40 protein-coding genes and 1 tRNA gene are annotated in these 43,137 nt (G+C 60.1%); 7 read left to right on the top strand and 34 right to left on the bottom strand.

The features are described 5' to 3' along the window. A partial coding sequence (locus DW850_RS10435) for a hypothetical protein (RefSeq protein ID WP_233540643.1) occupies positions 1-188 on the top strand: 188 nt, incomplete at its 5' end. 146 nt (positions 189-334) lie between these two features. On the opposite strand, the gene DW850_RS07810 is transcribed toward DW850_RS10435, so the two are convergent. The 6 genes from DW850_RS07810 to DW850_RS07785 form a co-directional block, all read right to left on the bottom strand. Then, positions 335-1,183, bottom strand: a complete 849-nt coding sequence (locus tag DW850_RS07810) for a PTS system mannose/fructose/sorbose family transporter subunit IID (RefSeq protein ID WP_192924133.1) — start codon at positions 1,181-1,183, stop codon at positions 335-337. Next, positions 1,183-1,956, bottom strand: coding sequence for a PTS sugar transporter subunit IIC (locus DW850_RS07805; RefSeq protein WP_117716592.1), 774 nt, complete (start codon positions 1,954-1,956; stop codon positions 1,183-1,185). Before DW850_RS07805 ends, DW850_RS07810 begins: the two co-directional genes overlap by 1 nt. Positions 1,957-2,037: 81 nt before the next feature. Further along, positions 2,038-3,072, bottom strand: a complete 1,035-nt coding sequence (locus tag DW850_RS07800) for an SIS domain-containing protein (protein WP_117640663.1) — start codon at positions 3,070-3,072, stop codon at positions 2,038-2,040. A 193-nt stretch (positions 3,073-3,265) separates the two neighbouring features. Then, positions 3,266-3,739: a PTS sugar transporter subunit IIB gene (locus DW850_RS07795; RefSeq protein WP_117634363.1), complete on the bottom strand. Its 474-nt coding sequence runs from the start codon at positions 3,737-3,739 to the stop codon at positions 3,266-3,268. Between the two features lie 71 nt (positions 3,740-3,810). Beyond that, a complete protein-coding gene (locus DW850_RS07790; RefSeq protein ID WP_117583838.1) occupies positions 3,811-4,230 on the bottom strand; it encodes a PTS sugar transporter subunit IIA in 420 nt (139 codons plus the stop codon). 135 nt (positions 4,231-4,365) lie between these two features. Then, the gene (locus tag DW850_RS07785) at positions 4,366-5,070 is read right to left on the bottom strand and encodes a GntR family transcriptional regulator (protein WP_117563729.1); all 705 of its coding nucleotides are present in this window, start codon (positions 5,068-5,070) and stop codon (positions 4,366-4,368) included. A gap of 481 nt (positions 5,071-5,551) precedes the next feature. Between DW850_RS07785 and DW850_RS07780 the strand changes: the two genes are divergently transcribed. The 4 genes from DW850_RS07780 (at position 5,552) to DW850_RS07765 (ending at position 10,046) form a co-directional block, all read left to right on the top strand. Further along, positions 5,552-8,590, top strand: coding sequence for an insulinase family protein (locus tag DW850_RS07780; RefSeq protein WP_117786759.1), 3,039 nt, complete (start codon positions 5,552-5,554; stop codon positions 8,588-8,590). Positions 8,591-8,736: 146 nt separating this feature from the next. Beyond that, the gene (locus DW850_RS10515) at positions 8,737-9,000 is read left to right on the top strand and encodes a type II toxin-antitoxin system HicA family toxin (RefSeq protein WP_117786758.1); all 264 of its coding nucleotides are present in this window, start codon (positions 8,737-8,739) and stop codon (positions 8,998-9,000) included. Beyond that, positions 8,993-9,322: a type II toxin-antitoxin system HicB family antitoxin gene (locus tag DW850_RS07770; protein WP_117786757.1), complete on the top strand. Its 330-nt coding sequence runs from the start codon at positions 8,993-8,995 to the stop codon at positions 9,320-9,322. Before DW850_RS10515 ends, DW850_RS07770 begins: the two co-directional genes overlap by 8 nt. A 127-nt stretch (positions 9,323-9,449) precedes the next feature. Further along, positions 9,450-10,046, top strand: a complete 597-nt coding sequence (locus DW850_RS07765; RefSeq protein WP_117786756.1) for a 5-formyltetrahydrofolate cyclo-ligase — start codon at positions 9,450-9,452, stop codon at positions 10,044-10,046. A 24-nt stretch (positions 10,047-10,070) separates the two neighbouring features. On the opposite strand, the gene metA is transcribed toward DW850_RS07765, so the two are convergent. Next, a complete protein-coding gene (gene metA / locus DW850_RS07760; protein WP_055250586.1) occupies positions 10,071-10,997 on the bottom strand; it encodes a homoserine O-succinyltransferase in 927 nt (308 codons plus the stop codon). A gap of 210 nt (positions 10,998-11,207) precedes the next feature. Here metA and DW850_RS07755 point away from each other — a divergent pair, with 210 nt between their 5' ends. Further along, positions 11,208-12,185, top strand: a complete 978-nt coding sequence (locus DW850_RS07755) for an L-lactate dehydrogenase (protein ID WP_117786755.1) — start codon at positions 11,208-11,210, stop codon at positions 12,183-12,185. A gap of 132 nt (positions 12,186-12,317) precedes the next feature. Here DW850_RS07755 and DW850_RS07750 read toward each other — a convergent pair whose 3' ends face one another. From DW850_RS07750 to DW850_RS07695, 12 genes are all read right to left on the bottom strand, one after another. Beyond that, on the bottom strand, positions 12,318-13,286 hold the full coding sequence (locus tag DW850_RS07750; RefSeq protein WP_117786754.1) for an SIS domain-containing protein: 969 nt from the start codon (positions 13,284-13,286) through the stop codon (positions 12,318-12,320). Between the two features lie 144 nt (positions 13,287-13,430). Continuing rightward, the gene (locus tag DW850_RS07745; protein ID WP_117786753.1) at positions 13,431-14,186 is read right to left on the bottom strand and encodes a GntR family transcriptional regulator; all 756 of its coding nucleotides are present in this window, start codon (positions 14,184-14,186) and stop codon (positions 13,431-13,433) included. A gap of 2 nt (positions 14,187-14,188) precedes the next feature. After that, positions 14,189-16,171: an ATP-dependent DNA helicase RecQ gene (locus DW850_RS07740; protein ID WP_117786752.1), complete on the bottom strand. Its 1,983-nt coding sequence runs from the start codon at positions 16,169-16,171 to the stop codon at positions 14,189-14,191. Between the two features lie 377 nt (positions 16,172-16,548). Further along, positions 16,549-17,268: a GntR family transcriptional regulator gene (locus DW850_RS07735; RefSeq protein WP_117786751.1), complete on the bottom strand. Its 720-nt coding sequence runs from the start codon at positions 17,266-17,268 to the stop codon at positions 16,549-16,551. Positions 17,269-17,372: 104 nt separating this feature from the next. After that, a complete protein-coding gene (locus DW850_RS07730) occupies positions 17,373-18,380 on the bottom strand; it encodes a YitT family protein (protein WP_117786750.1) in 1,008 nt (335 codons plus the stop codon). Positions 18,381-18,736: 356 nt separating this feature from the next. Continuing rightward, positions 18,737-19,366, bottom strand: a complete 630-nt coding sequence (locus DW850_RS07725) for an HAD family phosphatase (protein WP_158565245.1) — start codon at positions 19,364-19,366, stop codon at positions 18,737-18,739. 159 nt (positions 19,367-19,525) lie between these two features. After that, the gene (locus tag DW850_RS07720) at positions 19,526-20,509 is read right to left on the bottom strand and encodes an SIS domain-containing protein (protein ID WP_233503150.1); all 984 of its coding nucleotides are present in this window, start codon (positions 20,507-20,509) and stop codon (positions 19,526-19,528) included. Between the two features lie 199 nt (positions 20,510-20,708). Next, the gene (locus DW850_RS07715; protein ID WP_117765550.1) at positions 20,709-21,542 is read right to left on the bottom strand and encodes a PTS system mannose/fructose/sorbose family transporter subunit IID; all 834 of its coding nucleotides are present in this window, start codon (positions 21,540-21,542) and stop codon (positions 20,709-20,711) included. A gap of 13 nt (positions 21,543-21,555) precedes the next feature. Next, complete coding sequence (locus tag DW850_RS07710) at positions 21,556-22,350, bottom strand: PTS sugar transporter subunit IIC (RefSeq protein WP_117786749.1); 795 nt, start codon at positions 22,348-22,350, stop codon at positions 21,556-21,558. 36 nt (positions 22,351-22,386) lie between these two features. Continuing rightward, on the bottom strand, positions 22,387-23,310 hold the full coding sequence (locus DW850_RS07705; protein ID WP_117786748.1) for a PTS mannose/fructose/sorbose transporter subunit IIAB: 924 nt from the start codon (positions 23,308-23,310) through the stop codon (positions 22,387-22,389). 183 nt (positions 23,311-23,493) lie between these two features. After that, a complete protein-coding gene (locus DW850_RS07700) occupies positions 23,494-24,576 on the bottom strand; it encodes a DMT family transporter (protein ID WP_158558607.1) in 1,083 nt (360 codons plus the stop codon). Between the two features lie 259 nt (positions 24,577-24,835). Beyond that, positions 24,836-25,828 (bottom strand): SIS domain-containing protein, encoded by a 993-nt coding sequence (locus DW850_RS07695; protein WP_117757528.1) that lies wholly within the window; start codon positions 25,826-25,828, stop codon positions 24,836-24,838. Positions 25,829-26,033: 205 nt separating this feature from the next. On the opposite strand from DW850_RS07695, the gene DW850_RS07690 reads away from it, so the two are divergent. Further along, a complete protein-coding gene (locus DW850_RS07690; protein ID WP_117757527.1) occupies positions 26,034-26,756 on the top strand; it encodes a GntR family transcriptional regulator in 723 nt (240 codons plus the stop codon). 374 nt (positions 26,757-27,130) lie between these two features. Here the strand turns inward: DW850_RS07690 and DW850_RS07685 are convergent, their stop codons facing one another. From DW850_RS07685 to DW850_RS07615, 15 genes are all read right to left on the bottom strand, one after another. Further along, positions 27,131-27,733, bottom strand: a complete 603-nt coding sequence (locus DW850_RS07685) for a GNAT family N-acetyltransferase (RefSeq protein ID WP_117786747.1) — start codon at positions 27,731-27,733, stop codon at positions 27,131-27,133. Positions 27,734-27,810: 77 nt separating this feature from the next. Continuing rightward, on the bottom strand, positions 27,811-28,836 hold the full coding sequence (locus DW850_RS07680; RefSeq protein ID WP_117786746.1) for a low specificity L-threonine aldolase: 1,026 nt from the start codon (positions 28,834-28,836) through the stop codon (positions 27,811-27,813). A 45-nt stretch (positions 28,837-28,881) separates the two neighbouring features. Next, entirely contained in the window at positions 28,882-29,745 is an 864-nt protein-coding gene (locus DW850_RS07675) for a phosphatase PAP2 family protein (protein ID WP_117637437.1), read from the bottom strand. A gap of 56 nt (positions 29,746-29,801) precedes the next feature. Beyond that, the gene (mfd, locus tag DW850_RS07670; RefSeq protein ID WP_117786745.1) at positions 29,802-33,434 is read right to left on the bottom strand and encodes a transcription-repair coupling factor; all 3,633 of its coding nucleotides are present in this window, start codon (positions 33,432-33,434) and stop codon (positions 29,802-29,804) included. 157 nt (positions 33,435-33,591) lie between these two features. Further along, positions 33,592-34,257 (bottom strand): endonuclease III, encoded by a 666-nt coding sequence (gene nth, locus DW850_RS07665; RefSeq protein ID WP_089573232.1) that lies wholly within the window; start codon positions 34,255-34,257, stop codon positions 33,592-33,594. 63 nt (positions 34,258-34,320) lie between these two features. Then, positions 34,321-36,123 carry an ABC transporter ATP-binding protein gene (locus DW850_RS07660; RefSeq protein WP_089573233.1) on the bottom strand — a complete coding sequence of 601 codons (1,803 nt, stop codon included), beginning with the start codon at positions 36,121-36,123 and terminating at the stop codon, positions 34,321-34,323. 125 nt (positions 36,124-36,248) lie between these two features. After that, positions 36,249-37,604: a DNA recombination protein RmuC gene (locus DW850_RS07655; RefSeq protein WP_117786744.1), complete on the bottom strand. Its 1,356-nt coding sequence runs from the start codon at positions 37,602-37,604 to the stop codon at positions 36,249-36,251. Positions 37,605-37,655: 51 nt separating this feature from the next. Next, positions 37,656-38,219 carry a transcriptional regulator gene (locus DW850_RS07650; RefSeq protein WP_117629046.1) on the bottom strand — a complete coding sequence of 188 codons (564 nt, stop codon included), beginning with the start codon at positions 38,217-38,219 and terminating at the stop codon, positions 37,656-37,658. Then, positions 38,216-38,746, bottom strand: a complete 531-nt coding sequence (locus tag DW850_RS07645; protein ID WP_117736879.1) for a DUF6036 family nucleotidyltransferase — start codon at positions 38,744-38,746, stop codon at positions 38,216-38,218. The genes DW850_RS07650 and DW850_RS07645 overlap by 4 nt, the downstream gene beginning before the upstream one ends. Before the next feature lie 123 nt (positions 38,747-38,869). Beyond that, positions 38,870-39,304: a hypothetical protein gene (locus DW850_RS07640; RefSeq protein ID WP_117564953.1), complete on the bottom strand. Its 435-nt coding sequence runs from the start codon at positions 39,302-39,304 to the stop codon at positions 38,870-38,872. A gap of 444 nt (positions 39,305-39,748) precedes the next feature. Then, positions 39,749-40,288 carry a rubrerythrin gene (gene rbr, locus DW850_RS07635; RefSeq protein WP_055252097.1) on the bottom strand — a complete coding sequence of 180 codons (540 nt, stop codon included), beginning with the start codon at positions 40,286-40,288 and terminating at the stop codon, positions 39,749-39,751. A gap of 115 nt (positions 40,289-40,403) precedes the next feature. After that, positions 40,404-41,309: an adenine glycosylase gene (locus DW850_RS07630; protein ID WP_117786743.1), complete on the bottom strand. Its 906-nt coding sequence runs from the start codon at positions 41,307-41,309 to the stop codon at positions 40,404-40,406. A 21-nt stretch (positions 41,310-41,330) separates the two neighbouring features. Then, complete coding sequence (locus DW850_RS07625) at positions 41,331-41,816, bottom strand: Rrf2 family transcriptional regulator (protein WP_117786742.1); 486 nt, start codon at positions 41,814-41,816, stop codon at positions 41,331-41,333. Between the two features lie 458 nt (positions 41,817-42,274). Continuing rightward, entirely contained in the window at positions 42,275-42,733 is a 459-nt protein-coding gene (gene tnpA, locus DW850_RS07620; RefSeq protein ID WP_117786741.1) for an IS200/IS605 family transposase, read from the bottom strand. Positions 42,734-42,922: 189 nt separating this feature from the next. Beyond that, positions 42,923-43,000, bottom strand: a tRNA-Asp gene (locus DW850_RS07615). Between the last annotated feature and the right edge of the window lie 137 nt (positions 43,001-43,137).

The following is a 43,137-nucleotide window of genomic DNA, read 5'->3' as shown; positions in this document are numbered from 1 at the left end:
TCTGTTGCAATGAAGATGAGAATCAAGGAGAGACAAAATTACCGTTATCGGTTCAAGCAAATCACGTTCGCGCAGGTAAACTCATGTATACGGGAACTTTGACTCGATCCCCTAGCCACCTTGCAGCATTGTTATCTCTCATATTTATCTCTCGTCTTTCTGTTATCTCTCGTATTAGTGACGAATGAGAGACGAGAGATGCGTGAGTGATGCATGAGCGTGGATTATTGGACGGTCGGAAAATCCCTCAAACAAAAAACGGGGTCGGCCTTACGCCGAGCCCCGTTTTCAAACGGTCAGTTAGTTATCCAACGCGCGAGCATAGCAGTCAACATTACGCCGCCGCGAACACTCCCAAGCCCGTTCCGATGATGCAGATTGCGAAGATGCCCAAGATGATCCAAATGGTCTTGACGCCCTTTTTATAGAGGGCAACGCAAGCGAACGTTGCCAGCAAGGGCAGCAGACCGGGGAAGATCGAATCGAACAGATCCTGCAGGACAATCTCCGAACCACCCACGTCAAAGGTCAAAGCCGTGGACAGCGAGACCTGTGCCGCAATCATGGCGCCGATAACGGTCATTCCGAGGACACCGGCAGCATGCGTCATGCGAGACATAAGGTTGCTCTCTTCGGACTGCTGCAAAAACTTGGTTCCCAAGTCGTAACCCAGATGGGCGGCGACGATACGCGTTGCAAAGTTAATCACGGAGTAGATGAGCGCGTACACGATGGGGCCGAGCGGGTTGCCCGTCGAAGCGATGCCAATACCAATGCCGGCGGCAACCACGCGGAACGTACCCCAGTAGAACGAATCGCCGATGCCGGAAAGCGGTCCCATGAGGCCGACCTTCATGGCGTTAATCGAGGACGTGTCGAAGTTCTTATCGGCAGCCGCCTGCTCTTCCATCGAAACCGTTAGGCCGGCTACAAACGGAAGCACATGAGGCGTGATGTTAAAGAACTCGGTATGGCGATCGAGCGCCGCATAGTAATCGTCGTCGTTGGGATAGATCTTTCGCAGGGGCTTCTGAATGGTGTACATGAAGCCCATTGCCATCATCTTGTCGTACGACTGCGAGCACTGGCTCGTAAACTGGCGAAGGAACATGCTCCGATACATATCGGGAGTCATAATCGCGTCCTTCTTGGCCTCTTTGAGGTCGGTGTTCTGGATAGCCATTAGAAGTCCTCCTCTTCATCTGCAGCAACCGTCTGCGGACCGGACGAGCCCTCGCGGAAGGCCAGGAGCAGCGCGACGCAAATGGCAGCTGCGGCGACGCCGACCACGTCCATCTTGAGGTAGATGACCATAATGAAGCCCAGGAACAGCCAGGGAAGGAGCTTGTTATCGCCCATGGTCCTGATAAGAAGAGCGAAGCCGATGCAGACCATGACGCCGGACGCAACGTTGAGGCCGTCCATCACAAACTGCGGAATCGCGCTGAGCGCATTGTTGATAAGGTCGGCACCAAAGAACAGCGAGCCAAACACCAGCAGTGCAGACGGAATGCCAATCGACAGCGGCACGATGGTCAGATGGTACAGATTCGCCTTGGCAAGATCGCGATTTGCCAGAGCGGTCTCAATCTTCTTGCAGGCAAAGGCACCCGGAACGGCGTAGCAGAAGTTGCGCCACACCTGAAGGAAGACGGAGACGGGAAGGGCGAGCGCGACGGCAGTTGCCGTGCCCGTACCCGTAATGACGGCAAACGCGCAGCCAAGCACGCCGGAGGCATAGACCTCGGGAGGAACCGCCGCGCCGACCATGATGGCGCCCATGAACATGGACTCCAAAGCAGCGCCGACGATAACGCCCTGCTGGACATCGCCAAGGATCAAGCCGACAAACAGGCTCGTAAACAGCGGACGACCAAGCATCGTAATGCCAAATAATTGCTCGTCCATGGACGCAATAAATGCGACCAGTGCAACTAGAAGATACTGGACAACCATTTCGATCAACCCCAGAAACAGGTCTGCAGGCGAGGCATTCTGCGCAGCTCGCCTGCAGACAACCGCAGCAATTTGAGAGGATTAGTAGTTCATCTGGTGATAGTAACGACGCGTGGTGAGCGGGTGGTTACGGACGTGCTCGAGATGGCAGCTCAGACGCTCGGTGATGGTGTAGGTGACCATCGGGGAGACGATCTTGCGGAACTCGGGGTCGCTGAACGGCAGCTCGACCTCGGCGGTGTCAAACTTGTTCACGCGGACGTTGACGCCCTTCTCGTCGGCGAGCATGTGAGTGAAGTTGTCCACGCGGTCCATGAGCTTACGGGTGTCGTCCTCGCCGTAGAGCATGATGAGGCTCGTGCCTTCCTCGCACAGCTCGATGGTGCCGTGGAAGAACTCGGCGGCGTGGATGGACTTGGTCTTGATCCACTGCATCTCCTCGAGGATGCACATGGCGTAGTCGTAGGCCTCACCCCAGAGCATGCCGGAGCCAATCACCATGTGGTAATCGGTGTCCTTGAAGTCCTCGGCCATGGCGGCGCAGCGCTCGTCCTGAGCGTCCTTGGCCTTGATGAGGTACGGAGCGATGTTGCCGAACTCTTCCATGAAGGTGTCGTACTTGGGGAAGGCGCCGGCGTTCTTGAGGAAGCGGGCGACCAGCGTGATCTGGTAGGTGTAGATGGCCTCGCACAGAACGTCGTCCTCGGCGAAGCTGAAGAACTTGTAATCGGCGTACTCGGTGGCCGGGGTGTTGTCGTTGGAGACATACATCAGCGTGCGGGCGCCCTGCTCCTGGCAGAACTTGGCAGCCTCAATGATCTCGGGGGTGGTGCCGGTACGGGTGGAGAAGACGCAGACAGAATCCTTGTTGAAGGTCTTGGGCGGGCAGGCGAGGAACTCTGCGGCGATCTCGCAGTGGACATCGACGTCGGCCGTGGTGGTCTCGACCCAATACTTCATCGGGAGCGTGTGGGCCCAGGTGCCGCCGCAGCCGATGAAGAAGATGTTGGAATAACCCTGCTCGCAGACCTCGTCCACGGCAGCCTCAATCTGAGGACGGAGAGCGAGGGCATCGCTCACAACCTTCTCGTAACGAGGCTCATCGAAATTGAACATCCCTTACTCCTAACTCACTTGGATGAACCCTTCATTCATCCCATGACGTTATAATACTTTATATAACTAACTATGCAAGAACTATTTCAGATTTTTTGATTTTTCTTTAATAAAAAGCCCGCCGATCAAATGATCGACGGGCATAGGCATAGAGCATTGGTTCAATAAATGCCGAGCATCAACGTGTTTCCGGCTAGAAAACGTCCTTGGCAAACACCTTAGCGTCATTGGGGACCTGACGGATTTCGATGGCCACGCCATCGCCCAGGAGCTCTTGGATATGCTCGGCATCTTTCTCGGTCGCAAAGATCGCAGGGGTCGGATGAAGCGTGGTCTCAGGGGTCTTTCGGGTTCCGCCCAGATTGATCTCTTTGATGTCTTTGCAACCCTTAGCGAGACGATAGACATCTTCAATCGTCTCAGTGATGATAAACAGCGAATACTTGTCGGTAACGCCGCTGTTGAGCGCCTCGATAGCAGCGTCAACATCCTTGATGACGAGTTTAACGCCGTTGGGGCGGGCGAGCCTCAAGGCCGCCTTCCTCATGTCGTCTTTTGCCACAGCATCGCTGGCAAGCAAGATGCAATCTACATCCAAAGCGTGAGTCCAGGACATGGCAACTTGGCCGTGAATCAGTCGGTAATCAACTCTCGTAAGCTTAATCATCGTTATCATCTCCGCACGTGATAAAGGGAATGACAGGTGTGGCCCCTAGCTAGGGCTCGAACCAGAACTAACTAGAACTCTTCTTCCTCGGCGCCGGCAAGCATGTCCGCCGCCTCGCAAAGCTGAATAAACGAACGCGATCCCTCGACCGCGGCTTTGGCCTTGTCCGCATCCAGGGAGTCCAGCTGTGTAACCATTTCCACCAGCAGCGGCAAGTTCATTCCAGCGATTAACGTAAACGATCCGTCGGTCTGCCTCTGAATGAATTCGTTGTTTACAGAGCCGCCAAAGATGTCAGTCACGACAAACCAAGAGTCGGCAGGGCCCCTCGTCTCCATCCATGCATCAATCAACGCCGCGACGTCCCTTGAATCGTCATCGACATAGGCGCACAGGCACTCGATTCGGTCGTTGGTGCCCATCAGAATCTCCAGAGAGCTTTTCATGCCTTGGGCGAGATAACCATGACTCGCTAGCAATATCTTATTCATAGTTCTCCAATACCAATAGGACGTACTATATTGTCATAACAAAGTATATTAGCAATCTACCCTACGTGGTGTGTCTATTTTCCAAATCCGCGAACGGTAACAATTGGTCGGTAAATCGACCAATCTATCGCTAATTTACAAATAGAACTTCAGTCGCTCGGTGCAGTACACCTGACGGGAGATGAAAAGCGGCTCGCCACTTGGGGCATAACGTCTATCGACAAACAGAAGCAGCGAAGAGTCCAGCTCCACGTTAAGGTATGCCGCCTCGAGCTCGCTCGCATAGCAGACCTCGAGCGTACGCGTGTTGGGACCCATCTTGATCCCCTGGCGATCGAGTACCGCCATCAGCGAATCATCGAGGGACTCATGCTCCAAAAAAGAAAGCGCAGCGGAATAGCTATTGGTTTCCAGCATCGTGGGCTTGCCATCCACAAGGCGCAGACGACGGCTACGCAATACCTTTTGGGTATCGTCTACGCCCAGGAACTTCGCGTCTCGCAGACTTGGGAAGTCCCAGCCCATTTCGAGAACCCTGGTAGACGCCTGTTTGCCCGCAAGCTGGCACGAATGGGTAAAGCTCTCACGGTCGTCCGCGGCATACATCTGCGTGTCCGACGAAACGAACGTGCCCTTGCCGCGGGCCCTCTCAACAAGCCCAGCATCTTCCATTTCTTTAATTGCGGAGCGAACCGTTATTCGGCTCACGCCAAATTGCTCGATAAGCTCCGCCTCGGTCGGAAGCTTATCTCCCGGGCGGTACGTGCCGTTGGCGATTGAATCAGAAAGCGCACGAACAATCTGTTTGTACAGGGGGATAACGCTATTTGCCTCAACCATATCAACCATACCTTTACAAGGAATCAGCAGCCTATAGATAAATGACTTATATTGTATTAGAACTTTTTAGCACTCCACGCCATTTCCTATAATGTTTTAGCAAACGAGGGGTTATTTTGCGTAAGCGGTGTAGAGTCCATCCATTTCCGCATACAGCTTCAATCTGATGGCGGTATATGCATCCGATAAGCCGATTGATTTTTATCTTCTACCTGTCTCACATTCATCCCACGTCGTAGAGATGAATGTGAGGTGAGAGATACGTACTTGACGCGCGAGCGTGGATATTTGGACGGTTTTTGGGCTTTTGGCGGCCGATTTCGTCCGAAAATCCACGCTCATGCGGCAGACGTCCGAATTTCCACGCTCGTGTGCCAGAAAATCCACGCTCATCCGGCAGATTGGTCGAAGGCCCCATATGGGTATACTCTCGGGGATTCGACTCGATTCGCCCCCGTTGGGGCGTCAAAGGAGACTGCATATGTCCACTACCTCAATTGACCCGCGCGCCGCTGCTGCCGCGCTGCTGGTGCCCGGCACTACCTGCCACGGCTTTACCGTCGAGCGCTGCGAGACCGTGCCCGAGCTCGACTCGGACGCTTACGTACTGCGCCATACCACCTCGGGCGCGCGCCTGCTGTACCTGGCGTGCGACGACGAAAACAAGGCCTTTGCCATTGGCTTTAAGACGCCGCCGGCCGATTCTACCGGCGTGTTCCATATTCTTGAGCACTCGGTGCTGTGCGGGTCGGCCAAGTTCCCCGTCAAGGAGCCATTTGTCGATCTGATCAAGAGCTCCATGCAGACGTTCCTCAACGCCATGACCTACCCCGACAAGACCATCTACCCCGTTGCCACCACCAATGAACAGGACCTGTACAACCTGATGGACGTGTACCTGGACGCGGTGTTCAACCCGGCCATCTATACCAAGCCCACCATTTTTGAGCAGGAGGGCTGGCACTACGAGCTGGACCTGCCGGAGGGCGCTGGCGGCGACGGCAGCGCCGCCAGCCTGCGCGAGGGAACGCTGCGCTATAACGGCGTGGTGTTCAACGAGATGAAGGGCGCGTTGTCCGACCCCATGAGCGTGCTGGACGACGCCGTCAACGCCGCGCTCTATCCCGACACCGCCTATGCGCACGAGAGCGGCGGCGACCCACGCGCGATTCCCGCGCTCACCTACGAGCAGTTCCTGGATACGCACGCGCGCCACTACAATCCTTCCAACTCTTATATAACGCTCTACGGCGACCTAGATGTGGACCGCGCGCTGGCGTTTTTGGACGAGCGTTATCTGTCGCAGCCGAGTGCCGCGAGCCGCCGCATGGACGCTGCCGTTGCCGCCGGTGAGGACCCGTCCACGCTGGCACCCAATCCGCTGGGCGTGCAGGCACCCGTGACCTGCGATTACAAGCGCGTCGAGATGGCCACCACGCCCGAGAACGCCCTGGTGGGCCTGGGCCTGGTGCTGGGACCAGCGCTCGACCGCAAGCGCACGATCGCGGCGGATATCTTGTTCGAGGCGTTGCTGGGCTCCAACGAGGCCCCGGTTAAGAAGGCAATTCTGGCGGCGGGCCTGGGCGGCAACGTGGTGAGCTACACCGCGGCCGAGTGCCTGCAGCCCTACGAGCTCATCATGCTGCAAAACGCGCAGCCCGGCGTGGCGCGCGAGCTGCGCCGCGTGTTCCAGGACGCCTGCCGCGACCTGTGCGAGCATGGCGTTCCGCGCGAGCGCCTGGAGGCCATCATCAGCAGCAACGAGTACGACCTGCGCCAGCGCGACTACGGTATCGCCGACGGCGTGGCCATTGCGTGCGACGCGCTGAGCACCTGGCTCTACGATGACGACGCCGCGACGCTGGCGCTCAAGTACGGCCCGGTGTACGAGGAGCTGCGTGGCGAGCTGGACGGCAGCTACTTTGAGGACCTTCTGCGCGAGCTCGTGCTGGAGAACGACCACATGGCGCTGGTCGAGCTGGTTCCGGTGGACGCCGCTGAGGGTTCGGAGGGCGCCGAAGCTGCCGAGCTGGCAGCCAAGCGCGACGCCATGACCGATGCCGAGCTGGCCGACGTGGTCGAGCGCACGGCTGCGCTGCGTGCCGCGCAGGAGGCCGAGGACACGCCCGAGGACAAGGCCACGCTGCCGCGCCTGCGCGTGTCCGACATTGGCGAGGCGCGCCCCGAGCCGCCGCTGGTCGTAGACACGACCGCGCCCATCCCCTGCCTGCGCCACGGCATCCCCACCAACCGCCTGGCCTACGCCATGCAGTATTTCGACCTGAGCTGCGTCGCATTTGAGGACCTGCCCTATGTGACGCTGCTCTGCCGCCTGCTCAAACAGCTGCCCACGAGCGAGCACTCGGCCGAGGAACTCGACAATCTGCTCGCCGGCAAGCTGGGCTTTTTGAGCTTTACGACCGAGGTCATGACACAGCCCGACGTGGACGGCGTGCGCCCTTATCTGCTGGTGAGCGCCGGCGCCCTGTCCGAGAAGATCGATGCGCTGGCGAGCCTGCCGCGCGAGGTGTGGTCGAGCACGCTGTTGCTCGATGCTGACGCCGACCGCGTGCGCGACGTGCTCACGCAGATTCGCATTGGGCTTGAGCAAGGCTTTATCAACAACGGACACTCGGCGGCACTCGGCCGCGCGATGAGCTACACCTCGCCTTCGGCCGTGGTGCGCGAACAGCTCTCGGGCGTGGACTTCTACCTGTTCCTGCGCGATCTGCTCGAGCACTTTGACGAGCGACTGGACAATCTGCGCGCCAAGCTTGCCGAGCTGGCAGACCGCATCTTTGTGGCCGACGGCTGCCTGGCGAGCTTTACCGGCAGCGATGAGGACTTTGACGCGTACTGGGATGCCGCGGGCGACCTGGGGCTTGGCGCAGGCGACGGCGCCGATGCCGGCCGCAACGTGCTCGTGGTGCCGACGCCGCGCGACCGTCACGAGGCTTTCGTCATCCCCAGCGACATTTGCTTTGCGGCAAGCGCGTGCGACCCGCGTCGCTTGGGACTCGACGTGACGGGCGCCTGGGCGGTTGCCGCCAACGCGCTCTCCTACGACTACCTGTGGAACGAGATCCGTGTGAAGGGCGGCGCATACGGTTGCGGATTCCGCGCGGCTGGCGAGCGTCAAACGGCGTTCTACACCTACCGCGACCCGGCGATCGATCCCTCGATTGAGCGCGTGGCGCGCGCAGGCGAATGGCTCGGCAGCTTTGAGCCCGACGAGGCCGCCTTTGAGGGATTTATCGTGAGCTGCGTGAGTGGCATGGACGCGCCGGTGAAGCCGTACGCGCTCACCAAGCGCCGCAACACGATCTACCTGGCCGGGCTCGATCCGCATGCGCGCGAGGAGCGTCGCGCCCAGATGCTCGCCGCCACGCCCGGTGAGCTGCGCTCGCTCGGCGCCGACGTGACGCGCATTGCAGCCGAGTCGCCCACCTGTGTCTTTGGCGGTCGAGACGTCATCGCCAAGAGCAACGCCGGCTTTAACGTAGTCGACCTGCTGGGCTAACCACAACAAGCAAAACCACTACAAAGGGGACAGGCCCCTTTGTAGTGGTTCGAACACTTGTTCTATACGTACACATGTTCTATAGTATGGGTGATTGCATCGGATCTAAATTGCAACTAGAATATAGTTGCAGAATGTGAGGCGGGATGACTCGAGCCGATAAACTCATCGCCCAACCGTTTAGCTGCCCTTCGACGTATCGGTATACCGATTTTTTAAAAGTCATGGCTTCATATGGCTTTGAAATGGACAACAAAGGCAAGACATCCGGATCGCGCGTTCGCTTTTACAGGCCATCAGATGGCAGGATGTTCGTAATGCACGCGCCACATCCATCTGACGAATTGACAGCGGGGACCATTCGAAACATCGTTCGATTTCTGCAGGATGTCGGAGGTAGTCATGAGTAACGTTTTGGCATACAAGGGTTATTTCGCCCCAGTCGAGTTCAATGCCGAACAGCATGTGCTAACAGGTATGGTCACCGGCATTAGGGACGCAATCGTATTTGAAGGCTCCACGGCTGAAGAAGTGGAGCAATGCTTCCACGACGCCGTCGACGATTACCTTGAGTTTTGCGCCGAAAAGGGCAAGGAACCCGAGCGGGCTTTTAAAGGCTCGTTCAACGTAAGAACGGGCTCCGAGCTCCACAAGCAAGCGGCGCTGGCAGCGGCAAAGAAAGGTAAGTCACTCAATCAGTTTGTGACTGAAGCAATCGCTGCGGCGTTGTAGCGTTTACGCAAACGTCAAAAGCACCACAAAGGGGACAGGCCCCTTTGTGGTGCTTTTGACGTTTGCCCAGATAAAACCTGCCAAATAAACCTGTACCTTTTTGGTAGGTTTGCCTGAGGAGGCCGGGATGGATAAAACCGAGTTGCGGCGGACGGTGATTGCCCGACGCAATGCTCTTGATTTGGATGTTCGAGCGGCGAAGTCTGCTGTTGTATGCGCGCGGCTTGTTGAGCTGATGGATCGCTTGGGTGCCGCGGCACCGCACACCGTTGCCGTCTATGCCGCGATGGGTTCCGAGGTCGACCCAGCCGCGTTTGCCGCTGCGGCCGCCAAACGCGACTGGCGCGTGGCCTATCCGTGCATGTTCTCGGCAAGCGACCCCGCCGCACGCGGCCAACGCATGTGCATGCGGGCAGTTGCTGCCGGCGACGCGGACGCGGCCCCGTTTATCGGCCACCCTACGCGGGCCTTCGCGGCCACGGACATCGACAGCGACCGCTTCCCCATCGTGCCTGCCGAAGCACTCGACATGATTGTTGTGCCGCTCGTGGCCTTCGATCAAACCGGCGCGCGCCTGGGCTACGGCGGCGGCTGCTACGACCGCTACCTGCCCATACTCTCGCCCGCATGCCAAATCATCGGCATCGCCTTTGACGAGCAGCGTGTCGACCACGTTCCCACCGACGCCCACGACCTGCCGCTACCCCATATCATCAGCGCCTAACCGCCGGCGCACCTCCCAACAGGCCTAGTGCTCCTCGCCGGCGCGAGCCAGGTCGTAGGGCGTGGTCTGGTAGACGTAGTAGTTGAGCCAGTTGGTGTAGAGCAGCTGAGCCTGGCTGCGCCAGACGTTGCGCGGCTCGGCGGTGGGGTCGTCGTTCGGGAAGTAATGCGCCGGCACCTGGGGGTTGAGACCGCGCTTCACGTCGCGCTCGTACTCCAGGCGCAACGTGTCGGTATCGTACTCGGGGTGGCCAAAGACAAAGAAGCGGCGGCTGTCGGTCGACTTGACAATATACAGGCCCACCTCGTCGGACACGGCCACGACCTCAAGCTGCGGCTCGGCCTCCACGTCCTCGCGGCGCACATCGGTGTTGCGCGAATGCACGGCATAGAAACGGTCGTCAAAGCCGCGGACCAGCGGGCTTTGCGGCTTCACCAGATAATGCTCGAACACGCCGCTCGCCTTTGCCGGCAGATCGTACTTCTGGATACCGTAATGATGGTACAGACCGGCCTGCGCGCCCCAACAAATGTGCAGCGTAGAGTGCACGTGCGTGGTGGACCAATCCATGATCTGGCAGAGCTCGGGCCAGTAGTCGACCTCCTCGAACGGCATCTGCTCCACGGGCGCGCCCGTGATAATCAGGCCGTCGTAGTGGATGTCGCGGATGTCGTCGAACGTGCGGTAGAACGTCTCCAGGTGGCCGGCGCTCACGTGCGTGGCCTCGTGCGTTTTGGTGCGCAGCAGGTCCACCTCCACCTGCAGCGGCGTGTTGGAGAGCTTGCGCATGATCTGCGTCTCGGTGGCGATCTTGGTGGGCATGAGGTTGAGGATGAGCACGCGCAGCGGACGGATGTCCTGGTGCAGCGCGCGGTACTCGGTCATGACAAAGATGTTCTCGCTCTCGAGCTGCGCGGCGGCAGGGAGGGCGTCGGGGATGCGAATGGGCATGGATGCTCCTTACGAGTCAGTTGCAGCTATGGTACAACGACCGGCCCCATCCGCGCGAGCACATCGCCCAGCGATGCCGTCAGCGGCCCAAATCACTCCAAAAGTAGAGATTACGGCATGTCCCAAAATCTGTGGCGCTTTAGCCTAGCAAAGTGGCAACAGGACGCTACAATGGTTCGACGCGAAAAACTCGGCCGAAAGGATACATATATGTACCAGACGCGTAAGATCGGGGTGGTCGGCCAGGGCCACGTAGGAGCACATGTCGCCAACAGCCTGCTCATGCAGGGCATTGCCGATGAGCTGTACCTATGCGATATCAACGAGGCCAAGGTGACGTCCGAGGTCCAGGACCTGCGCGACTCCCTTTCGTTTGTCCCGTACAACACCAAGATCGTCAACTGCTACGACCACTACGAGGAGCTGGCCTGCTGCGACGTCATCGTCAACGCCGCCGGCAAGGTCGCGCTGGCCGCCAGCAACCGCGACGGCGAGCTGTTCTTTACCACCGACGCCGCCCGCACCTTTGCCAAGCGCATCGTCGACGCCGGCTTTGACGGCATCTTCGTGAGCATCTCCAACCCCTGCGACGTCGTGTGCACCGAGCTGTGGCACCTGACCGGCTACGATCCCAAGAAGATCATCGGCTCGGGCTGCGGCCTGGACTCCGCCCGCCTGCGCACCGAGATCTCCAAGAAGGTCGGCGTGAGCCCCAAGTCCATCGACGCCTACATGATTGGCGAGCATGGCTTTAGCCAACTGGCCGCCTTTAAGGCCGCGACCATCGCCGGCAAGAGCCTCAACGAGCTTCAGGCCGAGAACCCCGACAAGTACGCCTTTGACCACATGGAGGTCGAGGAGCTCGCGCGCAAGGGCGGCTACGTAACCTACCAGGGCAAACAGTGCACCGAGTACGCCGTCGCCAACTCCGCCGCGCGCGTCTGCGCTGCCGTTCTGCACAACGAGCACGCCGTGCTTTCCGCCTCCACGCTCATGACCGGCCAGTATGGCGAGGAGGGCATCTTCACGTCCCTGCCGTGCGTGATCGGCGCCGAGGGCGTCGAGGAGGTCTACACGCTCGACCTTTCCGAGTACGAGCTCGAGGGCTTCCACAAGAGCTGCCAGCACATCCGCGACAACATCGCCCAGCTCGACTGGTGGGACACCGAGGCCTACGACGCAAAGTAGGCCGCTGGCTACCGCAACCTTGCGAATCTAAGCGCGATACTAAGCGGGCCGCGCCGGAAATCCCCGGCGCGGCCCACTTTTTTGACTCACGCAGCGCCCTTGCGAATCGAAGGTGAATGGTTTTCCCGTTACTTAGTACTGCTCGATGCCCATGTAGCGACGAATCTCGGGGCTGTGGTCGAACACCTTACCGCGGGCTGCGCGCAGCTCGCAGCTCATCGCGTAGAAGAAGATTGGCTCCAGGTACGAACGCACGCTGGCAGGCACGTCGCCCACGCCGTACTCGAGTGCGTCGAGCACCATGACCGTATCGGTGTGCGTGTTGAGGAACGCCAGCGCGCGCTCCTCCATGGGGCGGCACTCGCCCGATCCGAGCTGCACAAAGTAGAACACGCCGGGCTCGGTGGCTTCGAACGGGCCGTGGAAGTACTCGCCGGAGTGGATGTAGCAGCAGTGCTGCCACTGCATCTCCATGAGCGAGCAGATGGCCATGGCGTAGGTCTGGCTAAAGTTGGGGCCGGATCCCAGGATGTAGAAGAACTCGTGCTGCTGGCAGAGCTCGGCAAAGCGATCGCCCAGCTCGGCGTTGACCTTCTCGCGGGCGGCGGGCAGCAGCGCGTCCATCTGCTTAAGGCCGGCATACATGTCGGCGAGCGCCTCGTAGCCCTCCTGCTGGTCGAGCAGCTCGGCAGCCATTAGCACGCCAATGCCCTGCGGGACCTCGGCCTGCGACTCGCCCTTGCCCCACGGATAGACCCAGGTGGTCCACTTGCCGTTGTCGATCTTGGAGCCCGCGTAGTCGGTCATAGTCACGACCTCGGCGCCGGCGGCGAGCGCCATCTCGCAGGCATCGACAACCTCCTGCGTATTGCCGCTGTGGCTGCAGGCGACGACGAGCGACTTCGGCCCCAGGCTCTTGGGCGCCATCAGGCAAAACTCCCGTGCCGTGTAGACCGTCGAGGCAAACGTGGTGGCCTCGCGCTTGAGCAGCTCGTTAGCCGGCATCAGGTCGATCATCGAACCGCCGCAGGCGATCCAAAAGACGTTCTCGATCTTACCCTTGCGCTCGATAATTTCCTGAATCAGATCGTGTGCGTTCACGGTGACGCTCCTCCTTGTGTGGCGGCTTTGAGCGACGGCAGCTCGTACCTGCGGTCGTTCTATGTTGTCCTATTTATAACACGTGTAATAACGCCCGTGAAGTCATCCCGGCAAATTTGTTCTATGTTGTTCTATCTGTGGACGTTAGATGTCGAACACGTAGCGCGAGCCCACGATCTTTTGACGACCGAGCAGTAGAGGGCGTCCGCCGGCGTCGGTAAAGTAGGCCTCCATATAGAAGAGCGGCTCGCCGACCGGCACCTCCAGCAGCGGGGCCGCATGGGCATCCGCCAGCGCAATCTCCACGGTGCAGGGGTCGGACTTGAGCGGCGCGCGACCCGAATGCTCGGCAACGAGCGAGAAGATCGAGTTGTCGGCGAGGTCCTTATCGGCAAGCGTCTGCAGGTAGGGATGGTCGGCGAGCACAAAGGCGTTGTTCTCGAGCATGACGGGCACGCCGTCTGCCGTGCACACGCGCTCGACCACAATGAGCTCGCAGCCGGGTTCCACGCCAAAAAACGCCGCGTCCTCGTGCGTCGCCGCAACCACCGTGCGCGACACCAAGCGCGCTCCGGCCACCATGTCGTTGGCGGCGCAACCCTCGGAAAAGCTCTGGACGTCGCCTTTCTGGACAATCTTGCGCTTGAGCTTGGGGGCGCACACGAAGGTGCCCCTCCCCTGCTGGCGGTTGAGGTACCCCGCGCGCGACAGCTCCTCGATGGCGCGGCGCACGGTAATGCGCCCCACGCCGTAGGACTTCGCGAGCTCTATCTCGGAAGGAATGCGCGAGCCGGGCGCGTACACGCCGCGTGCGATCTCGCCCTTCAGGTCGTCCATGACCTGCTGGTACAGCGGCACGGCGGACACGTCAGTGCGGTCAGTTTTATCGTCGAAAGCCATCGTTACGCTCCATCCCGTGCATGCTCGGACTCAAACTCTTCAATCGCCGCCATAAACTGCTCGCCAAAGGCGTCGGCCTTTTTCTCGCCAATGCCGTTGACCTGGACAAGCTCGTCGCGCGTCTGCGGGCGTAGACGGCACAGACCGCGCAGGGCCTTGTCGGAAAAGACCATGTACGGCGCCATCTCCAGCTCGGTCGAGATCTCCTTGCGCAGGGCGCGTAGGCGCTCGAACAGCTCGGCATCGTCGCCCACGCGCGGGCGCTGATCCAGCTCGGCCTCCTCGCGCAGCAGATCCACCGCACGGCGGGCGCGGGCCGAGGCCTTGCGCTTGGACGCGCGACGCTTAACGGTAAAGGCGAACGCCTCATCCTCGACCTCGACGGCACGCGGGCCCAGCCCAACGACCGGGTACTGCCCCTGCGAGGTTGCCAAATAACCGCGGCCGCACAGCTGACCGATGATGTCCTTGATGCGCCCGACCGATTCGCTCGACAGCTCACCGTAGCCGCGGTCCTCGTCCAGATGCATCTGGCGAATGCGCTCGGTATTGCCGCCGTGGAGCACGTCGGCGATCAGCGACTTGCCAAAGCGCATGGGTCGCGTGGCCACATAGCGCACGGCAGCACGGGCCATATCGGTGACGTCCTCGACCTCGAACTGCGTGAGGCAATTGCTGCAGTTGCCGCAGCCCTCGGCGTCGTCCGTGGCGGTGGCGCCCGCACCAGCCGCAGCAGCATGCTCGGCCGCGGCCTCGTCGCCAAAGTAGCGCAGCATATATTCGCGCAGGCAGCCGGTGGTATTGCAGTAGCCCTCCATCTGGCTGAGCAGACGATATCGATTTTGGAGCGCCCACGCGCGTTGCTCGTCGTCGAGCGCCTCGTCGGCCGCATCGCCGCGGTCGATTAAAAAGCGGCGCATGCGAAAATCGTTGCCGTTCCACAGTAAGTGGCAGCTGGCCGGATCGCCATCGCGGCCGGCGCGGCCCGCCTCCTGGTAGTAGGCCTCGATGCTCTCGGGCACATTGTTGTGGATCACGTAGCGCACGTTGGGCTTGTCGATGCCCATGCCAAAGGCGTTGGTGGCAACCATCACCTGAAGATCGTCGTCAATAAAGGCACGCTGGCTTTGGCGGCGGGCGTCATTGCCCATGCCGGCATGGTAGCGGCCAACGCGAATGCCGCTGGGGCCCAGCGCCTCGGCAAGCTCGCCTGCCAGCGCATCGACCGTCTTGCGGGTCGAGCAATACACGATGCCGCTCTCGCCCGAATGCGCAATCACATAGTCGCGCACCCACGCTGCCTTGGCCTTGTCGCCCATCTCCTCGCAGCCAAAGTAGAGGTTCTTGCGATCGAAGCCCGTCACCACCGTCGCGGGATTTTGCAGGCCGAGCATCTGCTGAATGTCCGCGCGCACACGCTCAGTCGCCGTAGCGGTAAAGGCCGCCACGATGGGGCGCTGCGGCAGGGAATCGATGAACTCACGAATCTGCAGGTAGGCGGGACGGAAATCCTGGCCCCATTGGCTCACGCAGTGGGCCTCGTCAATGGCCACGAGCGGCACGCCAATGCCGCCGTCCGCCGCGGCCTCCTGCGCAAAGGCCAAAAAGCGTGGCTCGAGCAAGCGCTCGGGCGCCACGTACATAAGCTGGTAGCGGCCCTCGCGCGCCCGCTTGAGCACGGTGTTTTGCTGGGCCGGAGTAAGGCTGGAGTTGAGATAACTGGGGCGCGCACCCGCCGCGAGCAGCGCGCGGGTCTGGTCCTCCATAAGCGACAGCAACGGACTCACCACAAAGGTGATGCCGGGCAGCATGAGCGCGGGCACCTGGTAGCAAATGGACTTGCCGGCGCCCGTGGGCATAACACCCAGCGCGTCGCGACCGGCAAGGATCGCATCGACCATGCGGTCCTGTCCCGGGCGAAACGAGGTGTAGCCAAAATAGGCGCCGAGCGTGTCGAGCGCCATCTGCTGCATGCTATCGGTCATGGTTTCCTAACGTCCAAGTCATCTGCCGCCGATTATACGCCGCCACGCGGACCGGTGCCGCACGGCTGCCGGCCACGCTCATTCTGCGGGTAGTCATTGGGGACGTTCTTGAATGACTAGTCGTTTAAGAACGTCCCCAATGACTATCTTGATAAGCGCGGAAACATCGCCAGTTGAGCATAAGTCAGCGAAAACGCCCCCAAGCGAGCAAGGTGACGTGAAAGAGGAGGGAAGCGTACTTCGGTACGCGACCGACGATTGAACGTCAGATTGCCGCTTAGGGGCGTTTGCAGCGTCGACCGGTCCGCCGTTCGTTAGAACGGCGGAACCAAGGGCGCAGCGTCGGCCCGTTACGCGGTTTGGTAAAACCGCGTAACTTACATCACCATGACGTAGCGGCTGCCCACGTAGTACTGCTTACCCATCAGGACCGGCTCGCCATTGGGGCCGATAAAGCCGGCACGCAGATTGAGCAGTGGATCGTGCGGAGCAATGCCCAACTCGACCGCTTGCTCGGCGTTAGCGCGAACGGCCTCGACCGTACGGTAGCCAACCGAGACAATCGGCGTTCCGCCAACACGCTCGACCTCGGCAAAAATCGACTTGTCCTCAAGATCGGCCGTCAACAGCTCACGGTAAGCGTCAAACGGCACAAAGATGTTCTCCTCAAAGATGGGCTCACCGTCGGCTGTACGCACGCGCTTGATATGCAGCAGCAGCGCGTCCTTCTGCAGGCCAAAGAATTCCATCTCGTTTTGGCGCGCCGGCACAATCTGGCGATCGATCACATGCGCGCCCGCCTTCATGCCGTTATCGGCGCAAAGCTCGGTGAACGTCTGCAGCGTCGAGGCGTGGAACTGGCGGTTGATGTGCGGCGTGGAGACAAAGGTGCCGCGGCCCTGCTGCTTAACCAGATAGCCGTCGGAACACAGTTCCTCGACGGCACGGCGCACCGTAATACGGCTCACCTCGTACTGTTCGGCAAGCTCAAGCTCGGACGGAATGCGCTCCTTGGGTGCATAAACCCCTTTCTCGATTGCATCCTTGATCTCGTCATAAATCTGCTGGTAAAGCGGTGCATTTTTGGGTGCGGGCATATCTGATCACTCTTATCAAAATAGCGAAATAACTAATACGTATATAACGTCTTTTTATATGTTATCTCAGTTTGATAAAACGATACACCACATACAGCAAATCCTTACTTGCCGTCGTCCTGCTGCAGACTGTCCTGCTCGCTGAGGCGCGCCTGCCTGCTGGCCATGCGCGCGGGCTTGTCGGGATCGGGTACGGCCGTGGGCATGGGCTCGTCGACATGACCGCCCCACCAGCCGCCCACGAAGTTGAGCGTGTGGAACACATTGATCACGGCGCCGGGATCAATATCGCACACCAGTTTGATAATGTCTTGGCTCTCGTAGGTCGAGACAACGGTGTGCAGCAAGTACATCTTTTCACGGCTGTATCCGCCGACGACCTCGGCGCAGCTAATGCCGTGCTGAAAATGGTTTACGTAGGCAGTCATGACCTCGTCTGCCTTACGCGTCGTGATCTGCAGCGTCACGCGATCGTAGCGACGATAGAAACTGTCGATGGTCTTGGTCGAAATAAACTGGAACACGATGGAATATGCCGCCTTGTCCCAGCCAAACATAAAGCCAAAGATCGCCAGGATAAAGCAGTTGAAACCAAAAATGACGCCCCAGATGGTCTTGCCTGTGTGGTTGGAAACCCACAGCGCGATAAAGTCGGTGCCGCCGGTAGATGCGCCGGACTTAAGCGCGATGGCAGCGCCCAGACCCGAGACCACTCCGCCAAAAATGATGAGCATGATCTTGTCGCCCAAAAACGGGGCGAAATGAAAGATGTTGAGGAACAGCGACGAGAGCATGACCTGCATCATCGAGAAGATGACGAAGCGCTTGCTAATGCCGCTCCAGCACAGGAGCGCCACGGGGATGTTGAGCGCGAGCATGCCGAGCGAGATGTCGATGTGAACGCCGCCCAGCGAGGTAACACGATCGAGCAGGACCGCGACGCCGGTGAGGCCGCTCGGAAGCAGGTCGGCGGGTTGAATGAACGCCTGGATCAGGAATGTCTGGAGAACGGCGGAAATTGTGACCGCCACGGCGGTGATGGCGCGGCGGACGATGGTGAGGCGGCCGAGCACGAGCACGCGGTCCGCGAGCTGGTCGATGGCGTTCGCCACGTAGGCTCCCTTCGAAGGCAGATGTAGTTGTGGGGCATGTCGGCGATTGTAACATGGAGCGACAGAGGGCGCCTCAATTCACCCTCTCTCGACAACCAAAACGGGACCAGCAACTCCTACGACCAAAGGGCAAAAATCTAAGTGAGTAGACTTTTTGCGATCTGCCGAGCACACCCAAAAATAGCCACCTCTGCGACCTGCGGTTTTGCTAAGGCAGATACGCTTTGTGCTCGGCCTGCGCCAAAAAGTCTACTCACTTAGCCCGAATCGAAGCCAAACGGATCTAAATTGATGCCAAATTAAGCCAATCTGCAGCAAATGACGCGTGAACCAGTGCTTCTCGCGGTGGATTGACACTACAGAGCGGCCAAAATGTCGCTCAGGTTGTCGATGACGACGTCGGCGGCGGACTGGTCCAGGTTGACGCCCTCATGCGGACGCAGTGCCAGGACGCGGGCGCCGGAGCGCTTGCCGGCCTCGATACCCAAAGGCGAGTCCTCGATAACCAGGCACTCGGCGGGGTCAACTCCCAGCGCCTTCATGGCACGCAGGTAGATCTCGGGGTCGGGCTTAAACGCACTGCACTCGTGACCGCTGATGGTGTAGTCCAGCACGTCGGCGATACCGGCAATCTCAACCAGCTCGTCAATGAGCTCACGATAGGACGAGCTTGCGATGGCGCACTTCACGCCGCGCTCGTGCAGCTCGCGCATCACCGGCTCCGTCTGCTCGTTGAGCAGCTCGGCATACGGAACGGGGTGAACCGGGCTGTAGACCTGCTTGTACTCCACGCGCAGACGCTCGCGCAGCTCAATATCGTCGGGCACCAGCGACTTCCAAATGGCAGGCTCGTTAGACCCCGAAAGATCGGGGATCTCGTCAAAATGGAACCCCTTCTCTTCCATAAAGGCCACGCGGCGACGGTTGTAGAACCACTCGGTATCGACCAGCACGCCGTCCATATCAAACAGCACTGCCTTGATCATACGCATCTCCTCCCACCTGCCAAAAAGGGACAGGTTTATTTTGGTAGGTTTTATCTGGTGTTTTGCGACGCGACAGACACGCCCTCCCCAAAGCAAAAAAGGGGACGGGGCAAAACCCCATCCCCTCTCAATCAACCCGTAAGGTCTACTTACTTGTGATTAGTAGGAAAGCTTCCACATGTAGCGACGCATGGTCAGCGGGTGCTGACGGGCCTCGGCGATCTGGTTGCCGTACTCGCGCATAACGGCGAGGTGCAGCAGCGGGTTGAAGTAGGTGACGACGCTTGCCGGCACGGCGTCGGCCAGACCGTAGTCCTTGGAGTCGATCAGAGCGACCTTGGCGCCCATGCGCTTAAGGAAGGTGAGGGCGCGAGCGTCCATCGGACGGGTGGCACCGTCGGACATGAAGAAGACGTAGGGCTTACCCTCGGTGGAAACCTCGAACGGGCCGTGGAAGTACTCGCCGGTGTTGTAGGCGGCGGCATCGATCCACTGCATCTCGGTGAACAGGAAGGCGGCGTGAGAATAAGCCATCTTCTCGGAGGCACCAGAGGCCATGAAGTAGATCATCTTGTCGTCCTTGAAGTCCTGGGCGAACTGCTTGGCGAGGCCCTTGGCGGACTGAGCGGCGTTCTCGCAGAGCTCGAAGACGTTGGTGAGGCCGGTGATCATGTCCTCGTAGTGGTCATAGCCCTCGGTCTGCTGAAGGATCTCGAGAGCAAGAGCGATGGCGTAGCCAGGCTTCTCGCACTTGGCAGCGTAGTTGGCATGGAAGCCGTGAACGATGACGTGGTCGGCGTCGACGGTCAGAGCGGAGCCGGCCTTGTTGGTGAGGGAGACGACCGGGCAGTTGTGCTTCTTGGCGGTCTTGTTGGCCTCGACGGTCTCGGGCGTGGAGCCACCGAGGGAGCAGGTGATCACGAAGGTGTGCTCGTTGACCCAGGAAGGCGTGTCGTAGTTGAACTCGTTAGCGGTGAAAATCTGAACGTTCAGCTTGTCCGTGTTGTTGGCCAGGAAGTACTTGGCAGGGTAAAGGTCGGACATGGAAGCACCGCAGCCGACGAAGGCGACGCTGTGGATCTCGTGGTTGGACAGGACGTCAGCGACGATCTGCTTAGGGAGGTTAAGGTCGATCTCGTACATCTGACACATTCCTTTCGATTTTTTGCGGCGCCACATTGCCGGGCGCTCGCAGGGTTACCGTGGTTTGGACCGAGTCGCCGGCCCGTTGAGGATGTGTCAAAGGAACTGTCCCTTTGACACATCTAGGGATGGAAGCCTGCCTGGGGTATGGGATGCCAGGCAGGCCCCCGGGGGAAAGCGGTTAGGCGCTTGGTCGCGACTAGGCCAGGATGCCGGCCGCGGAGAGGGCGATGCCGCCCACGATGGCGATCACGAGAAGCCAACCGGTGTTGACGTTCTTCTTGATGAGCCAGTACATAAGGCCAGTGAGGCCAAGGGAGATCATCTGGGGCATCATACCGTCCAGGATGTCCTGGATAACGACGGTGCCCTCAGCGAACTGCAGCGGGGTGGTGGCGCCGATCAGCGTAGCGATCATGCCGCCCACGGACATAAGACCTACGATGCCGCAGACATACATGAGCTTTTCCATGAGGTCGCCGCCCTGAAGCTTGCTCAGGTACTCGTGGCCGCCCTGATAGCCCATCTTGGCTGCGAACCAAGTGATCAGCACAGAGGGGACGATGGAGATGAGCATGGCCAGGATCGGGCCCATGATGGAGCCCTGCTGAGCCAGCTGAACGCCCAGGCCAAAGGCGATAACGCGGATGGTGCCCTGGAAGAGGGAGTCACCGATGCCGGAAAGCGGACCCATGAGGGAGGTCTTGACCGCGTTGATCGAATCGGGATCGAAGTTCTCGGGATCCTTGGCGTACTCCTCCTCCATGGAGGCGGCGAGACCTAGGACAAAAGCGCTCGTCTGCGGGGTGCAGTTGTAGAACGCCATGTGACGGTGGTAAGCCTCTTTCTTAGCAGCGAGCTGCTTGGGGTCGGACTCGTCCGGATAGAGGCGGTCGAGCGTAGGAACCATGCCGTAGAGGAAGCCCATGTTCATCTGACGCTCGTAGTTCCAAGAGGCCTGGATGGCCCAGGAGCGCCAGAAGAACTGGCTGACCTTCTTGTTCAGGGACACGTCCTTGGTTGCGGTTGCCATAGTGTGTTCCTCCTTAGTCTTCGTCGTCTTCGAGCGGATCGTAGTCGGAATCGACACCGGCGGTTGCATGGGAGCCATTGAACTTGAAGCCCATGAAGACGATAGCCAGGCACACACCGATCAGAGCGACCGCGATGACGGACAGGTTGAGGTAGGCGGCGAGCAGGAAACCGATGAACAGGAACGGAGTCATACCCTTCTTGATCATCATGGTGAGCAGCAGGGCCAAGCCGTAGGCGGTCATGATCTTGGTCGAAACGTTCAGACCAGTGGACAGCCACTCGGGAACCATGTTGACGATGGCCTGGACCAGGTCGGTACCGACAAAGACGGCCAGGAAGATCGGCAGGAAGTACATGACGGCGTACAGACCGGAGCCAGCGCAGATGTGCATACGGTAGGCGGTCTTGAACTTTCCGTTATCGATCGCGCTATCTGCCACATGGGTGAGGGCGGCGATGATGGAACGGAACACGATGCCGAGGAGCTGACCCAGGACGGCGACCGGGATGGCGATCGTCATGGCGGTCTCGGCGGAAGCATCGGTCAGGCACGCGAAGGCAGCGGCCACGATGCCGCCCAGGACCATATCGGGCGGAACGGCGGCACCGACCTGCACCAGGCCCATGGACACGAGTTCGACGGCGGCACCGACGGCAAGGCCGGTGGGCACATCGCCCAGCAGCAGACCGACGAGCGTAGCGCCAACGAGGGGCTGCTCGAAGTTAAGACGACCGAGCAGGCGGGAGTCCCACATGCAGAACACGCCGACGAGGCCGACGAGCACCGCACTGATGAACGTATTCATACCCTTCTCCTTTCAGTCAGGCAAATGCCTGGTTGATTACAGCTTGGCGTCGATGTCGACGCTCTGATACGTGGGGGTCTGCTGGACGTAGAGCTTGATGCCCATGTCGAGCAGCTGGTTGACGTCGGCCTTCTGGGTGGCGTCGAAGAAGACGGAGCTGTCCTTGCCGCCGACCTGATCGGCACCGTCGTGGTTGGCGGTGGCGCCCAGGTTGATGGCGTCGAGCTTGTAGCCCTGACAGAACTGCAGCATCTCGGCCGTGTTGCCAAAGACGAACATGACGCGCTCACCGAGGGTGTTAAGCTTGTCCATCTTGGCGAGGGCACGCTCGACGGTGAAGACGTTCAGGCGCACGCCCTGGGGCTTGGCCAGCTTAAGAGCGCCCTTCTTGATGTCATCGTTGGCGGCAGCGTTGTCGACGACGATGATGCGCTCGGCCTGAACCTTGGTGGTCCAGGTAAAGACGACCTGACCGTGCAGCAGACGGTAGTCAAGACGTGCGAGGACGATCTTGGCGGGACCGGAGCTGTGACGGGGCGCCTTAGCCTTCTTGGCGGGAGCCGCGGCAGCCTCGACCGGTGCGTTGGGGTTGGTCAGACCGGTGCGGGCCTCGTTGATGAGGGCCGCGAGCTCGGCACCCTTGACGGGGGCGGGGCTCATAGCGAGCGTCAGTGCCAGCGGAATGTTGAAACCGCTGATCACCGTGAATGCCGCACCGTTGCGGGAAAGCTCGACCATGCTGTTGTTGACCGAGCTGCCGAGCATATCGGTCAGCACATAGACGGTGTCGTCCGCGTTGAACGTGGCGATCATGGCGTCCACCTTGTTGGTGATGGGCTCCTTGTCGTCACGAGCAAGCGACACGACGTGGACGTTCGACACGTCGCCGAGAACCATCTCGAGCGTGTCTTTGGCGCCTGCGGCCAGGCCGCCATGAGATGCGAGAATGATCTGATTCATCTTGCCTCCTCCTTTTCGTTATGGTCATTATAACGTCTTATACGTTGCGGATATTGCTAATTAGTATAAAAACCGTTCGCGGGTGAAAATCGACCGTTGACGGGTTTAACGTACTTGAAACGTTGGGGCTGGGCAGGCCGGCACTGGCGGGATAACCCCAAGTCGGACCCTGTGCGCAATCCCCTATCGCACGAAGTACCAGGGGCTTTCCTGCACGGTGGGCTCCAGCGCGATGCCGGTGCGCTCGCGGAAGAGATCCATGTCCTGCGATTTCTCCGTCCACCACGCGTTGGGCTTAAAGGTCATGCTCTCAACGACATGACCGACAAACACACTGTTGCGCAGCTTGGAAAAGTCGGTGTTCATAATCACGATGGACGCGAGCACCAAAACGATGCCCAGAACTTTGATCGCGCCGGCGGGCTCGGCGTAGACACCAATGCCCAGCAGTACGGTGACGACTGTCTCGAATGACATTACGACGGGAACTTTCGACGTCTCGAGCCCCATGGACAGACCCTGCATATATAAGACATAGGCCACGGCTGTGGGGATGAGTCCAAAGCCAAGGAACAGCAGCAGCAGCTGTGGCGACATTGCCGCGGCGACATCTGGCCACGGAGCCGCGATAGCCGCCATAACCGCACCGCCAAAAACAAGGCCCCAAAACGTGACAGCCAGCGGGTGGACCGTCTTGGTTGCGATCCGGCTAAACACCGCGAGCGACGCGCCACAAAAGCCCGCAATCACGCCCGACGTGACGCCCCAAACCGAAAAATGAAAACCGGAAAGGTCGCCATCGGTCACTGCAAGTACACAGCCACCGATGTTAAAAGCGATGGCAACGAGCTTGTTGGGAGTCACATCCTCGCGATAAAGTACGCGGCCGAGCATGACGCCAAACACCGGCGAGGTGTAGAGCAGCACCGAGGCCGTGGACATGCCCACCTCGCCCATGCACTCGTAATAAAGCGTGTTAGCGGTGGCGAGGCCGATAATGCCAAGAAGCGCACAAGGAACAAGCTCTTTAGGACTTGCCTTGAACAGTGCCAGGGGACCCGATGCCTTTCCCTCACGAGCACCTCCCTGGCAACCCATGAATGCCAAGACCGGAGCCATTAAGACGGCACCCGACAACAGGCGAAAGGCCGCCATGCTCTGAGACGTAACGCCCATGGCCGAGATGCCGTTTACAAAGATTCCGATGCTGCCCCACATAAGCGCGGCGATCAGCACCAGCACATAGCCCAGATTGCTCCTCTTCAACGCAGCCTCCTCGGTATTGTTTCCAATATGTTTCATACTACGTTATAGTCGTTATATACATTTTTCAAGACACAAATCGGCGAACGGGAAATCTCTTGAAACAAGGAGTGTCGCAGGTGCCGGCAGAAAGGGAACGTCCCCAAGTGCCGCTCTAGCAGTTGCGGTGAAATAGTTCTCAAACAGAGGCTTCACGCTCCCAAACAGGAACTATTCCACCGCAACTCATGAGGGGTATTGGGCTGTTAGGCCGCTCTATCCCTTAGTAATCCAGCTTCCACATGTAACGGCGCGTCATGTAATCCTTGTGGGTGACGGCGGAGAGCGCACGCATGTAGACGTTGTTGAGGATCGGGGCAAAGATCAGGTGGTTGAAGTATTCGCTCACGCTGTCCTTGATGTCGTTGAGGCCAAGCTCCTTGGCGTCGAGCTGATAGACGCGATCGCCACCGTACTGGTTGACGAAACGGATGCCGCGCTCGTCGTTGCAGCGGCTGCGGCCGACGCTGATGAGCTGGAACAGCGAGGTGCGCTTGTCCAGGATCTCGAAGGGGCCGTGGAAGAAGTCGCAGGTGTTGATGGTGCAGGAGTCGATCTGCAGCATCTCCTGCACGTTGCAGATGCTAAAGACGTAGGCGGCACCAAAGAGCGGGCCCTGAGCCATAACGTTGATGCAGGGCTTGTCGGCGTTCTGCTCGGCCCACTTGGCTGCGAGCGGACGGGTGTACTCGACGGCCTTGCGATAGATGGGATCGACCAGGTCGAAGGCGGCCATAGCGGTCTCGTACTCGGCATAGCCCTCGATCTGCTGCGTGAGCTCCATGGCGATCATGGTCACGACGGCGGAGTTGGTGCGGCCCATGCAGGACTCGTCGATGGCAAGGCTGTCGTACTGGATCTTGTAGTCGCAGACTTCGGTGAGGCCAGACTCGTCAACATAGATGGCGATGGTGCTGGCGCCGTGGTCCTTGGCGACCTGGGCGGCGACGATGGTCTCCTTGGTGCCGCGCATGGACACGACGACGGCCAGGGTGTTCTCGTTGACGTAGGCCGGGGTGGCGTGCACGAACTCGTTGCTGGTGTAGCTGGAGCTCACGACCTGCGTGGCCTCGTGCTCCATAAAGTACTGGGCAGGATAGTTGCCGCCGTTGGATCCGCCGGCGCCAATCCACACGACGCGCTTGATGCCGCCCTTGTCTGCCTTGTCAGCCAAAACCTGAGAGACGACGTCCTTAACCTGTTCCTGAGTAGTCATCGTGCATCAGCCTTTCTTCTCGTTTGATGCTCTTGATGGCATACAAGTTACATACATGTTTTGGTTATGTCGACTAGTTGTATGCTATATTTGTCTTAGATATTTTGCTGGTAAAGTTTTCGGCAATCCATTATCAGCGGTTTTGTTGTCATGTTGGATACATGCTTGGTTCAGTAAGCATACAGGTTAGATACAGATTGTTCGCATGAGCACTTCGTCGAAAAAGAACTTGGCCCAATACGAGCGTCTGGCGGGTACGCTGCGTGACCGCATCGCCGCCGGCATCTACGCACGCGGAGACAAGCTGCCGTCCGAGATGGAACTCATGGACGAATCGGGGCTTTCGCGCAGCACCGTGCGCCACGCGCTTAAGGTGTTAGTTGACGAGGGCCTGATTCGTACCGAGCGCGGGCGCGGCGCCTTTGTGGCCGAAACGCCAGCGCTCCACGAGAACAACCTGGTGTTTTCGAGCTACACGGCACAGGTCCAGGGCCAGGGCATGAAGCCCACCACGCGCACGGTGGACTCGGGCTTTGCCAAGGCAACGGGCAACGTGGCCAAGTTCTTCGATGCCGCCGTGGGCAGCAAGCTCGTCAAACTTGTCCGCCTGCGTTATCTGGACGATGCGCCACTGTGCCTGGAAACCACCTATCTACCGCCGAGCTTTGAGGCACTCATCGATCGCGATATCAACGGTTCGCTCTACGCCACGCTGCGCCAAGAATTCCATCGCGCGCCGGCACAGGGACATAAGACCTTTGAGGTGTGCTATGCCTCACAAAACGAGGCGTTTTTGCTCAACGTTGAGCGTGGGCAGGCGTTGATCTTGATCACCGACTACGTCTACGACACCGACGGCCGCCCGCTCCATGTCTCCAAGCGTATCCAACGCACCGACCGCGCCAAATACACCGAGCCCATCGGCTAGCGCACCAAACGAGGCAAAATGTACCTAATAAACGTTTTACCTGCGGTTTTTATTAAATCTCAAGCCAGCATGGCGCAAGTGCCGGCATCGCCTGGCAATACGCGCCGTCCAAGCTCAACTGTTCCTGCTCAGAATATCCAGCACCGTAAACCTAAGTGAGTAGACTTTTCGCGACCTGCCGAGCACACCCAAAACAGCCGCCTCCGTGACCTGCGGTTTTACTAAAACAGATACGCTTTGTGCTCGCTTTGCGCCAAAAAGTCTACTCACTTAGCTCGCAAGGCGTCCCGAAGGGACGATTCAGGTCAAAATAGCGTACGAACGCTGCACTTCTTGCGGCGATTTGATACCGCAAGACAGCCAAAAACCTGTCCCTATATGGTAGGTTTGAAACCTTGGACGACAAGTGCGGGAAACCAGGTTGGTTTGGGTTGGTTGGGCGTGCGCTCGGCTAGGACCAGCTCCATCCAACACATGTCGTACCAGCGACCGAACTTTTGAGCGCAACGGTCGAAGGCACCCACCAGGCGATACCCCATATGGGCATGGAAATCCTGGCTGTTGTGCGTCAGGTACTCGTCGTCCTTATCGTGCGGCACGGCAATGAGCGCGCACATGTTGGTGATGCCCATCGCGACCAGGCATTGCTTGAGCGCATCGTGCAGCTTGCGGCCCAGCCCGCCGTGGCGCACGTCGCGCGCCAGGTAGATCGACGTCTCGACCGACCAGTCGTAGGCCTCGCGGCTGTTAAGCGGACTCACATAGGCATAGCCTACCGGACGCCCGTCCAGCTCCATCACCAGGTACGGATAGCGCTTGAGCGTGCGCTCGATGCGCCCGGCGAACTCCTCAACGCTCGGCACCTCGTATTCGCAGGTTATCGCCGTCTCGCGCACATACGGCTCGTAAATGGCAAGCAACGCCGGCGCATCATCGGGCGTCGCCAGGCGAATCGTCGGCTTGGACATCTCGGTCATACAACCCTTCTCCCTCAAAAACAAAGGCCGCCTTGCGCCAAACCCAGCGCAAGGCGGCCCCTCGTCATTACATCAGGCTACAGGACAGCCGCCAACGCGTCGATGTCCTCCTGCGTCGTGGCCCAGCTGGTGCAAAAGCGCACCACCGTGTGGGTCTCGTCGTACTTTTCCCAATACTCGATCGAGGCATGCTCGCGAATGCGGGCCATGTCCTCGTTGGGCAAAATCACAAACTGCTGGTTGGTGGGCGTCTCCAAGAAGAACTGGTAACCGCGCCCGTGCAACACACGACGCAGCGCCTGCGCGGTCTCGATCGCCTGGCGACCGATCTCAAAATACAGGCCGTCGGTAAAGAGCGCCTCAAACTGCACACCCGTCAGGCGGCCTTTGGCGAGCAGTGCGCCATGCTGCTTAATACGCGGAATGGGATGCGCCGGAGCGTGCATGCCGCAAAACACCACGGCCTCGCCGCACAGAGCGCCGCACTTGGTGCCACCGATGTAGAACACGTCGCACAGCTGCGCCAGCTCGGGCAGGGTAATGTCGCACCCATCGGCCGCCAGCGCATAGGCCAAGCGCGCACCATCCACAAACAGCGGAATCTGGCGCTTCTGGCACACCGCATGAATCGCCGCGAGCTCGGCCTTGGAGTACAGCGTGCCGTACTCGGTCGACATGCTCACATACACGGCGCCCGGAAACACCGTGTGTTCGTAGCTCTCGTTTTCGTAGAACACCTGGATATAGTTCTCGAGATCCTCGGCATGCATCTTGCCCTCGTAGCCGGGGATGGTGAGCACCTTGTGGCCGCCAAACTCGATGGCACCCGCCTCGTGGCAGGCGACATGGCCGGTCTCGGCGGCAACAACGCCCTCGTAGGGCGCAAGCAGCATGTCAATCACCGTCGCGTTGGCCTGTGTGCCGCCCACCAGGAAAAATACATCGGCATCAGGAGCCTGGCAGGCCTCACGGATAAGCTGCTTGGCACGCTCGGTGTGTGCATCGGTACCGTAGCCGGGCTGCGGCTCCATATTGGTGTCGACGAGCGCCTGCAGCACTGCCGGATGTGCGCCGTGGGAATAGTCATTGTTGAACGCGAGCATGATAATCCTCTCTAGCCGGGCACGAGCCCGATGATTCAGATGGGGCTATTGTACGCCGCCCGGATAGGCAATGCGCGCGGCAAGGCACTCAAGCGCCAGCACCAGGGCAAAGCCGCAGCTCACGTCACTCAAAAAGTGCGCGCCGATCACGATGCGACCAAAGGCGACGAGCGCCGCGACCACAGCCGCCGCCCAAAAGATCACGCGGCGACGCGAAGGTTTTTCCTTAAAGGCTGCCGCGGGAAGCCCGGCGAGCATAAGGCCGATCGCCGCATGCGCGGTGTGCCCGCTCGCGAACGACTTGAACCCGTCCTTGATCACGCCGGCGGCGATATAGGTCCACTTGTCGGGATTGCCGATTACCCACCACGGCTGAAAATTGAGCCCCGGCGTGACCTCGATCACGCGCATGCGCGGGCGCGACCACAGCGGCTTGACGATCACGTTGAGGATAATGGCCTGAGCGACCCACACGGCAAGTACCATCAACGCCCAGCGCGTGAGCTCGTCGGGCGCGGTGTCGCGCGTAAGGCGATAGGCAATAACGTTAACCGCAATGACCAGCACAAACGTCAGCACCAGCTGAAACGCGATGAGCTTGCCGCCGACGCGCAGCGATCCGATAATCTCGTAGCCGACCAGACCCACGTTGATCAAAACGCCCAGCGCAGCGAGCCATTTGCTCCCCCTGGAATCGGGGCGTGCCGAGCGCACGAGCATAACGCCTGCGATGCTCGCCGTCAGCTCGAACGGCAGCTCGCCGGCCGCCTCGACAAAGCGACCGTACATGCTGCCGATGTTGAACAGCGCGCTCGAAATCTGATAGTCGAAGAAACTGCCCACGCCCAGACAAAGACACAGGACAACCGCGATAATGGCGACGTCTTTCTTATAGATGTATCCGAACATGCTTTCCTTTCGATGGAACCAGAGTGCCCAAATGGGGCGTTTGCAGCGTCGACCCGTTAGTCGTCGTCGCTCGCACCCAACTGCTGCAACAGCATGAGTGCCGCGGCCACGGGGCCGGTACCGTCGTTGGCGTCGAGACCGCGACCCAGGCCGCTGCCCGCGCCGGCGCCCGCCTTGTAGGGCACCGACAGTTTGCGGCTCTTGGGGAAGCTCACCGCGCCATAGCGGGTCTTTAGCTCAAAGGCCACCTTCTTGGGCACGTCGACGCCCAAAAACGTGATGCGACCGCCGCTGAGCGTGACGCTCTCGAGCCCCAGGCGCTCGCCGCGAATGCGGATTCGTGCGCGATTGAACAGGTTGAGTCCTGCCAACGGCAGCTCGCCATGCGCGGCCTCGGTCTCTTCCTGCACCTCATCGATGCTCTCCAGGTCCTCGGCCGCTGCGAGCCTGCGGTACACGAGCACGCGCTGATCCACCGCCGGCAGGTACTCCTCGGACAAGAAGTAGTCGGCCGGCAGGTTAATGCCCACGCTTGCCGCCTCCACGCCGGCATCGTCATCGCCGCGCGCCTCGGCTACCGCCTGGCCCAGCATCTGCGTAAACAGGTCAAAGCCCACGCTCGACAGGTTGCCGTGCTGCTCGGCGCCCATAAGCGAGCCGGCACCACGGATCTCCAGGTCGCGCATGGCGATGCGCATGCCGCTGCCCAGGTCCTGGAACTCGGAAAGTGCGGTCAGGCGCGCTGTCGCCTCCTCGGTGAGTGGTAGCTCGCCCGGGAACATAAAGTACGCGTAGGCCTGCGTGGAAGAACGGCCCACACGGCCCTTGAGCTGGTAGAGCTGCGCCAGGCCCAGACGCTGCGAATCCTCGATGATCAGCGTGTTGGCGGTCGCGTTGTCGATGCCGCTCTCCACGATGGTCGTGGCGATGAGCACGTCGATCTTTTTGGTCGCAAACTCGATCATCACGTCCTCGACCTCGCGCGGGCTCATCTTGCCGTGCGCCACGCCCACGCGCGCCTCGGGCGCGGCCTCGTGCACGCGCGCCACGGCGTCGTCGATGGTCTTGACGCGGTTGGACACGTAATACACCTGACCGCCGCGGCCCACCTCCAGGCGAATCGCCGCGCTCACCACATCGGGGTCGTACTCCCCCACGTGCACGATCACGGGACGACGCCCAGTCGGCGGCGTCGTGATCAGGCTCATGTCGCGCACGCCGCTCGTGGCCATCTGCATGGTTCGCGGAATAGGCGTTGCCGAAAGCGTGAGCACGTCAATCTGCTCGCGCAGGTTCTTGAGCTGCTCCTTGTGCTGCACGCCAAAGCGCTGCTCCTCGTCGATGATCACCAGGCCCAGGTTCTTGGGGTTCACGTCGGCCGAAAGCAGACGATGCGTGCCGATGAGCACGTCGATCGTGCCCTCGGCAAACGCCTTGAGCGCGCGCTTTTGCTGCGCCGGGGTGCGGAAGCGGCTGAGCACTTCGACCTCGAGGCCAAACGGGGCAAAGCGCTCAAAGAACGTCTCGTAGTGCTGCTGGGCCAGAATGGTCGTGGGGCAGAGCACCATGACTTGGCGGCCGGAGTCCACGCACTTAAACGCCGCGCGCAGGGCGACCTCGGTCTTGCCGAAACCCACGTCGCCGCACAGCAGGCGGTCCATGGGCTTGGGTGCCTCCATGTCGGCCTTTATGTCGGCGATAGCCTCCAGCTGGTCGCGCGTCTCGTCGTAGGGGAAGCTCTCCTCCATCTCGATCTGTTCGGGCGTATCGGGCGGACAGGCGATACCGGTAATCGAAGAGCGGCGCGTATACAGGTCGACCAGGTCAAACGCCAGCTTTTTGGCATTCTTGCGCGCCTTGTTGGTGGCACGCGTCCAGTCGGCGGTGTTGAGCCTGGTCAGGCGCGGCTTGTCGCCGTCGGGGCCAACATAGCGTGTGATGCGGTCGACCTGCTCCAACGGCACGTAGAGCTTGTCGCCGTCGGCATATTCCAGCAAAAAGTAATCGCGCTCCTTGCCGCCCACTTCCTGGCGCGCGATCTCGCTAAAGAGCGCGATGCCGTGGGTAGCGTGCACCACGTAGTCACCCGGCTTAAACGGGAAGGTGATCTGCGTAATGTCCACCTTGCGGCGGCTGCGCGCGCGGTTGGCGTCCATGCGGGCGTTGAGGTCGGCGATTGAGAACACGGCCAGGTTGGCATCGGGCACCACCACACCCTGCGGCAGGGCGGCATCGACAAAGGTTACGCGTCCGTGCGAGATGGTGGGCACGGCGGCACCGGCGGCAGCCTGGGCGGCACCCGCCTCGAGTGAGCGAGCGTTGAGCGCGTCGGCCTTGCGCTCGCGAATTGCAGCATGGGCCTCCTGGCGGGCGGCGCGATCGGCAGAATCCGCCGTTGCCACGCGCACACGGTCGCCGATAGCGCCGGCGTTTTCGGGCGCCGCGGTCAGCGATTCCTCAAAGGTAATGCCCTCGTCGCCAAAGGTGAGCTCCATCGACTCGCGCGCACCGCGGTCGGGGATGGCAAACACGCAGGCATAGCGCTTGCCCACGACCTCCTGGATGCGCGTCATAAAACGGTTGTCCGAGCCTGCGATGGCCGGCTGCTCAATCTTGAGCTCGGCCGTCACCGCACCGCCGGCACGGATGAGGCTCACATAGTTCAGGCGCTGCTGGGAGCCAAAGTCGAGTTGCTGGGCACGCACGTACAGGCCGTCCAGACGGTCGACCCCCGCCTCGCCGGCACGTGCCTCGATATCCTCGTAGGCGCGCAGGCAATCGTCGAACAGCGAGCGCGGCTCGGACAGCACCACGAGCGCCTTGCCGCTCACATGCGACAGCGGGCTCACGGTCTGGCCGTACATCACCGGCAAAAAGCGGTCGAGCTCAGGCGTGACGATGCGCGCATCCACCATCTCGAGCAGCGCCGCCAGCTTGCTGTCGTCCTGGCTGGCGCGGTAGAGCGCCACATGCATGTTGTGGACGGCCTCGTCGGTAAGCGCGAGCTCGCGACAGGGGAAGATCTCGATGCTGTCTTCGTTGCCGATGGTCTGGCCCGTTGAACTCACCATGCGGCGGATGCGGTCGATCTCGTCGCCAAAGAACTCAATACGCACGGGCGCCTTTTCCTGCGCCGGAAACACCTCGACGGTGTCGCCGTGCACACGGAACAGGCCGGGCGCGTCGGCGGCGCCGGCATTGGTATAGCCCATGCCCACCAGTCGCTGCGGCACCTCGTCAAAGGGAATCTCCTCGCCCACCGCAAAAGTAGTGGACTCCCAGTAGCGGCTCTCGACCGGCGGCACGCAGCGCAGCAGTGCGCGGGCCGAGGCGACCATGATGCAGTTGTCCCCGCGCACGATACGCCCGAGCGCCTCGCAGCGCTGGGCCACCACGGCGTCGTCGGGCGCCTGCTCGCGCCAAGGATAGTCCTTGCGCTCGGGAAAGCGGCACACGTGCGCCAGGCCCACATAGGCGGCCAGACTACGTGCGGCTCGATCGGCCGCGTCCTCGCCACTTACGATGTAGACCGTGGGGCGCGGACGACGCGCAAACTGGGCGGCGGCCATAAGCGTTCGGCCCGACTGAGACACGGCCAGCGTCACGTCCTCGCCAGAATCGAGCCCGGCCTCGACGGTCTGCAGTGCCTCGGCAGTGTAGAGCTGCGCGGCTATACGGTGAATGAGCATGCTGTTCCTCCGGCATTGCAACGCCAAAAGCCCGCCGAGGCAAGCTCGGCGGGTCGTTCGTCAAATTCGTTGCCTGTCATGGTAACGCATGGAGAGAACTCCAGCCCAAGCGTACGCCCAGCCCCGCAAAAAACGCCAGACGAAGATGCGTTCCGCCCTACCCCGTCACACGCACGCTGGGGCACAAATCTGCCAGCGGACACTCGTCGCACTTGGGCTTACGGGCATCGCAAATCTCGCGACCAAAGGTGATCCATTGGTGGTTGACCGACTCCCAATACTCGTGTGGCAAAATCTTGAGCAGATCTTGCTCGGTCTTGAGCGGCTCCTTGGCATGCGTCTTGGGGCTCAGCATCAGGCGGTGCGCGATGCGGTTGACGTGCGTATCCACCGCGATGCCTTCCACGATGCCAAACCCAACGTTGAGTACGATGTTCGCCGTCTTGCGCCCCACGCCCGGCAGCTTTACAAGCTCCTTCATGTCGGCCGGCACCTCGCCGCCGTAGTCGGCAACAATCATCTGCGCAGCCTCCACAGCATGCTTGGCCTTACTCTTATAAAAGCCGAGTGACTTAATGGTGTCCGCCACGTCGGTCACACTTGCCCCCGCCATGGCCTCGGGCGTGGGCCACTGGGCAAACAGTTGGGGCGTCACCTTGTTGACCTGCGCGTCGGTCGTCTGAGCCGAGAGCAGTACCGCAATGAGCAGCCTAAAGGGATTCTCGTGGTCCAAAAAGCACTCGACCGGTCCATAGCGGCGGTTGAGGCGCTCGCACACCTCAACGGCGCGTTCGCGTTTGGCGGCATTGGTCTCGCGTGGCATAACGACTCCTCGGCTCAGCGGCACAACAAAACTACGGGCACGATTGTCCCACGTATGGGGTCGTTACGCCTCCAAAAATGCGCCGGTCTGACGGCTCCACAGGCTTGCGTATTCGCCGCCCGCCTCGACGAGCTGCGCATGCGTGCCATCCTCGACGATCTCGCCATCCGCCAGCACCACGATGCGGTCGAGCGAGGCCACGGTGGACAGGCGATGCGCCACCACAATGGAGGTGCGGCCGCGCATCAGGTTCTCGAGCGCCTCCTGCACCAGCGCCTCAGACTCGCTATCGAGGGCAGACGTCGCCTCGTCGAGCACCAGAATCGGTGCGTCGGTGAGGATGGCACGGGCGATGGCCACACGCTGGCGCTGGCCGCCCGAAAGCTTGACGCCGCGCTCGCCCACCATGGTGTCGAAGCCACGGGGCAGGCGGTCAATGAACTCCAGGGCATTGGCCAGGCGTGCGGCCTCGCGGATCTGCTCGTCGGTGGCATCGGGGCGGCCGTAGGCGATATTCTCGCGAATGGAGCGGTGGAACAGCAGCGCCTCCTGCGGCACGTAGGCAACCTGGCGGCGCAGGCTCTGCTGCGTGCAGCGCGAGACGTCCTGACCGTCCACGAGCACGCGGCCGCCCTGCACGTCGTCCAGGCGCAGCAACAGCTTGGTGAGCGTCGTCTTGCCCGAGCCCGATTTGCCCACCAGGCCCACGCGCTGGCCCGCCGCCACATGGAGCGTCAGGTCGTCGAACACGCTCTCGCCCGCCGCGGCATCACGGTATGCAAAGCTCAGGTGCTCAAAATCAATCGCGCCCTCGCGCACCTTGAGCTCGGGGGCGTTCTCGTCGTCTGCCACCAGACGCGGCTCGTCCAACACGCGCGTCATCTCGGCCGCATCACCGAGCGCGCGGTTGATGCGCTGCATCATGGAGCTCACGTAGTTCAGACGCATGGTGAGGTTATACGTGTAGGTAAAGATCATGACGAGCGAGCCGGCCGAGATGCCAAACCACGCGTTGCCGCCCGCCACGAACACACTCACCACGGCCATGGTGATGACGATAAGGCCCGAGGTCGTAAAGTTGCGCTGCATCATGGCGTGCATCGAGACCGTCTCAGCGTCGCGCGCGGCACGATCGGCGGTGTCGAACAGATCGCGTTCAAAGTCCTCTCGCCCGCAGGTCTTGACGGCCAAGATGTTCGTGACCGCGTCGGACAGCACACCCGAGAGCTTATTCTGCGCGGCGGACGTCGCGGCCGAAAGTGGCATGATGCGCTTGTACATAAGCCAGACAAACGCAATGTAGACGACCATGATGCCCACCAGGATCACGGTAAATGTGGGCACCACCGGAGCGAGTGCGGCCACGGTGCAGATGACCGAGGTGATGGTGGGGATGAGCGAATACACCGTCACGTCGACCAAGCCCGTATAGCCGCTCATAAAACGGCTCGTCTGGCTGACGAGCGACCCGCCAAAGCGGCTGGTGTGAAATGTCATGGATTGATTGGAAAGCGTGTCAAAGCACAGGCGCGCCAGGTGGTAGTTGCCCGCAATCTCGAGCTTGTAGACGGTGTAGTCCTGCAGCTTGGAGAGGATTTGACCCACCAGGTTAACGAGCACGAGCGCCAGAATGTAAGGGCCAAAGACCTCGAATACTTGATCGCCTGCCACGGGGCCGGCCTGAACGCGGTCGACGATGAGGGCCATCACGTAGGTGTTGGCAAACGTGAGCAAAAAGATGTAGCCCGCCGACGAGAACACCGAGAGAAAGACGATCAGCGGCTGCGTGCGCGTGACATCCCAAAAACGCTGCAGCGTGCGGCGCACGGTTGAGCGTTTGAGCGGGCTGGTGCTTCTCTGAGACATGGGCTTCCTTTCGCGTCTGATAGGGCGAAAGGCCATTGTTGCACATTAAAGTGCGCTTTAGGCAAGTGCAATGCGAAAAGCGCCCGCGCCCCGCGTTTACGCCGGCGCGCCGCCGTCCGTTGCGGCTAGTCCTCGTCTTCCTGGCCCGCAAGTAACCCTGCGGACTCCAAGCCCAAAATCTCGTCGGCCTCCCGCACGTCTTCCAGCGCGTCGATATCCTTAAGCTTGCGCTCCATAACATTGGTGCGCGTGGTGATGATGCCCTCGACCGTTTTGCCCGCGGTCTCGATCTGCTGTTGGGCGCGACGCAGTGCTGCCTGGTAACGTGGCAGCTCGGCCTTGACGGCGGAAAGTACGCGCAGCACGTCATCGGTGCGTTTTTGCAACTTAAACGTCTGGTAGCTCATCTGCAGGCTGTTGAGGATGGCGGCCATGGTGCTGGGGCCGGCAACGTTGACGTGATAGTCGCGGCCCAGGGTCTCGATAAGCCCGGGACGGCTGACGACCTCGGCATACAGGCCCTCAAACGGCACGAACAGAATGCCAAAGTTGGTCGTCGCGGGCACGCTCAGGTACTTTTCGCAGATGTCCTTGGCCTCGCGTTTGACCATCGCATCGAGCGTCTTGCGCGCAGCGGCGACGGCCTCCGCGTCGCCCGACTCCTGGGCGTCGAGCAGATGCTCGTACGCGTCGCCCGGGAATTTGGAGTCGATCGGCAGCAGCACGGGATCGCCCTCGTCTACCGGCAGCTTGACGGCAAACTCAACACGCTCTGAGGCGCCAGGCTTGGTGGCCACGTTTTCCAGATACTGGTCGGGCGTAAGGATGTCCGCCAAGATCGCGCCCAGCTGCACCTCGCCCAAAATGCCACGCGCCTTCACATTGCCCAGCACGCGCTTAAGGTCGCCCACGCCGGTGGCGATAGATTGCATATCGCCCAGACCCTTGTACACGGCCTCGAGCTGGTCGCTCACCTGCTTAAACGATGCCGACAGTCGGTCGTTGAGCGTGCGAGAGAGCTTCTCGTCCACCGTCGCACGCATCTGATCGAGCTGCACGTTGTTGTCTTTGCGGATGGCGCCCAGCTGGGCATCGACCGTCTCGCGCACCTTGTCCAGGCGATGCTCGATGCCCTCGCGGTTGGCGCCGAGCTGTTGGGCCGTCTCGCGGCGCAGGTCATCCATACGGTCGCCGGCCTGCGAGAACTCTCGCGCGATGGTCAGGTAGCGTTGCTGCTCCACGGCCGCATCGGTCGTCTGCTGCTGCGCGATGGCGTTTGCCGTGCGGCGGGTTTCTGTCAGCGCGACGTTGAGGGCATCGAGCGCGCTGTTGGCCTGCTCGAGTGCCGCGAGCGTTTCCGCTTCGTTGCCGCCACGCTCTCGCAACTCGGCACGAAGGCCCTTAAGCTGCAGGGCGCAGACCGCAGCAACTCCCACCGCCACCAAGGCAATCACAACAAGCGCAATATCAATAGCAGACATAGACTCCGCCCAACAAACCCAATCGATTATCAATCAAAACCGCGATCAATCTTACCCCGCCACACGCACCGGGCGCCCGGCCCCTTCTTGGGTGCTTCTCTCCTCCGCATATTCCATAATGCGACGCGCTGTCTTCCTGCTCACCTTCGAGTCATCACCGGCTAAGTATGCGTACACGTTTCCCTTATTCAGATTCAAATCGCGGCAGAGACCGTAGCGCGTTACACCCGATTCCTCCAATGCTTTAAGTGTTCTCTTTCTCATCAGGGCGTTCACCCTTCTGTCGGCCGCTGGCTTTTCTTTCACCCCTCTATACGCACGCCAAACGTTGGCGTAACGATTGGGGAGCTTATCCTCGGAGCATAGAGATGCCAGGCTACTCGCTTGGCCATACAGAGACAAAACACCTCGATAGCCCTCTTCCATCCACGAGCCCTCGGATAAACCCAGAACGTATTCGGCCTTACCCTGCGCCAAAGCGAGCAAAAACAGAGGCTCCGCCACACGCGGCTCAACCGTTGTTGCCTGCTTTACAAGCTTCCTAAAACTCAGCGACTGCTGTCCGGACAGCTCTCGGCAATAGCCTTTCAAAAATCCCTCAAAAGTCAGATTCAACCGAGCACCTCCTTTTTGTATTGCCTGTATGCACAGACCATCTCTTGATAACTCCGCTCTGAAGGCGACGAGGCCAACGCCTCTCCTTCATCGAATATAAGCCGCTCGAGCAGATCCCAATCAAGTCGGTCGATAAATGTTCGACTATGGAGGTCGACGATGTCGTTCGGACGATAGGCATAAAGCTTCATCACCGCCAGATCCTCCAAAGATGGCGTAAAGTACCTGATAAAATGCGCCCCGATCTCCAATGGGATCAGTCGATCTTCGTAATTGAATGGCATCTGGTTGCAATATGCCACTACCATGCCATTCACCTCGGGGTATCGAGCTATGATCTCGCGGAGGCACCTGTCTGCCTCAAACACATCAATGTCATGTGTAACCGACCGATTCGTCACATCGTTTAGCATGAAGGCGCTTCCTCCCACCAATACAACGCTCGGCCTATCGTCTCTTGGACCTATTTCCAGCTCCGCCTCTTCGTCAATATCCAAAAGAGTCTGCTCTAAATCCTGCTTATACATAGCAAATCCTATTATTATTCATCTTCAATAATACTATTCAGTCGCACGACAGGACCCACAGGATGCAAGAATCCTACTCGTGGCGAGAATCCCTACACCCTAGAAGTCCTAATGTGACAAACGCTAACTCTCCCAGCCGGCGCGGATGGTTGTTATGACGTCACCTAAGCGCTGGCCTAGGGCCGCTAGATGCTGGAGCACCTCGTTGGGCGATGCGCCGTTGAGGATGCACGTGAGGGCATACGACGCCAGAAAGATGGCCGCAAGCCCCAGCGGGATGAGCACGATCATCGCCAAGGTGCGCAGGCGCTGGCCCACGCGGCGACGACGCGCACGACGCTTGTCGAACGCGAGCTCCTGCGCATATGAATCTTGCTGTACGGAATAGGCCTCTGGTGCCGATTCACACCCGGGCACAGCTGCAGGTACAGCAGCGGGCACGACATTTTGCGCAAAGGGCTGGACTGCCGCCCCTTGCATTTGCATCTCCATGAGTCGTTGCTGCTGACGCAGCATGCGCTCAGCTTGTTGCTGCGGAGTCTCAAGAAACAAATCCATGCTGGCCTCCAAAATCGGAGCATTCGACGCTTACGCCCAGCATCCCGCACCGCCATGACCGCGACAACGCAATCCGTAGCAATAGCCGCAAAGTTTCTTGTTGACAAAAGCTGTCGAAAACCTCAACAACTCCCCTACCAGCACTTTCTCTGAGCTTTTTTATCGAATGGTCTTTTGCCCTTCCGCCAACCCGCCAACTAACCAAAATCTAACCAAAAGCTTGACGAAAATTGTGGAGACCGAGACCCCACACAAAACGTGCCGCCCCAAAAAGGGGCGGCACACAATCTTTAATATCAGCTTTTCAGTAACGAGCACGCGACGACCCGAAGCCGGAGCGCAGGGCGGGGGAAACACCTTTGCCTCGCGCGACCCTGCGGAGCCGTGAGCGAGAGGGAAAGGTGTTTCCCCCGCCCTGCGCTCCGCAACAGCCAGCGCCACGCGCTAGTAGTTCACCACCTGCTCCTCAAAGTACGCCTTCGGGTGGTTGCACACCGGGCACACCTCGGGCGCCTCGGCACCAACGTGCAGGTGCCCGCAGTTCAGGCACTTCCACACCTTTACGCCCTCACGCTCAAACACCTCGCCCGACTCGATGCGCTCGACGAGCTTGTTGTAGCGCTCCTCGTGGGCCTTCTCGACGGCGGCGACACCACGGAACTTTGCGGCAATCTCGGCAAAGCCCTCTTCCTCGGCGGTCTTGGCAAACTCGTCGTACATCGTGGTCCACTCGTAGTTCTCACCCGCGGCGGCATCGCGCAGATTGTCCAGGGTATCGGGGACGGCGCCATCGTGCAGATACTTAAACCACAGTTTGGCGTGCTCGGACTCGTTGCCAGCCGTCTCGGCAAAGATGTTCGAGATCTGAACGTAGCCGTCCTTCTTGGCCTTGGAGGCATAGTAGCGATACTTGGTGTGTGCCTGGGACTCACCGGCAAAAGCGGTCTCAAGGTTCTTCTTGGTTTGGGAGTTCTCAAAATCCATAGGTGTACTTCCCTTCAACGCATGCCGCCCGTAGGCTCCGAGCGGCCTCGTCTTTAGGATGCCCCTCAAGCCGAGAATTTAAACCTTACAATCCCGTTCTTCAGATTTGAGCGGGCTACACACTCAACCAACGATCGTCCTCGGCTCGGCAAAAGCCCTCGCGCTCCAGGTCAGCTAGAATGCCCGCGATCAAGTCGCGCTCGACCGGCCCGCGCCCAGCCGCCGCTTCCATATCGTTAACGCCCACCACGGCATCAGCAAGCGTAATCCCCGCCGGTTGGCCATCGCGCGCTGCCAGCAACATGCGCACGATATGCGCGCGCTTTTGGCGACGTGAGCCCTCAAACTTTGATTGACGGCTATAGCCCGCCGAGCGCCTGGACGGATTGGGCAACGTCTTTTTTAGATATGCGCCGTAATCCAGCAACGCGTAATACCACGCGCGCGGCGTGTCGGCATCATCGAGCGGCGCGGCAAAGGGAGCGATCTCGTCGGTCGCCGCACCGGGGGCCGCCGGACAGGCCGCCTGAACCAGCGACACCAGCTCGCGATCGGGAACAGCCGGTACATCGGGAAAGAAGTGATGCAGAAAGACCGTGCGCACGTTGGTCTCCAGATACACGCCCGGAAGATCAAACGCAAACGACCGGATACCCTGCGCCGTTGCCGGGCCAATACCAGGCAAAGCAACCAAGTCACGCGTCTCGTGCGGAAACTCCCCGTTCCAGTCCTCTACAACGCGCTGAGCGGCCTTGTGGAGCGCCAGAGCGCGTCGGTTGTAGCCCATCCCCTGCCAAGCGTCCAAAACATCGGAAGGCGCGGCCTGGGCAAGCGCCTGCACGGTTGGAAAGCGATCGAGCCACGCCGGCATGCGCGTCTCCACGCGCGGCACCTGTGTTTGCTGCAGCATGACCTCGGAAAGCCAAATGATGTACGGATCGCGCGTGCGGCGCCACGGAAGGTCGCGATAACGCAGGACCCCTTCCGAACGAATCATCGAACGAAAGGGGTCCTGAATCATATCTATGCTCCTTATGCGGCGCTATTCCTCCCGGCAAGCACATGCACAGGCGGCGTACTCGGGAAACGCGTCGCGGTCGGCGAATTTGGAATCGACGGCCGGGAACTGGCGGTGAGCGACGATGTCGCCGAGCGAAACGGAATCGAGGTAGTCGCGCATCAACGCTTGAGCTCCGGCCCACAGGGGATGATAGCAGCACGTGCCCATGCGTGCACAGTCGCCATCGGGTGCGGTGCAATCGTTCATAACCATAGGGCCCTGAACGGCCTCGACGACCTGGCGGATGGTGACGTCGTCCGGACTGACCTTGAGACGCATGCCACCGTGGACGCCACGCAGGCTCTCCACAATACCGGCCTGGACCAAACCGTGCTGAATCGAGCGGGCAAACGAATACGGAACATTGACCTCTTCGGCAGCGGTGCGAACAGAAAGCAAACGCTCCGGATCCTCGGCAAGCATCGCCAGCATACGAAGGGCGTAATCAGTCTTCCTCGATATGTCCATTTTTCCCCTTTCAAGGAATACGAACAGCTCGAACGAGCTCCGGGGCCGAGCTTGTGTCGAGACGCTAAATGACCGCAGGACATCCAAATGGTAAATCGGATATCCACTGAGTGCCGCGCTTGGAGCGAAATGCATCAGATGCGGCCTACAGTGCAATTTAGTATAACCTAACCCCCTGTCTCGTTGAACAGGTGTTGCGCAACAAAGCTGTTGTTCAGACAGATAGACTTATTAGATTTTACTTGCGTTCCCGAAGGCGCGGGGATTCTGGGCGAAGATGCGCCAGGGCGATCGTTCTATCGAAACAAAGTGCATCAAATCAGAACCACCCTTAAAAAGGGTGGTTTGCTCTTAGGGTATAACCCACGGGCCCCGGGCTCGCGTCTAAAGGCGCGGGCCCGGACTTCGTCCAGGCCTAGTGCATCTTGACCCGTGGCGCGCCGGTCGAACCGGCGGCATCACCCCCTCTTGAAGGGGTCCTCGTACTCCTTCACGCTCAGCTTGTCCAGCGCGATGTCGTGGGACTCCTGCTCCCTGATGTACTTGGCGATCGTCGCCTCGTTCAGGCCGACGGTGGACACGCAGTGGCCCTCCGCCCAGAACTTCCTGTTGCCGAACTTGTACTTGAGGTTGGCGTGCCTGTCGAATATCATCAGCGAGCTCTTCCCCTTCAGGTAGCCCATGACGCTCGCGACGCTGTACTTCGGCGGGATCGCCAGCAGCACGTGCACGTGGTCGGGCATCAGGTGCCCCTCGATTATCTCGATCCCCTTGTACTCGCACAGCTTCCTGAGGATCTCCCCTATGTCGCTCCTGATTTGGTTGTAGATCACTTTGCGCCTATACTTCGGCGTGAACACGATGTGGTACTTGCACATCCACTTCGTGTGGGAAAGGCTGTAGGCCTTCTGGGCCATGGCGACCACCCCTTCGACTCGAATTCTTGACGGCCTGAACAATCGTCAATATCGGTCGGAGGGGTGGCTTTGTAAAGCCGTTTGTCTCCACCCGCGTAGCGGGTGGTTTAAAGCTGGCCGCTGCGCGGCCAGCAGACTAAAGTCTTGAAACGCAAAAAGCCACGTCCGAAGACGTGGCTTTAATTGCGTTGGCGGGAAGTACGGGGCTCGAACCCGCGACCTCCGACGTGACAGGCCGGCGCTCTAACCAAACTGAGCTAACTCCCCAGGCAGACGTTCGCGTTTGTTTCCGCTCGCGTGCGCTGCGGGGATTAGTATACACAGAAGTCTGTCCGGCGCGCAACAACTTTTTTGAAAAAATTTTTCGGTCCCTCCGGGAGGGTCTCCGGGGCTGGGGGCGGGGG

Origin of the sequence: Collinsella sp. AM36-4AA (assembly GCF_003467795.1) — a bacterium.
In the GTDB taxonomy this organism is placed as follows: Bacteria; Actinomycetota; Coriobacteriia; order Coriobacteriales; family Coriobacteriaceae; genus Collinsella.
The sequence above is the reverse complement of the archived record's forward strand: the minus strand, read 5'-3'. Positions and strand labels throughout refer to the sequence as shown.

Coding starts and splice junctions, on each gene's coding strand:
- DW850_RS07810 (WP_192924133.1), bottom strand. CDS start 1,183: ATGGCTATCCAGAACACCGACCTCAAAGAGGCCAAGAAGGACGCGATT.
- DW850_RS07805 (WP_117716592.1), bottom strand. CDS start 1,956: ATGGTTGTCCAGTATCTTCTAGTTGCACTGGTCGCATTTATTGCGTCC.
- DW850_RS07800 (WP_117640663.1), bottom strand. CDS start 3,072: ATGTTCAATTTCGATGAGCCTCGTTACGAGAAGGTTGTGAGCGATGCC.
- DW850_RS07795 (WP_117634363.1), bottom strand. CDS start 3,739: ATGATTAAGCTTACGAGAGTTGATTACCGACTGATTCACGGCCAAGTT.
- DW850_RS07790 (WP_117583838.1), bottom strand. CDS start 4,230: ATGAATAAGATATTGCTAGCGAGTCATGGTTATCTCGCCCAAGGCATG.
- DW850_RS07785 (WP_117563729.1), bottom strand. CDS start 5,070: ATGGTTGAGGCAAATAGCGTTATCCCCCTGTACAAACAGATTGTTCGT.
- DW850_RS07780 (WP_117786759.1), top strand. CDS start 5,552: ATGTCCACTACCTCAATTGACCCGCGCGCCGCTGCTGCCGCGCTGCTG.
- DW850_RS10515 (WP_117786758.1), top strand. CDS start 8,737: ATGACTCGAGCCGATAAACTCATCGCCCAACCGTTTAGCTGCCCTTCG.
- DW850_RS07770 (WP_117786757.1), top strand. CDS start 8,993: ATGAGTAACGTTTTGGCATACAAGGGTTATTTCGCCCCAGTCGAGTTC.
- DW850_RS07765 (WP_117786756.1), top strand. CDS start 9,450: ATGGATAAAACCGAGTTGCGGCGGACGGTGATTGCCCGACGCAATGCT.
- metA (WP_055250586.1), bottom strand. CDS start 10,997: ATGCCCATTCGCATCCCCGACGCCCTCCCTGCCGCCGCGCAGCTCGAG.
- DW850_RS07755 (WP_117786755.1), top strand. CDS start 11,208: ATGTACCAGACGCGTAAGATCGGGGTGGTCGGCCAGGGCCACGTAGGA.
- DW850_RS07745 (WP_117786753.1), bottom strand. CDS start 14,186: ATGGCTTTCGACGATAAAACTGACCGCACTGACGTGTCCGCCGTGCCG.
- DW850_RS07740 (WP_117786752.1), bottom strand. CDS start 16,171: ATGACCGATAGCATGCAGCAGATGGCGCTCGACACGCTCGGCGCCTAT.
- DW850_RS07735 (WP_117786751.1), bottom strand. CDS start 17,268: ATGCCCGCACCCAAAAATGCACCGCTTTACCAGCAGATTTATGACGAG.
- DW850_RS07725 (WP_158565245.1), bottom strand. CDS start 19,366: ATGATCAAGGCAGTGCTGTTTGATATGGACGGCGTGCTGGTCGATACC.
- DW850_RS07720 (WP_233503150.1), bottom strand. CDS start 20,509: ATGTACGAGATCGACCTTAACCTCCCTAAGCAGATCGTCGCTGACGTC.
- DW850_RS07715 (WP_117765550.1), bottom strand. CDS start 21,542: ATGGCAACCGCAACCAAGGACGTGTCCCTGAACAAGAAGGTCAGCCAG.
- DW850_RS07710 (WP_117786749.1), bottom strand. CDS start 22,350: ATGAATACGTTCATCAGTGCGGTGCTCGTCGGCCTCGTCGGCGTGTTC.
- DW850_RS07705 (WP_117786748.1), bottom strand. CDS start 23,310: ATGAATCAGATCATTCTCGCATCTCATGGCGGCCTGGCCGCAGGCGCC.
- DW850_RS07695 (WP_117757528.1), bottom strand. CDS start 25,828: ATGACTACTCAGGAACAGGTTAAGGACGTCGTCTCTCAGGTTTTGGCT.
- DW850_RS07690 (WP_117757527.1), top strand. CDS start 26,034: ATGAGCACTTCGTCGAAAAAGAACTTGGCCCAATACGAGCGTCTGGCG.
- DW850_RS07685 (WP_117786747.1), bottom strand. CDS start 27,733: ATGACCGAGATGTCCAAGCCGACGATTCGCCTGGCGACGCCCGATGAT.
- DW850_RS07680 (WP_117786746.1), bottom strand. CDS start 28,836: ATGCTCGCGTTCAACAATGACTATTCCCACGGCGCACATCCGGCAGTG.
- DW850_RS07675 (WP_117637437.1), bottom strand. CDS start 29,745: ATGTTCGGATACATCTATAAGAAAGACGTCGCCATTATCGCGGTTGTC.
- mfd (WP_117786745.1), bottom strand. CDS start 33,434: ATGCTCATTCACCGTATAGCCGCGCAGCTCTACACTGCCGAGGCACTG.
- nth (WP_089573232.1), bottom strand. CDS start 34,257: ATGCCACGCGAGACCAATGCCGCCAAACGCGAACGCGCCGTTGAGGTG.
- DW850_RS07660 (WP_089573233.1), bottom strand. CDS start 36,123: ATGTCTCAGAGAAGCACCAGCCCGCTCAAACGCTCAACCGTGCGCCGC.
- DW850_RS07655 (WP_117786744.1), bottom strand. CDS start 37,604: ATGTCTGCTATTGATATTGCGCTTGTTGTGATTGCCTTGGTGGCGGTG.
- DW850_RS07645 (WP_117736879.1), bottom strand. CDS start 38,746: ATGTATAAGCAGGATTTAGAGCAGACTCTTTTGGATATTGACGAAGAG.
- DW850_RS07640 (WP_117564953.1), bottom strand. CDS start 39,304: ATGGATTTGTTTCTTGAGACTCCGCAGCAACAAGCTGAGCGCATGCTG.
- rbr (WP_055252097.1), bottom strand. CDS start 40,288: ATGGATTTTGAGAACTCCCAAACCAAGAAGAACCTTGAGACCGCTTTT.
- DW850_RS07630 (WP_117786743.1), bottom strand. CDS start 41,309: ATGATTCAGGACCCCTTTCGTTCGATGATTCGTTCGGAAGGGGTCCTG.
- DW850_RS07625 (WP_117786742.1), bottom strand. CDS start 41,816: ATGGACATATCGAGGAAGACTGATTACGCCCTTCGTATGCTGGCGATG.
- tnpA (WP_117786741.1), bottom strand. CDS start 42,733: ATGGCCCAGAAGGCCTACAGCCTTTCCCACACGAAGTGGATGTGCAAG.